The organism is Amycolatopsis sp. M39 (assembly GCF_001651785.1).
GTDB lineage: Bacteria > Actinomycetota > Actinomycetes > Mycobacteriales > Pseudonocardiaceae > Amycolatopsis > Amycolatopsis rubida.
This window is the reverse complement of record NZ_LWSF01000019.1, coordinates 124,482-180,306: the sequence shown is the minus strand read 5'-3', so window position 1 is coordinate 180,306 and position 55,825 is coordinate 124,482. Positions and strand designations below refer to the sequence as shown.

Here is a 55,825-nt window from a genome sequence, read left to right as displayed (position 1 = left end):
CCGAACAGGACGATCTGGCCCGCACGCACCTCGCCACCGCGGCGAAGGCGGCCGAGGGCATCGGCGCGCAGCTGGTGCTCGAACCGCTGTCGGGCACCCCGGCGTACCCGCTGAAGACCGCGGCCGACGCGGTCGCGGTGCTCGACGAGCTGGGCCTGGACAACGTCCGGCTGCTCGCGGACCTCTACCACCTGGCGGTCAACGGCGACGACCTCGACACCGTGATCGTCCGCCACACCCCGCGCACCGGGCACGTGCAGATCGCCGACGCGCCGGGCCGGCACCAGCCGGGCACGGGGGAGCTGGATCTCGAAGGACATCTGGAAAAGCTGCAGGCGGCGGGCTACGCCGGAGAAGTCGGCATCGAGTACAAACCGGATGGTTCCACTGTGGACTCGCTGGCCTGGCTGCCGTACGAGCGAAGGGGACATTGATGAGCAGGATCGGGTTCATCGGACTGGGCGTGATGGGCACGCCGATGGCCGCCCACCTGGCCGCCGCCGGACACGAGGTGAGCGGGTTCGACCTCAACGCCGACGCGCTGGCCAAACTGGAAGCGGCGGGCGGCCGCGCGGCGAAGGACGTCGCCGACGCGGTGTCCGGGGCCGAGGTCGTGATCACCATGCTGCCGAACCACCCGCAGGTCGAGCAGGTCGTGCTCGCCCCGGGCGGCGTGCTGGACACGATCGCGCCCGCCGCGCTGCTGGCCGACATGAGCACCATCCGGCCGGAGACGTCGATCGAGGTCGCGAAAGCCGGTGCGGCCAAGGGGATCCGCGTGCTGGACGCGCCGGTGTCCGGCGGTCAGGCCGGGGCCGAACAGGCCGCTCTGTCCATTATGGTCGGTNCCGATCTTCGACACGCTCGGCAAGACGGTGGTGCACGTCGGGCCGCACGGCGCGGGCCAGGTCGTGAAGGCGGCCAACCAGCTGGTGGTGGGCGGGATCTACGGGCTGGTCGCCGAGGCGATCGTGCTGCTGGAAGCGTCCGGAGTGGACGCGGGCACCGGGCTCGACGTGCTCGCGGGCGGTCTCGCCGGCAGCCGGATCCTGGAACTGAAACGGAAGTCGATGGTCGCGCGGCAGTTCGAGCCGGGCTTCCGGATCGACCTGCACCACAAGGACATGGGCATCGCGCTCGCCGCGGCCCGGCAGTCCGACGTGGCGCTCCCGCTGACCGGCCTGGTCGCGCAGCTGGTCGCGGCCGGGCGGGCGATGGGCTACGGCTCGCTGGACCACTCCGCGCTGCTGAAGGTCGCCGAAGAACTGTCCGGCCGCTCGTCCGAGGAGGTGTGACCATGGCCCGGGTCCCCGCTATGCAGGCAGTCGTCGACGTGCTGGTCGACGAAGGGATCGACGTCGCCTTCGGCTGCCCAGGCGCGGCGATCCTGCCGCTGTACGACGCGATGCAGGGCCGCGGCATCGACCACCTGGTGGTCCGCCACGAAGAGGGCGCGACGCACATGGCCGACGGCTGGGCGCGCACCACCGGCAACGTCGGCGTCGCGATCGGCACCTCCGGTCCGGCGGGCACCAACATGATCACCGGTCTCTACACCGCGCACGCGGATTCTGTCCCGATCCTGTGCGTCACCGGGCAGGCCGCGACGACGAAGCTGCACCAGGAAGCGTTCCAGGCGGTCGACATCGTCGAGATCGCGCGGCCGGTCACGAAGTGGGCGGTCCAGGTGAAGGAGGCCGCGCAGCTGCCGTGGATCTTCCGCGAGGCGTTCCGGATCGCGCGGTCCGGACGTCCCGGTCCGGTCCTCATCGACCTTCCGATCGACGTGCAGAAGCAGATGATCGAGTGGGATTCGTCGATCGATTCGGCTCTGCCGGTCAGCACGGTGAAACCGTCGCCGGCGCGGGTCGAGCGGGCGCTGGACATGCTGCTCGCCGCCGAACGCCCGCTGATCCTGGCCGGCGGCGGCGTCGTGCTCGGCGAGGCGAGCGACCCGTTGCGGCGGGTGGCGGAGCGGCTCGGCGTCCCGGTCGGCGTCACGCTGATGGGCAAGGGCAGTTTCCCGGAGGACCACGAGCTGTTCGCCGGCATGGCGGGCATCCAGACGTCGCAGCGCTGGGCCAATGCCGCGTTCCTGGAATCCGACCTGGTCCTGGCGCTGGGCGCGCGGTTCGGCGACCGGCACACCGGCGAGCTGTCGGTGTACCGCGGCGACCGGAAGTTCATCCACGTCGACATCGAACCCACGCAGCTGGGCAAGGTGTTCGGACCGGACCTCGGCGTCGTCTCGCACACGCGGGAGTTCCTCGAAGCGCTGCTGGCGGTGCTCGACGCGCGCACCGCTCCGGCGCGGGATCGCGCGTGGGTCAAGCGGCTCGGCGACCTCAAGGCGGAGCTGCCGCGCAAGGAGGACTTCGACTGCACGCCGATCAAGGCGCCGCGGGTGTTCAAGGAGCTCAACGAGTTCTACGGGGCCGAGACGTATTTCGTGACGGCGATCGGGCTCTACCAGATCTGGTCCGGCCAGTTCCAGCACGCGCACCTGCCGCGGCACTACCAGGTGTGCGGTCAGGCAGGCCCGCTCGGCTGGGAGATCCCGGCCGCGATCGGGGTCAAGAAGGCCCGGCCGGACGCGGAGGTCGTCGGCGTGGTCGGCGACTACTCGTTCCAGTTCCTGGTCGAGGAGCTGGCGGTCGCCGCGCAGTACGACGTCGGCTTCGTGCTCGTCATGCTCAACAACGAGTACCTGGGGCTGATCCGCCAGTCCGAGCTGCCGTACGGGATGAACTACCAGGTCGACATCCACTACGACGACCACGGCACGGACAACGTCAAGATCATGGAGGCCTACGGCTGCTCCGGCACCCGCGTCGAGGACCCGGGCGAGATCCGCTCGTCGCTCGAATGGGCGCGGAAGGAGGCCGAACGCACCCGGCGGCCGGTGCTGGTCGAGATCATGATCGAACGCGAGGGCAACGCCGCGATGGGCGCCGCGCTGGACGCGGTGCGCGAGTTCGAAGCGGCTGACTGACCGGGAACCGGGCCGGGGCATTGCGTGTTCCGGCCCGGTTTCCGGTGCTACTGCGCGGAAATCAGGTCAGCCAGGGAAGCCAGCGCCTCGGCGTCGCGGGTTCCCGGCGTCGCGTGGAAGACCACCAGTTGCACGCTGAGCGGGCCGGGGATGTCGAGCTTGTCGCTGTGCAGATCCAGATTTCCGACCGCGGGGTGGCGGAAGCGGACGAGGTGACCGGTGCGTGGTTTGACCTCGTGCCGGGCCCACAGCTCCCGGAACTCGTCGCTGCCGGCGGTCAGGCCGGCGATGAGGTCGGCTGCGGCGGGGTCGGCGATGCCGGGGCCGAGCGCGGCGCGCAGGCCGGCGACGCCGTCGGCCGCCATCTGGTCCCAGTCGCGGCGGAGTTCTCGTTCGGCCGGATCGAGGAAAATCCCGCGGAGCAGGTTCCGGCCGACCACGTAGTTCGGCGAAACCGCTGCGGCGACGGGGTTCGCGGCGAGTACGTTCGTGAGGCGGTCCTGCACGTACGCGGGGTTCGTCGCCCAGGTGGAGATCAGTTCGGCGATGCTCGCGGGCACGTGCGGCTCGGTTTGGCCGGGCCGGGCCGGGGCCGCGAGCTGATGCAGGTGCCGGCGGGACGCTTCGTCCAGGACGAGTGCCCGGGCCAGCGCGTCGAGCACCTGTGCTGACGGGTTCTGGTCGCGGCCCTGTTCCAGCCGGATGTAGTAGTCGCTGCTGATTCCCGCCAGGAGCGCGAGTTCCTCGCGGCGCAGTCCCCGCACGCGGCGCCGTCCGTTGTCCGGCAGCCCGACGTCGGCCGGGGAGATCCGTTCTCGCCGGGCGCGGAGGAAGCCGCCGAGGAGGTTGTCCACCGGGTCAGTGTATTTGATTCAGCAATTGATGTACTATTTCGGCTGTGCTGACCTCTGAGACTCGCGAACTGGCGCTCGCCCGGCTGGGCCGGGCGCTGGCGGACCCGACGCGCTGCCGGATTCTCGTGGCACTGCTGGACGGGGTGGCCTACCCGGCGCGGCTGGCCGCGGAACTGGAGCTGAGCAGGTCAAACGTCTCGAACCATCTCGCGTGCCTGCGCGGGTGCGGCTTGGTGGTCGCGACGTACGAGGGGCGGCAGGTCCGGTACGCGATCGCTGATCCGCATCTCGCGCACGCGTTGGCGGAGTTGACGCAGGTGGTTTTGGCTGTCGCGCCGACGGACGCGTGTGCCGACGAGGCGCGGGCGGCGCGATGACTGAGCCCGGTCGGGACTGTTGCGCGGATTCGCCCGGAGGCGAGACCTTGTCGCTGGCCGGCGCCCCGGCGGTGGATGCCGCGCGGCGGGCGGTCTTGCGGCGGCGGGTGCGATGGCTGGTCGCCGGGACGATCACGTACAACGTGGTCGAGGCGATCGTCGCGGTGTCGGCCGGGACGATCGCGTCCTCGTCGGCGCTCATCGCGTTCGGGCTCGATTCGGTCGCCGAGGTGCTTTCCGCGGTCGCGGTGGCGTGGCAGTTCGCCAGCGCGGATCCGGAACGTCGGGAGCGGGCTGCGCTGCGGGTGATCGCGGTGTCGTTCTTCCTGCTGGCGGCCTATGTCGCGATCGATTCGGTGCGGTCGCTGTTCGGTGCCGAGGCTTCGCATTCGGCGGTCGGGATCGTGCTCGCCGCGGTGTCCTTGGTCGTGATGCCGGTGCTTTCCGGCGCGCAACGCCGGGCTGGGCGCGAACTCGGTTCCGCGAGCGCGGTCGCCGACTCCAAGCAGACGCTTCTCTGTACTTACCTCTCTGGGGTGGTGCTGGCCGGGTTGCTGGTGAACGCGCTGCTGGGCTGGTACTGGGCGGATCCGCTCGCGGCATTGGCGATCGCGGCGGTCGCGGTCCGCGAGGGGCTCGAAGCCTGGCGGGGCGAGCACTGCTGCTGATCGCGGGTCATGCGCTGCTGGATGACGCGCAAGGTCATGGCCAGCGCGACGAATGCGCCGATCAGCGTCAGTGCGGCGGCTAGATCGCTCACCTTGGCAGGCCTTTCTCCGGTTGGTCGTCTCAGATCGAGAGCATGACCTGGCGCGGCCCGGATTCTGCCGTCGCTCACGCTTCCTTGACTGCGCTCCAGCCGATGTTGATGCCATACCTGCCCTTGAGCAATGCGGACACGTGTCCGGTAAGCTGTCCGGACACGTGTCCGGATGAGTGTGAGGGGTAGGGAATGTCAGTTCTGGCGGGGAAGGTCGTGGCCATCACCGGGGCGAGCAGCGGAATCGGCGAGGCGACCGCGCGGCTGCTCGCCGCACGGGGCGCGGCGGTGGTCCTGGGTGCGCGTCGCGAGGATCGGCTTGACGCGCTGGTGAAGGAAATCCGCGCCGGAGGCGGTCGCGCACTCGCGTGCGGCACCGACGTGACCCGGCGCGCGGACCTGGATCGGCTCGTGGGCCGGGCGGTCGACGAGTTCGGCCGGCTCGACGTGCTGGCCGGCAATGCCGGGATCGCGAAACTGGGGCCGGTGGCGGACGGGGATGTCGAGGGATGGTCGGCGATGATCGAGGTCAACGTGCGCGGCGTGCTGAACGGGATCGCGGCCGCGCTGCCGGTGTTCCGGCGGCAGGGGCGGGGTCATCTGGTGACGACGGTGTCGACCGCCGGGTTGAAGATCGTGCCCGGGCAGGGGGTTTACGCGGGGACGAAGAACGCCGTGCGGACGATTCTGGAGGCGCTGCGGCAGGAATCCACCGACGGTGTTCTCCGGACGACGTCGGTGTCGCCCGGTTTCGTCCGGACGGAGCTGGCCGATTCGATCGACGATCCGGGGGAGCGGGAGCAGATCCGGCGGCGGGTCGAGGAGTTCGCACTGGATCCGGCCGCGGTGGCGCGGGCGATCGCGTTCGCGGTCGAGCAGCCGGACGACGTGGAGATCGGCGACATCACCATCCGTCCCGCTGTGCAGAACTAGCGCGCGGGGGTCAGCGGCACGGCGGCCGGTAGCCGTCGATGAGGAGTTCGCGGAAATCGAGCGAGTTGGGGGTTTTCCCGACGAAGACCAGGCCGCGCGCCTCGGTCAGCGCGGACGCGAACGAATACTGCGGCTGGCCCAGTTCGGGAAGCCAGGTCCAGGAACCGGCGTCGAAGGGGAAGAACGTGCGGACCAGCTGCCCGCCGGTCGCGGGGATGCGGGTGAGCCATTTGTCGCCGCCGCTCCAGTGGGACGCGGGGCGCAGCTGGACGTAGAAGTCGTCGTCGGCGCTGTAGGTCAGCCAGAATCCGGCGGAATGGCCGAGGTCGGCCTGCGCGTCGAACTGGTTGCCCAGCCAGACCACGGCGACGTGCCATTCGTTGTTCCGGAAGACGATTTTCGCCGCGTAGCCGTCGCCTTCCGGGACGAGCAGGCTCCCGGTGGACGGGACGGTGGTGCCTTCGCCGCTGGCCAGCCATTTCTGCAGCCGGTTGATCGACGGGGTGCTGCATTCGTCCCGCACGCCGACGCGGGCGTGCGCGGGTGCGCCCGGTGCGGCCTGTGCGGCTGGTGCGGCTGGTGCGGAAAGCGGGGCCAGCAGCAGTACGGAAATCGCGGCGAGGACTGTGGTTCCGGCCTTGGTCCGGCGAGGTGCGGGCATGGCCGGGAAGCTACCAGCGGAAATTCCGGCCGGTCAGGGCCGATAGTCGGCTTCCGGGCAAATGGTATGGACCTTTTTCGGAAAGGACCAGACCACTGCCGGTTGGTGAGCTTTTCTCTTGGCGTGAACGCTTCCGTCCGGCGACCGAGGTGACTAAGGCGCAGCGGTACGCCGCGGCGAGGGAAGACGGGGACGATCGACCGGACTTGCACGACACGAACTTCAGCCGATCTTCCAGGGCTGGTTCGGCAGACCTGCCCGGGACGTGCGTCGGTGCCTGGCCAGCGGCACCGGACCGGCGGCAGTCGACGATCCGGTCAGCGACACCTTCCTGATCGTGGTACCGCGATCAGCGAGCTACGCCTTTCTGGTCGCGGTACCGCGACGAGCGAGCTACGCCTTTCTGGTCGCGGTACCGCGACGAGCGAGCTACGCCTTTCTGGTCGCGGTACCGCGACGAGCGAGCGACGCCTTTCTGGTCGTGGTACCGCGACGAGCGAGCGACGCCTTCCTGGTCGTGGTACCGCGACGAGCGAGCTACGCCTTCCTGGTCGCGGTACCGCGACCAGCCAGCTACGGCCCCGCCCGCGCCTGGCTGTCCGGCATCGGCTCCAACCCGCTGCGCCAGCACGCCCGGGGCCGGTACCGGCGGATGACCGCGTGCGACCACGGGCCCCAGGTCGTCGACGGTCTTGACGGTCCGGTGGCTGGGCTGGCCGACGCGCAGGCGAGAGTCCGCGAACTGGCCGATCTCGCCCCGGGAGGTGGTGCTGGCCGATGGGGGAGAGCTGGATGCGGGCGAAATCAGTGCGGTACTCGACATTCCCGCGGGCATCGTCCGTTCCCCGGCCGCACCGGGTCGGGCGGCTGGTTCGATCCCGGGCCCCGCGCAGTCCGGAAGGAGGGCGCAGCGATGACCGTGGACAACGTCCGTCGGTTGTGGACGAACGACGAACCGGAGGAGGCGCTGAACTCGCTGCGCGCCGAGGAACTCGCCGACCAGCGGGCCTTGGCCGCCGCGAACGACGCCCTGCTGGACGACGCCCTGCTGGACGCGGGTGCGCTCGATCAAAGGAAAGAGCGTGCCTGTGCTTGAACCTCCGATCGCGGTCAAGGGAAAGCCGGTGTGCCGTCCCAGGCGGCGGTGGATCAGCGCGGCCGCCGCGGCGGTTGTCGTGGCGGTACGCCGGTGGCGATCATGGGGATGACGGCGACGGCGTGCCCTGGGCGGGGTCTGGCCGGAATGCCCGGCACTTGGGTACTCCGACCAGACCCCGGTGGGGGGAGAGCTGTCGCCGATCGTCCGGTCGACCGCTTTACCGACCGGGTGTCTCGCTGGTCAGCGACACCGCGAGGAGGATCAGAATGGCGGCTCCTCGCCCGCGCCGACTCCAGCAGACACGGGCGCAGCGCCCCAGGCGTCGCCGCCTGGCCCGCTCGTTTCGCTGCTGTTGCGGCTGACCTTGGTGACGCTGGCGGTCGCGTACCGCAGCGAAGGACCGATCTCGTCCACCTGCAGTTCGACGACGGTGCGTTTTTCGCCCTCCTTGGTCTCGAACGATCGCTGCACCAAACGTCCGGTGACCAGGACCCTCGCTCCCCGGGTGAGGCTCTCCGCGACGTTTTCCGCTGTCTGCCGCCATACGCTGCACCTGAGGAACAGGGCCTCGCCGTCCTTCCATTCGCCGGATTGCCGGTCGAGGGTGCGAGGTGTCGACGCGACCGTGAAATTCGCGACCGCCGCTCCGGACGGGGTAAAGCGCAGCTCCGGGTCCGAAGTCAGGTTCCCGACCACCGTGATGACAGTTTCTCCAGCCATGATCTCACTCCCTGGTGTTGTGCCGCCAAGTCCATGGCGACGGATTTGAGGATCGTTCCCATCGATCGTTTGCCCTGAATCAACCGCTCAGTACTGCTGAACAGGTGAGCGCGGGCGAGCCGGAGTGCCGCGCCGCTGGAGGCCCTGCCGTGGTCGTGGCAGGATTCGGCGGGGAGTGGCGGCGATGCCGCAAGACGAGGGGCGACGGCGAAATGCCGATCTCGGAGGCACCGCTGGACCGGGCCGGGTGAAGGTCGGTTCGGTGCCTGCGGTCAGGGTTCCGATGACGGTGCGGACGGTTCCTCCGGCCATGGTGACGGCTCCTCTGTTCGGTGCGGCCCCGGGAGCGGGTGCCGCTTCGGAAACCAGGAGACCATCCGGGTACGACAATTTCCGGGGGTTCGCGGTCACTCCATAGGGTGGTACTCGAAGCGGCGGGAGCGGTTCCCGCCGTTCGGCTGTTGTTCCGGGACGAGGCTGCGGGCGGCATGAGCGGTATGGTCGGCGGGACGTGGGGACGGGTGGCGGTCGCCGTTGTGGGGATTTCGGTGGTGGGGCAGGGGATCGCGCCTGTGGAAGTCGCGGTGAAGTCCGGTGCGGCGGCGGAAAGCCGGGCGCAGCCGCCGGGGGATTGCTGTGGCGGGCCGTCGTCTTGGACGTCTGGGGACAAATCCGCCCTCGGGACGGCCGCGGGGACTGCGAGCCCGTTGTGGTTCACCGTCGCCGGAGGGGGCACGTGTTTTATCCGCGTGCGGACGTGGCCAACATGCAAGGTGTGCAATACGTGGGTCACCGATGGAAAGTCCTTTGTGGACCTCGACCGCGACGCGACGGAGCACGTTGTCTCGACGTCGGACGAGTACACGGTCGCGAACACCGCGAAGAACGGGCGTTATCGCCTCACCGCGACGTACGTCACCGACGCCGGGCGGCCGACTCTCCTTTCCCGTACGCGGTTTCGTTAGTGTCAGGTTTACCTGCTCGCGGATCCGTCGATGGCGGGCGACCCGGCAGCGTGGGACGGGACCGGGCTGACGGCGAGCGGGACGGAGGAGTTGTTCGGCGCCACCACGACTGTGGCGTTGGCATTGCGGGCTTCGGCGGGATTCGTCGTGCATGACAACGGATATTCCGGTGCCGCGAGCGATTGCCTGGTAGACTTGCGGGGACATCGAACTCTTGCGAATCAATTCGATTTCGCTGATTACGGCAATGTAGTCCAATGTGGACAGATGCCGGTTGAGCGGGGCACGACGTGGGGTCACGCAGTCGGGCGACGTCGTGAACGGCGACGTGCTCAACGACGGGTACCACCGCGTGTGGGGCCGGGACCAGTACCAGCAGAGGACCGGACTGCTCGCGACGGGCGACGCGGCGCAGGCGAAGCGGATGGCGCGGTTCCTGTGGTCCGCGCAGTGGATTTCCGCGTCCACCCAAGGCGACGGGACGACGTACCCGGCCGGCGCGTTTCCGCGCTACAGCCCGGTGAGCGGGGTCCAAGGGGCCACGCCGCGGCAACTCGGCTGGTGCGAGCAGCTGGACCAGGATTCCGACGCGCTCATTCTCGCTGGGATGACCGGGGCTCACCGACGCGGCGACGTACGCGCGGGTCAAGGTGACGGCGGAGCACATCCGCACGAGCGGGCCGGCGACGACGGAGCGGTGGGAGGAGCAGGAGGGCCGGTCGCCGTCGTCGATCGCGGCGGAGGTGGCCGGGCTCGTCACGGCCGGGGCGATCGCGCGGGCGAACGGCGACCCGGCGGCGGCGCGGCAGTGGGCGTCCACTGCGGACTCGTGGCGGGCGCAGCTCGACAGCTGGACGCGGACGTCCGCCGGGTACCGGGGCGGCCACATGTATTACGAGCGGATCGACAGGGGAACCGACCCGGACGACGCCGGGCAGATCTGCTTCGACGAGGGCTGCTTCTCCGAGCACGACGTCACCGGCTTCGGGTTCCTCGACCTCGTCCGGCTCGGGGTCCGCGGGACCGGCCGATCCCGAGTGCGAGCTGGCCAGCGGGCGTCCGGCGGCGGTGTAGCTGAAGTCGATGGCGAACGACGGGTACTTCATTCCCGAGCAGGTGTGGGATCGCGCCGACGTCGCGTGCTTCGGGCTGGGCCGTCCGACCGGGAGCGCGGTGCCGTTGATGTGGGCGGAAGGCCAGTACCTCCGGCTCGCGCAGAACATGGACGCCGGGAAGAACCTGGAGACTCCGGAGGCGGTCCGGCAACGCTACGGCGGCTGACCCTGCCGTTCGCGACGACGGCGGCGACCAGGGCCAACCCGAGCCCCACGCCGGTCAGCACGGTGAACGGCTCGCCGAACCACACCGTGCCCCACACCGAGGTGACCGGCGCGATCAGGAACATCAGGCTGTTCACCGCCGTCATGCCGATCCGGCCGACGAGCAGCCAGTACAACCCGTACCCGCCGAAGGTCGCCAGCACGATCAACCACGTGAGGGCGAACCAGAAGTGTCCGGACGCGGGCGGAACCGCGCTCCCGGTCGCCAGTGCGAGGGCGGTGAACACGACCGCCGAGGTGGCGCAATGGATGGCCAGCGCGCGCAATGGGGGAGCGGGGACGCGAGCCCGGCGTTCGAGCACAGTGGAGGCGACCAGCCCGAGCATTCCGGCGAACGGGATCAGGTACGCCCAGGCGGGGGCGTGCGAAGCGGCGTCCGACCAGCTGACCAGGACCACGCCGACGAGACCCAGTGCGAGCCCGGACCATTGCCGTCCGCTCGCCGCGGCGCCGAGAAGCGGAACGGCGAGCGCGGCGGCCACCAGCGGTTGCACGCCGTCGATGAGCGCGGTGGTGCCGGTGCTGACGCCTTCGCCGATGGCCCAGTAAACGGTGAGCAGATAGCCGGACTGGGAGAGCAGGCCGATCAAGACGTGCCTGCCCAGCTCGCGAATCGAGCCGGGACGCAGAAAAGGCGCCAGCAGCAGGGCCAGCGGCAGGAACCGCCACATCAGCACGGTCGGCACGGACGCGTCCGCCGCGCCGAGCTTCGCGCCGATGAACCCGGACGACCAGCACGCCACGAACAGGACGGCGGCTGCGGCTATACCGATCTGTTTACCCATGACGCCGGACTATACAGATCGGTATACACTGGGGTCATGACGATCGACTGGACGCCGAAAGCGCGAGCGGTGCTGACCGCCGCGTCGGAGTTGTTCTACGAGCGCGGGATCCACGCGGTCGGGGTCGACGTCATCGCGGCGAAGGCGGGCGTCACGAAGAAGACGCTCTACGACCGGTTCGGTTCGAAGGATCGGCTGGTCGTGGAGTATCTGTCCGCCCGGGACGCACGCTGGCGGGAGTTCCTCGGAGAGTGGCTGGAGAAGGCCGGAACGACGCCGCGGGAGCGGCTGGCGGCGGTGTTCGACGCGTCCGAAGCGTGGGCGGAGAAGTACGGCGGCAAGGGCTGCAGCATGATCAACGCGCACGCGGAGATCAGCGATCCGGCGCATCCGGCGTACGCGGTGATGACCGAGAGCAAACAGTGGCTGCTCGGCGTCCTCGTCGAAGTGGCCGAATCGGCGGGTGTTTCGGAGCCGCACAAGGTGGCCGAGCAGATCATGCTGCTGCACGAAGGCGCGATCGTGATGGCGGGAATGCGGGTTGCCGAGAACATCTTCGCGCGCGCGGCGGAAACGGCGGCGGTGCTGCTGGGCTGAACTGTCAGCGTGTCGAGCGGATCTTCTCGTAATGCCGTGCGGCGCGAGCCCGGTTGCCGCAGGCGACGGAGCACCATTCGCGGCGCGGATGTGTCTTCATGAAGTAGAGCACGCAGCCCGGCGCGTGACAGGCGCGCAGCTTCGCTGCGTCCGGTCCGCCCAGCAGTGCGATCGATTCTCGTGCCACGCGGGCTAATCCGGCGACAACCGGCGAAGTGCCGCGCGAGGAGCTTTCCCGCAGTTTCCCGGCCGCGAAGGTCAGTTGGGGGACTGGCAAGCGGGTCACGAGGTCGTTGAGATCGCCGAGTGCGGTGTCCAGGTCGACGGTGGGGGACTGCCTGTCGTCGGCGGTGACCTGGGCGGCGAGACGGCGGACGGCGTCGCGCAGCCGTCGCGCCAGTGCGAGTTCGGCGGCGGACGACCGTGAACCGCGCTCGATGCCGACCTCGTCGAGCCACGCGTCGAGGTCTTCGCGGGTGCGGAGGTCGTCGTGGAGCCCGCCGGTGTCGGCCCAGATGGTCGCCATCAGGCGGACTGGCACGACCTCGTCCGGCAGCATGCCCATGGCCGAGACGATATCACGGATGGAATGGGTTGCATCCGTGAGAAGCGACTGCTAGAACTCCTCACGGAACCTCCTGGTGAAACCCGTGAGAAAGGGAGGCTGCGATGAGCCCGGCGATCCAGCAGGCGTTCCACTCCGGCGAGCTGGCCGTCCAGCGTGCGGCGGGAGTCGAACGCCAGGCCGCGCGCCTGTCCCGGATGGCTGAACCGGCCGGGATTTCCGCGGGAATGGCGGGATTCCTGGCCGAGCGGACATTCCTCGTCCTGACCGGACGCGACGCAGGCGGGCGATTGTGGACCTCGCCCGTCACCGGCCCGCCCGGGTTCTTGGCGGCCAGGTCGGCGACGACGCTCGCGATCCACCGCGTGCTGCCGGAAGGCGATCCGCTGCACGGGCTCCCGGCCGGGCAGCTGCTCGGCATGACCAGCATCGAGTTCGCGACCCGCCGCCGGGTCCGGATCAACGGCACTCTCTCGGCCACCGCGAAAGACCACCTGATCGTGGAGGTCGAGCAGGCGTACGGCAATTGCCCGCAGTACATCCAGCAGCGGACCCTCGCGCAAGACTTCGAGCCAGCGGCACCAGCGGCGGAACGCACCGAGCTGAGTCCCGGCGACATCGAGCTGATCCAGGAAGCCGACACGTTCTTCCTCGGCACCGTCAACCCCGCTCACGGCGCGGACGCGTCCCATCGCGGCGGCGCGCCCGGATTCGTCCGCGTCGAGGGAAATGCCCTGCGGTGGCCCGATTATCCGGGAAACAACCTCTTCAACAGCCTCGGCAACATCGCCGCGAACCCGGAAGCCGCGCTGCTCTTCTTCGACTTCGCCACCGGCCGCATCCTCCAGGTCTCCGGCACCGCCGCGATCGAATGGGGCGAAGCGGGCCGCTCGGGCGACGACGGCTACACCGGCCGGATCCTCCGGTTCGCAGTGCAGTGTGTCGTCGAGGGCCGTCCAGTGACCCGGCAGGTCGCGCACACGCCGTACCCGCGCAATCCCCAGCTCATCAAGTGAAAGGAACCTCTGTCATGACCGAATCGCGGCCCCCCGTTCCCGCCGTTCGACCTCTCCGCCGCGCTGCAGAAGGTCCAAGCCGCCGAGGACGCGTGGAATACGCGGGACCCGGAGAAAGTCTCGCTCGCGTACACGCCGGATTCCGTGTGGCGCAACCGCGACACGCACCTGGCCGGCCGCGCCGCGATCGTCGAGTTCCTCGCCGCGAAGTGGGAGCGCGAGCAGGACTACGCGCTGCGCAAGGGACTGTGGGGCTTTCGCGAGAACCGCATCGCGGTCCGGTTCCAGTACGAGAGCCGTGACGCGGACGGGCAATGGTGGCGCAGCTACGGCAACGAGCTGTGGGAGTTCGCCGAGAACGGCCTGATGAGCCGGCGCGAGGCGTCGATCAACGACCGGCGGATCGAGCAGTCGCAGCGGCGCGTCTTCGGGCCGCGGCCGGAAGCGGAGCGCGGGGCCGGCTTCCCGCTGTGGTGAAAGAGAACCCGGCCGTCCTTCCGGTGGTATCGGAAGGACGGCCGGGCCGGTGCCGCGTTCGCGGGGATGGGGGAACGCGGGCTCCGCTCAGGTGCCGGTGCGCGCCTGCCGTTTGCGGGACACGAGCCGCCAGCCGACGGCGAGCACCACGACGATCGCCGGGATCGAGTAGAACGCGATCTTCTCGGCCCCGTCGGAGAATCCCATCAGCACCACGACCAGCACGAGGAATCCGAGCGTGGCCCAGCCGGTGTAGGGCGCGCCGGGCATGCGGTAGCCCGGCCGCTCCAGTTCGCCGCGCAGCGCCGCCTGGCGCATGCGCATCTGGGAGAACACCAGGGTCGCCCAGGTGGCGACGACGCCGAGCGAGGCGATCGCGGTGGCGATGTCGAACGCCTCCGAGGGCACGATGTAGTTCAGCACCACGCCGAGCACGTAGGCCACCGACGTGAAGAGAATGCCGCCGTAGGGCACGTGGCGCGAGTTCATCTTGCCGACGAACTTCGGCGCTTCGCCCTCGTCGGCCAGCGCGCGGAGGATGCGGCCGGTGGAGTACAGGCCCGAGTTGCACGAGGAAAGCGCGGCGGTGAGGACGACGGCGTTCATCACGTCGCCGATGCCGCCGATGCCCAGGCGCGAGAACACCGTGACGAACGGGCTTTCGCCGCCGTTGTAGAACGGCCACGGCATCAGCATCGCCAGCAGCAGCACCGAACCGACGTAGAAGACGCCGATCCGCCACACGACGCCGTTGATCGCCTTGGGCAGCACCTTGCGCGCGTCCTTGGTCTCGCCGGCCGCGATGCCGACGACCTCGATCGCGGAGTAGGCGAACACGACCGCCTGCAGCGTCATCAGCGCGATGCCGACGCCCGCCGGGAAGAACCCGCCGTGGTCGGTCAGGTTGTGCACGCCTGCGGTGGCGCCGCCGATGTTCGCCCCGGTGAACACGAGCCCGAGCGCGGTCACCAGGAACACGATGATCGCGAGGACCTTGACGACGGAGAACCAGAACTCCAGTTCCCCGAACAGCTTCACGCTCAGCAGGTTGACCGCCATGAGCACGCCGAGCGCGACCAGCGCGGTGATCCACTGCGGCACGTCCGGCAGCCACTTGTGCACGTAGATCGCGACCGCGGTGATCTCCGCGATCCCGGTCATGGCCCAGTTCAGCCAGTACGTCCAGCCGGACACGAACCCGGCCCACGGGCCGATGAACTTGCGGGCGTAGGTCACGAAACTGCCGGAGCTGGGCTGGTGCAGCACGAGTTCGCCGAGCGCCCGCATCACGAAGTAGGCCGCGATGCCGCACAGCGCGTAGGAAAGGACCAGCGACGGCCCCGCTTCGTGGAGCCGCCCGCCCGCGCCGAGGAAGAGCCCGACCCCGATCGCCCCGCCGATCGCGATCATCTGCACCTGGCGATTGCCCAGTGCTTTCGTGTAGTTGTCGCCCTCTTTGGCGACCACTGTGGATTCCATGGTTGCGTGACGCTAGCGGTACCGCACCGCGTGACGCAGCACACCTAGGCTGGACTTAAGGTGTGCTCCAGATCACCGTGGAGGAACCGGGCAAACCAGGCGGGGCCCGGTTGACTTCCGGAAATGGTGCCGGAGCTGCGCGGATGTCCACGGTGGACGGTCCGGCCGGAGACTTTCGGGTAATCCGGGGCGTCCTCAAGGGTATCCGGGCCGGGAAGCGCGCCGCAGTCGCCGGATCGGGCGACGACGGAGCGCGGCGGCTGTTCCACAGTGGACGGAAGCGCGCGGCGCGGCGGGCCGAGGCACCCGGACCCGGAATTCTCCCGGAGACTGGCCTCACGTGCGATGACGCGGCGGCGCTGGGCCGCTTCACGGCGGAAATACGCCGCGACACTAAACTCCGCGCCGTGCCGACCCCAGATTCCGACGCCGCCGCAAGCACGCGAGCCGGCCACCGTTGGCTCATCATCGGGCTCGGGCTCGTTTCCGCGCTGGCCGCGGTGCTGTTCACCGTCGCGCCGGTGAACACCGGGACAACGACCTACCGCTGGGACGGCGCGCAGGACACCGCGCTGCCGTTGTACCCGTACCATCCGGCCAAGCTCGACGCGACTGTCCGATGCGCCGACCCGAACGGGTTGTTGCTCGCGACGACCCCGCCGAACGGCAAGCAGGGCGCGGAGCCCGTCGCGGGCGGGCTGGAGATCCGCGCGGTCGACGGCACGGTCAGAGCAGTACTCGGTGGCACGGAACTGTTTCGCCAACGTGCCGGCGGCGACTGCACGTTGACGGTGCACGCCGACGGCGAAGGCACCACTGTCGGCACCGCCAGGACGACGGGCAGGCCGATCGTCACCGGGCTGTACACCGAGCATCCCGGCACGGTTTCCGCGCAGATCGAACCCGACACGCGATGGGTCAGCACGCCGGGCGCGGCGAAGGTCGCGCTCGGCGTGGTGTCGCTGCTCGCGCTGCTCGGCTTGATCGTGCTGCTCATCCGGCGCGATCGGGGAGCCGCACGAGGGGTCCGGCTGCTTCCCCGGCGGGCGTGGGTGCCGCGGCCGGCGGACCTCGTCGTGACCGGGGTGCTCGGAGTCTGGTCCGTCGTCGGCGCGCTCACCGTGGACGACGGGTACATCTCGACGATGCTGCGCGCTCGCGAGACGAGCGGGTTCACCGGCAATTACTTCCGCTGGTTCAACGCGCCGGAAGCACCGTGGGGCTGGTATTACGAGCTGTACGCGCTTCTCGGCCGCGTCACGCCCGCCATGGTGTGGATGCGGCTGCCGTCGGTGCTGCTGGGGCTGGCGTCCTGGTTCCTGATCGATCGTGTCGTGCTGCCGCGGCTGGTGAACCGGCCGGCCCGGTGGACCCGCTGGTCGGCCGCGGCCCTTTTCCTGGCCTGGTACGTGGCCTTCGACGTCGGGCTGCGGCCGGAGCCGTGGATCGTGTTCGGCTCGCTGGCGGTGTTCGCGCTGGTCGAACGCGCCGTGGCGACCGGTGCGGTGACGCCGGTCGCGGCCGGGCTGGTGGTCGCCGGCGCCACCGCGACGACGAACCCGCTCGGGATCGCGGCGTTCCTGCCGTTCATCGCCGGAGTGCGCCCCCTTGTCCGGCTGGTGCGCAGGAGCGGCGACCTGCGCGTGCTCGGCACGGTCGCGGTGGTGGTCGGCGCCGGTGCCAGCGCGCTCCTGACGGCGTTTTACGACCAGCCGCTGACTGCCGTCCTGGAGTCGACCGCTGTCCGGCAGAAGATCGGGCCGGATCTGCCGTGGCAGAGCGAAATCAACCGGTATGCCACCTTGCTCGACCCGTCGGTGGTCGAGGGCGCGCTGAACCGCCGGGTGCCGGTGCTGCTGATGCTCCTGGCGATGGCGCTGACGGCCGTGCTGCTGATCTGGCGCCGCGCCCCGGGACTGGCTGGCGGGCCTGCCCGCCGCATGGTCGTCATCAGTGTCCTGTGCCTGGTCGTGCTCGCGTTCACGCCGACGAAGTGGACCCACCACTTCGGCGCGCTGGCCGGATTCGGCACGGTGGTCATCGCGATGCTGGTGCACACCGTCGCACGCGGAGCGCTGTCCTCGGTGTGGGCACGGACGGCGACGCTGGGCTTGGTCGCGGCGACGACGTGGCTGGCCTGGTCCGCGCCGAACTGGTGGTGGATGCAGTCCGACTACGACGTGCGCTGGGGCGACACCGTCCCCACGGTCAAGGGAGTGCGGCTGGCGGATCTGGCCCTCTGGGCCGGGTTGGCGGTCGCGCTCGCCGGCGTGGTCGCCGGGGCGTGGCAAAGCGCGAGGCGCCGGGCCGGGGCGGGGCGGGCGCCGCGCTGGCTGCCGAGGTCGGGCTGGGTGATCGTCGCGGTGGCGGCCGCTACGGTGGCGGTCGAGGTGGTCGGGCAGGCACAAGCGGTGAAGCTGCGCTGGGGCACCTACTCCGTCGGCCGGTCGAATCTGGCTTCGCTGGGCCTCGCGGCCGGAGCCGGCCATGCCGGGAACGCCTGCGGTGTCGAGGACTGGCTGGACGTCGAGCCGGACATCGGCGCCGGCGTGCTCCGGCCGTCCGCTCCGGCCTCGGCGGAAGGGTTCGCGACGAACACCGCGTTCCCGCCGGACTCCCCGCCGCGGGCCCCGTTCGGCAGCGACCCGGAGCATCCGGCGTGGAGTTCGTACGGGTCGCCGTCGCGGACCGGCACGCTCGTCACCGGGTGGTACGACCTGCCCGCCGATGCCGGGTCGCCGGATTCGCCGCCGGTCGTGATTTCCCGCGCCGGGCACGGGAAAGTGCGGGTGTCGGTGGAGTTCGCGAAAGCGGACGGGACCGTGCTGGCGACGGTGCAGGCCAAAGCGGACGACACCGGGAAGTGGCTCGACGCGCGCTTCGATCCCCGCTGGCAGGCGCCAGGGGCGCAGCGGGTCCGGGTCGTAGCGCGGGACGAGGACCCCGGTCCGTCGGGCTGGGTCGCGGTCACCGCGCCCCGGATTCCGCGGCTGAGGCCGCTGACGAACGTGATCCCCGTGGACGAGCCGGTGACATTGGACTGGACCAACGCGTTCGTCGTGCCGTGCCGCACCCCGGCCTCCTTGGCGGACGGCATCGTGCAGCCGGTCCGCTACCGCTTCGCGCCCGGCCAGGACGCGCAGTCGCTGGTCGGGGTTTCCTACTCCGCGGACGCCGGGGGGCCGTACGTGCCGCTGTACGCCGACGCGAAGGCGACCGAACTGCCGACGTACCTTCGCGGCGACAAAGTCCGGGAGCCGGTCGCGGTGTTCCGGTTCGACTACCCGGTGGCGATGCGGGGACTGACCGTCGAACACGGCACCCGGTCGACGTCGGGGCTGGCGAAGCAGACGGCCGTGCTCGACGCGAAGCCCGGCGGCAGCGGGTAGTCGCGCGGCCGCGGCCCTGAGAGCGGCTGGCACATCGGGCTTCCGGAGCCTGTGCGGGGCGGGACTCGGGGCGTCCCGCTGCCCCGCCCCGCCGTCGATCGACTTCTGCCGGGCCGGTCCGGGTATCCCGGGGTCGGTGTCGTATTCTCGGCGACGGCCGGAAGCCAGCACGTCGGAATCGAAGGCGAATCGGAAGTTACGCCTTCGACGCCCGGCCGGCGGCCCCAGTCTTCAGTACAGCTTGCAGTTCCCCGTGGAATCCAACGAGTTCTTCACGAGATTGGGTGGTCTTCGCCGTGAGTCTGCTTTTGTACCCGCTGGCGGGGCTGGCCGTTCTCGCCGTGCCGGGGCTTCTGGTGCAACTCGCCGCCGGCGTCCGGGACAAATTGTGGCTGGCCGCGCTGACCGCGCCGGTCAGCATCGGCGTGTACGGCTTCGCCGGTCTCGCGTCCGGCATTCCCGGGCTGTCCTTCGGGATTCCGCTCGCGCTCGCGGTGACCGTGCTGCTGTCCGCGATCGTCTTCGGCATCGCCTGGTTCCGCCGCGGCCGCACCGAGCCCGCGCCGATCGAGCAGCCGGACACCTCGCTGCTGCCCGCGCTGACCGGCCGGTGGCTGCTGACGGCCAAGATCGGCGCCGCGGTCCTGGTGCTGGGCGGCATCGCGCTGGCCATGCAGCAGTGGCACGGCGGCCTCGGCTCCTGGGACACCTACCCGCAGGAACACGACACGATCATCCACATGGTGCTGGTCGCCTACATCAGCGACACCGGCCGGGCCGCGCCGTGGGACCTGCTGCCGATCGACGTGCTGACCGGGCAGCCGGTGTCGTTCTACCCGTCCGGGCTGCCGCTGCCCGCCGCGCTGTCGGGCCAGGTGAGCGGCGGGCCGATCACCGGCTTCAACGTGGTGAACGCCCTGATCACCGGGCCGGTGTTCGTGCTCGGCTCGGCGGCGCTCGCGGCCGCGGTGTTCCGCAGGCTGCGCGCCGGATCGGGCTGGACGGCCCTCGCCGGCGGGGCGGCCGCGCTGGTCGCGGCCGGTCTCTACCGGCCGGGCGTGCAGCTTCTGCACGACGGCGGGATCGCGCCGAACGCGGCCGCGATGAGCATGGCTCCCGGCGTGCTCGCGGCGCTGATCACCGCGGGCGGGCTCCGCGGCTGGGGGCCGGGTTCGCGCTGGCTGCGGGCCGTCGTGCTGGGCATCGGGGTGGCCGGGGTGTTCTCGGTCCACCCGAGCGTGGCCGCCACCGTCGGGCTCAGCGTGGTGGTGTTCTGGATCGTCGAGGCCTGCACGAAGCGGGGACGGGAAATCCTGCGCGGGCAATGGCCGGTGCTGCTGGCCGCCGGGGTGGTCGCCGCGCTCGCCTCGGCAACCACCCTGCTCGGCTCGGCGAGCCAGGCCACTCGCACCGGGACGTGGTCGCCGGACATCCCGCCCGGACCGTTCGGCGACGCGCTGTCGAGCAACCTCAAGCTCACTTACGGCGGCTATTTCGATCCGCACGGCATCTTCTCGCAGCTCAGCGCGGGCGTGCTCGCGCTGGTGGGGGTGCTGGTCGTCCTGGCGCTGCGCCGTGCCTGGGGCGTCGCCGCGATGTGGCTGTTCTGGCTGGCGATCGTCGTCGATTTCAGGGTGCACCCCTGGTCGGGCATCGGCTCGATGGTCGGATCCCCGTTCTACAAATCGTATGTGCGCATTCAGTCGCACATTTCCCTGTTCATTCCGGTGCTGGCGGCTATCGCGGTCGTATTCGTGGCGATCGGAATCATTCGCTTGGCCGGGAAGCCGGAGAAACCGGCGGTGTTCGGCTGGGCGCGACGGTTCGCCGGTCCGGTTTCCGCGGCATCGCTCGCCGTCGTGCTGGCCGGATATGTCGGCTACGCCGCGATTCCCTACGAACACCGCAACGCCGAGGTGATCGCCACCCGCTACGCGAAGCCGGAGTTCACCAGGGTGAACGACGACGACAAGCGGGCGGCGAAGTTCGTCGAGGAGCACATCAAGCCCGGCGAACGGCTGATGAACAGCGCCAACGACGGCTCGACCTACGCTTATGTCGAGGACCGGGTGCCGGTGGTCAACGTGGTCACGCTCGGCTCGGCCCTCGAACCGGTGACCTATGAGCTGCTGCGCTCGTTCCGCGACTACCCGACCGACCCGAAGATCCGGAAAACCGTGTTGTCGCTGAACATCGGCTACGTCTACGTGGACAGCGCAGCGCCCACCATGGGCGCGGGACCCGGTTCGCCGAACAGCTGGTACACCGCGCCGACGTTCGAGCTGGCGCCGGGATTGCAGAACCTGGACGGCCTTCCCGGCCTCTCGGTGGCCTTCCGGTCGGGCACGGTGACGGTGTACAAGCTGGATCGCTCCGTGCTGGCCGCGTTGCCGAATTGACCGAGCCCGGTGGCGGGACGCCGCTCCGCGGCGGGCGGGCAGTTCACCCTCGTGCCGTCCGGCCGCTGACGTCCCGGGCGTTTCCGGATACGGTCGGTGCCATGGCTAAGGGCGAGGCCGTCGAGCTCGACGTGGGGGACCGGACGGTCCGGGTGTCCAACCCGGACCGGGTCTGCTTCCCGGCGCGCGGCGAGACGAAGCTCGATCTCGTCCGCTACTACCTCTCGGTCGGCGACGGGATCGTGCGCGCGCTGCGGGAACGGCCGTGCATGCTGCACCGGTTCCCGTCCGGGGTGACCGGCGAGAAGGTGCACCAGAAGCGGGTGCCCAACGGTGCGCCGCCGTGGCTGGAGACGGTGCGGGTGCAGTTCCCGCGCTACCACCGCCACGCCGACGAGCTGTGCGTGACCGAGCTGGCGCACGTCGCGTGGGCGGTGCAGATGTCCACTGTGGAGTTTCATCCCTGGAATTCCCGTCGCGCGGACACCGAACGGCCGGACGAATGGCGGATCGACCTCGACCCGATGCCGGAATGCGGGTTCGCCACGGTGCGCCGGGTCGCGCACGTCGCCGAAGAAATCCTCGACGAGCTGGGCGTGCGCGGCTGGCCGAAGACGTCCGGCGGCAGCGGGATGCACATCTACGTGCGGATCGAGCCGCGCTGGGGGTTCGCCGACGTCCGCCGGGCCGCGCTGGCGTTCGCGCGCGAGGTCGAGCGGCGGGCTCCGGACGAGGTCACCACCGCCTGGTGGCGCAAGGACCGCGACCCGGAGAAGCTGTTCGTGGACTACAACCAGAACGCCCGTGACCACACGATCGCCAGCGCCTATTCGGTGCGCGGCGTGCCCGAGGCGCTGGTGTCGACGCCAATACGCTGGGACGAGGTCGACGACGTCGACCCGCACGACTGCACGATCGCGACCGTGCCCGCGCGGTTCGCCGAACTCGGCGACCTGCACGCGGGGATCGACGACGTGGCGTACTCGCTTGAGCCGTTGCTGGAGTGGGCCGACCGGGACGGGTTGGAGGCAGAGGACTCCTGAGCGAAGTCGAGCGGGCGCCTGGCGTCATGGGGGAGCCTCCGCCGCGTCTCCCCGGGGACGGAGCGGAGGGGAGCACGATGGACGGTGCTGGGCAGAACGATCCGCTTGCCGTGCTCTACCGGCTGCACCAGCAGCTGCGCGTGCTGTCGCCGGTGCTGACTGTCGCGCCCGGACGGCCGGAAACGAAGGCCATGCTCGACGGCCTGGCCGAGACCGTTTCCGAGGCCGCCGGCCTGCTCGCGACCGCGGAACCGGCCGCGCTGGCCGCGCTGCGCCAGGGGTTCGAGCACGCGCGGGCCGGGCGGGGGAATGAGACGACGTCGGAGCTGATCACCGCCTACGGGCGGCTGTCGGTGCTGCTGCGGAAAGACGCGCCGCGCCGGGACGCAGCGGACGAGCCGACGGTGCGGTGGCGTTCGAGGTTTTGACCCGCGCGGTGCCAGGCATGCCAGGATGGCGGGCGAGAGCCGGCTGAGCCCGGGCGATGCGGCAGGGGAGGACCACGTGGCCGAGCAGATCCTCGTCACCGGCGGAAGCGGGCAACTGGGCCGGGTGGTCGTGGAACGGCTCCGGGCCGCGGAGGTTCCGGTGCGGGCGTTGAGCCGGCGGAGGCGGTCCGGCGAAGGTGTCCGGTGGACGGCCGGTGACCTGCGCACGGGACGGGGGATCGACGTCGCGGTCGCCGGGGCGGGGACGGTGATTCACTGCGCGACGGACTACCGCCGGGAGGTCGAGACGGTCCGCACGCTCGTCGAGGCCGCGCGGTGGAGCGGGCAGACGCCGCATCTGGTGTACGTCTCGATCGTCGGCGTGGACAAGATCCCGCTCGGGTACTACCAGGCGAAACTGGCCGCCGAGCAGCTGATCGCGGGTTCCGGGATGCCGTACACGATCCTTCGGGCGACGCAGTTCCACTCGCTGGTCCGGACGATCCTCGCCGGCGCCGCGCGCCTGCCTGCAGTGCCGGTGCCGAAGTTCCGCTTCCAGCCCGTCGACGTGCGCGACGTCGCGGCGCGGCTCGTCGAACTGGCGCGAGGCGAACCGCGGGAGCGGGTCTCGGACTTCGGCGGACCGGAAGTGCGGACGACGGCCGAGCTGGCGCGTGCCCTGCTCGCCGCGTCGGGGAAGGCCAGACGGCTCGTTTCGGTGCCGGCACCGGGGCGGGTCGCCCGGGGCTACGCGGCTGGCGCGAACCTGGCGCCCGAGCACCCGGACGGCGTGGTCACCTTCGAGCAGTATCTGGCGGAGCGGGGCAAGCCGGCCGCGCTGCGGTACCGCTAGCCGGCGGCTCGGCGGCGGACGGTGCGCTCCAGGATGCCCAGCGTCGCCTTGAGGGCGGATTCGGGCACGATCGGGAAGGTCAGGCGCTCCTTCCACTCCTCGCTGAGTTCGGACCAGTCGTAGTAGGACGTGACGCGGGTGCCGTCCTCGGCGGGTTCCAGCCGGTAGCCGTAGACGTGGCGGACGTGCGGGCGGAGGCTGCCCTCGACGGTCCAGGCGATTTCCTCGTCCGGGACCAGTTTCGTGATGACGACCTCGACGTCGTACTTGCCCAGCGGCCGGTCGCCGAGCGCTTCCCGGTCCATGTGGACCACGAACCGGTCGCCGGCCCGGGTGACCGGTTCGCCTTCGGCGGCCATGAGCATCCCGGACGCGTCGATGTCGACGTGGCCCTGCGGGTCGGCGAGAACCGCGAAGACGGCGCCGGCGGGGGCGGGAATGATCCGGGAGACTTCGAGGCGTTCGCTCATATCGTCGACTATAGCAGAAATAATCGATGATTTACCCGGGGCTGGGGTCAGCTCTGGACGAAGAAGTGCCAGCCGACCCACCACCAGGCCAGCACGAGCGCGATCCGGGTGGACCGCTTGCGCATCAGTGCGGAGAGGACGCGGGTCAGCGACGGGATTTTCTCCGGGAACAGGTGGCTGCCCAGCCACAGCAGGAGCGCGGCGGCCACGATCGCGCCGAAGCCGATTTCGGTGATCAGCCTGCTGCTCATGCCGTTCTCCTCGCGGTGGCGGCGGCTCGCAGCATCGCCAGCCCGGCGGCCGTCCAGACGCCGAGCGCGAGAGCCTGCACGACGCGGTTGCCGAGGATCGGGTCGACGAGGTCGCTCATCGTGGGATGCGTCAGCGAAAGTCCGCCAGCCGCTTGTTCGTAGACGAAGGAGATGAGTTCCCAGAGGCACCAGGAGATCGCCAGCGCGACCCACAGCCAGCTGCGGCGCGGCACCGGTCGCGGCGGGAGCGAGGGGTCCCGCCATTCCACGGTGAGCGCGCCGACGCCGATCGCGGTGACGGCCAGGAACATCGGCACGGTTTGGCGGCCGAAGACCAGGGCGACCAGGGCGACGGCGACGATCAGCGAGGGGCCGGGCAGGCGGGTGGCGGGGAGCAGAGCGTCGGCGGGGGTGCGGTGGCGTTCGGTGACGATCAGCAGGATCGCGGCGGCGAAGAAGATCACGCCGTCGGCGGGAGCGCCTCGGATCCAGTGGGCGAGGGAGGCGATGAGGAGAGCCGCGATCGGGAGATCGACGGCCAGGCGGGGCGCCGGGTAGTCCGCCGCGTGCCGTTCGGGCAGTGCCATGGGACGCCCCCGTTCCGTGCCGGTCCTGCATGAGGGACAACGCGAAAGGGGGCGGGTGGCTTCCCGCGCGGGCGATCTTTTCCGGTCGTGCGTGGCAATCCCGGTTCTCGCCGGGATTGCCACGCACGACTGTCAGTCAGATCCGCCGGGCTTCCGCGGGGCTGACCGGGGGGTCGGCGGGAAGGCCGTGCAGAACCGTCGCGAGAATCTCCGCTCCGCGCACCACCCGGGGGCCGGGCCGGTTGAAGGAGGCCGGGCCGTCGAGGAGCCAGACCCGGTCGTTCCGGACCGCGGGCAGGCCGGTCCAGCCGGGGAGCGAGGTGAGGACGTCCAGCTCAGTCTCGGTCCGGTCCGGGGAGAAGCCGCAGGGGAGCAGGAGCAGGACGTCCGGGCGGGCGGCGAGCACGGCGTCCCACGTCATCGGTTTCGTGTGCTCGCCCGGTTCCGCGAGCAACGGGGCGCCGCCCGCGGTGGAGATCTGCTCGGGCACCCAGTGTCCGGCCGGCCAGAGCGGGTCGAGCCACTCCAGTGCGACCACCCGCGGCCGGGGAAGTCCAGCGATGCGGCGGCCGACCGTGGCGAGCCGTGAGCGGAGTTCGGCGACTCGGGCGGCGGCGACGTCCGGGACGTCCAGAGCGTCGCCGAGGGTGGTCAGGCAGCCGAGGACCTCGTCCAAGGTGCGCGGTTCCAGGCTGAGCACGCGCGGTCCGGCGTCGAGCATCCGCACCGCCGCGGCGACGCGGGTGTAGGACACCGCGCAGACCTCGCACAGGTCTTGCGTGAGCACGAGGTCCGGCGCGAGGGCGGCCAGCTGGCCGACGTCGACCGAGTAGAGCGACGAACCCTGGTGCGACGAGCCGACGGCGGTGGAGATTTCGCGGCTGGTGAGGGTGTCGGAGCCGAGGTCGGCGGCGGTCACCACCGGTACCGACGCGACCTCGGCGGGCCAGTCGCATTCGTGGGTGCGGCCGACGAGGTCGCTCGCCTTGCCGAGAACGGCGACGAGGTCGGTGGCGGCGGGCAGCAGGGAGACGATCCGCATCTCCCCAAGGTAGGTCAGGCGGCCTCGTGCAGTGCCTGCAGAAGCGAGGACGCTCGGCGGTCGACGTCCTCGGCCTGGAGTTCGTTCGGCACGAAGGAGAACGACAAACCCCGGGACGGCCACGCACCGTGGCGGCCGCCGCCGGCTCCGGAATGGCCGAAGGCGGCGGGGTCGGCGCCGGCGGGGCCGTAGGTGCCGATCGGGTCGGCCAGTTCGAAGCCGAGGCCGAAGCGCAGCGGGCGGTCGTTGATCGCGTCGATGCCTTCGGACCAGGTGCGGGTGGCGCGGACGAGGACGTCTCCGGGGACGAGCTTGCCCGAGCGCAGCAGGTCGTAGAGGCGGGCCATCGCGGTCGCGGTGCCGACCGCGCCGCCTGCCGCCAGCGTCGCGCCGCGGTACTCCGGCGAGTTCATCGAGTCGCCCGAGTCGAGCAGGCCGCGGTACATCCGTTCGACGATCCGGCGGCGTTCCTGGTCGTGGAGGAACGTGCTGATCCGGTACCCGGGTGCGCGCCGCAGGGTGGCGACCGGGAGAGCCGGCGGGGCGCCGAGCCGCAGGTCGAGACCGTGCGGCTCGGCGAGGAGGCCGCGGATCAGCGTGCCCAGGTCCGCTCCGGTGACGCGCCGGGCCAGTTCGGTGGCGAGGTAGCCGTAGGTGAGCGCGTGGTAGGCGACCTTCGTGCCGGGAGTCCACAACGGACGTTGGGCGGCGAGGGCCCCGGCGTTCGCCGCGTTGTCCAGCATGGGCAGGTCGGCCTCGACGTAGGGCAGGCCGACGGTGTGCGAAAGGACCTGGGAGACCGGCACGTCCTCCTTGCCCGCCGCGGCGAACTCCGGCCAGTAGCGGGCGACACGTTCGTCCGGGTCGAGCTTTCCCCGCGCGGTCAGCATCGCCAGGACGGTCGCGACCACACCCTTGGTGCCGCTGAACAACACGGCACGGGTGTCCTCGGTCCACGGCACGCCGTCCGCCGCCGAGCCGCCCCACAGTTCCACCACCGGGGCGCCGTCGCGGAACACGCTGAACGCGGCGCCGCCGGTGGTCGCCTCGATGATTTCGCCGAACGCGTCCCGCACGCCCTCGTAACCGGGGTTTACTGCACCGTTGACAGTCATTCGGCTCCTCACAGCCTCGGCGTCGTAGCGAGAAGTTCGCTGGTGTATTCGTGCGACGGGGAGTTCAGCACTGCCTCGACGGCGCCTTCCTCGACGATCTCGCCGCCGCGCAGGACCGCGATCCGGTCCGCCACCTCCGGGGCGAGGGCGATGTTGTGCGTCACGAACAGCATCGCCATGCCGAGTTCCCGGCGCAGTTCGCCGAGCAGTTCGACGATGGTGGCCTGCACGGAGACGTCCAGCGCGGACGTGACCTCGTCGCACACCAGGACGTCCGGCGTCGTCACGAGCGCGCGGGCGATCGCGGCGCGCTGCCGTTCGCCGCCGCTGAGCTGGTCCGGCAGCCGGTTCGCGAGGTCCGGCCGCAGGCGGACCCGGTCCAGGGTCTCGGCGACGCGTTTCCGGCGCTCGGTGCGGGAGAGGGAAGTCAAGCGCACCAGCGGAACCTCGATCGACTGCGCGATCGTCTTGCGCGGGTTCAGCGACGAGAACGGGCTCTGGAAGACGTACTGGATCCGCCGCAGTTCGTCGGTGCTGCGCTGCCGGGCCGCCGGAGCCAGCGGGGTGCCTTCGAGCGCGACAGTACCGGTGAATCCGCGGTTCAGTCCGGCGATGCACTGCGACAGCGTGGTTTTGCCGGAGCCGGACTCGCCGAGCAGCATCACGCTTTCTCCGCGCGTCACGGCGAGGTCGATGCCGCGCAACACCTTGTGCTGCCCGTAGGACATCCGGATGTCGCGCGCGGCGATTACCGCGTCGTCCGGTGGCGGAGCAGCGGCGGGCTCCGCGCCGAGGTCGGGCACCGCAGCGAGGAGCCGCTTCGTGTACGCGTGCTTCGGCCGCCGCAACACGTCATCAGCGACGCCGCATTCGACCAGATCTCCCTGGTACATCACGGCGACCCGGTCCGCGAGCTGCGCCACGACGGCGAGGTCGTGCGTGATGTAGAGCGCCGCGACACCGTGCTCGGACGTCAGCTGCCGGACCGTTTCCAGCACCAGCGCCTGTGTTTTCACATCCAGGCCGGTGGTCGGCTCGTCCAGCACCACGACGCTCGGGCGGCACGCGAAAGCCATCGCGATCCCGACCCGCTGCTGCTGCCCGCCGGACAGCTGATGCGGGTAACGCCGCTGGTATGCCTCGTCGGAGGGCAACCCGACCTCGGCGAGCACCTCAGCCACCCGCTCGCCCGCCGCACCCGCATACCCGTGCGTTTCCAGCACCTCGGCGATCTGCCGGCCCACGCGCAGCGCCGGGTTCAGCGACAACGCCGGGTCCTGCGGGATGTACGCGACCGCGTTGCCTCGCAACTGACGGCGCGCGGCGTCGTCGAGCGTCAGGATGTCGACCGGTTCGCCGTCGCGCGGGTGCAGCACCACCTGGCCGCCGCCGGAGGCCAGCCCGCGCCGGAAATGGCCGAGCGCGGCCAAACCGGCGGTCGTCTTGCCGGAGCCGGACTCCCCGACGAGCGCGAGGACCTCGCCGGGGGCGATCTCGTAGGACACCGAACGCAGCACCGGACGGCCCGCTGTCGTGCGCACGGCCAGCCCGGTCACCTCCAGGGCCTTGGTCATGGCTGTGGTCATCCCCGATCCTCCCGGGTCCGCCCGGCCGCGGCCGAGGCGAGCGAGTCGGCGACGAGGTTCGTGCCGACGGCCAGCACCGCGATCGCGACCACCGGGAGCAGCACGCCCCACGGCTGCACGACGAGCGCGATCCGGTTCTCGTTGATCATCAGGCCCCAGTCCGCGGCGGGCGGCTGGATGCCGAGCCCGAGGAACGACAGCGAGGCGATGTATCCGATCGAATACGTCAGCCGCAGCCCCAGCTCCACCATCAGCGGGCCGGTGATGTTCGGCAGGATCTCGCGCAGCAGGATCCGGCCGCGCGGCACGGCGTACATCTCGGCCGCGCGGATGTAATCGTGATTGCGCACCGAAACCGTCGCCTGCCGGGCGACCCGCGCGGTCCGCGGCGCGTGCGTCAGCCCGATGACCAGCACCAGCAGCCAGCCCTTCGGGCCGATCACCGCGATCGCCAGCAACGCGATGACCAGCTGCGGGAACGACAGCAGCACGTCGTTGCCGCGCATCAGCAGGCTGTCCAGCCAGCCGCCGCCGTACCCGGCGATCATGCCGAGCAGCGCGCCGAGCACGATGCCGAGCGCGGTGGCGAGCACCGCGTACAGCAGCAGCGTGGTGCCGCCCGCCAGGAAGCGGGTGAGGACGTCGCGGCCTAGGCCGTCAGTTCCCATGAGTCCGCCGGGTTTGAACGGTTTCCCGGCGAAGTCCGTGGTGGTGTGCCCGGTGAGGATCGGTCCGAGCCAGGGGCCGAGCAACGCCACGAGGACCACGACTCCGGCCAGCACGGTGCCGACCTTGGCCTGCGGGAACGTCCAGGCGGTGCGGATCAGCCCGGCCGCGCGCGGCGGCGTTTCCGGGACGGCGGGCACCACCTGTTCTTCTTCGACCGCGGTCATCGCAGCGCCTCCGTCCGGAGCTGGGGATCGGCGAGGATGCCGATCACGTCGGCCAGCAGGTTCACCACGATGTAGACCGCGGCGATCAGCAGCGTCACCGCCTGGACGACGGCGACGTCGCGTTTGCCGACCGCGTCGATCAGCGCCTGGCCGATGCCGGGGTAACGGAACAGGAATTCGACCACCACGACGCCGCCGGCCAGCCACGCCAGCTGGATCGCGACGACCTGCGCGACCGGCCCGACCGCGTGCGGCAGGGCGTGCCGCAGCAGCACCGTCCGCTCGCGCATTCCCTTGAGCCGTGCCATTTCCACGTACCCGGAATCGAGGACTTCGCCCATCGTCGCGCGCATCATCCGGGTGATGTACGGCGTCACGACGAGCACGAGGGTGAGCACCGGCAACACGAGCTGACTCGGTTGCGCCCATACCGCTTCGCCTGGTGGCGTGAGGGTGACTGAAGGCAGGACGCGGAACACCGTCGTCGCGAAGAGGACGATGAGCGCCACGCCGATCACGAACTCCGGCAAGGCGGCGATCACCAGGCTGACCCCGGAGACGACCTGGTCGCCGGCGCGGCCGCGGCGCATCGCGGTCCAGGTGCCGAAGGCGAGCCCGAGCGGGGTGGCGATCACGGCGGCGAGCACGAGCAGGACGAGCGAGGCCGACACGCGGTCCGCCAGCAGCGTCGTGACCGGGCCCTGGGTCGAGGTCGACGTGCCGAGGTCGCCGGTGAACAGGCCGCCCAGCCAGGAGAGGTAGCGCTGCCAGACCGGTTCGTCGAGGTGCAGCTGGTGCTGCAGCGCGGCGATCCGCTCCGGAGTCGCCTGCTGGCCGAGGATGGCCCGCGCCGGATCGCCCGGCAGCAGCAGCGTCGCGACGAACACCAGCAGGGTGACCAGCCACAGCACCACGAGGCTCACGAGCAGCCGTTTGAGGATCAGCCGGGTCATGCCGCGCCCCCTTCCGCCGTGCCGAGCCAGACCTGGCGGAACTGGTAGCCCGACAGCGAGATCCCGGTCCGGTCCGGCACGAATCCGGCCACATAGGACTGGTAGGCGTCGACCTGGTCGACGAACCCCCAGACGATCAGCCCGCCGCGTTCGTATTCGATCTGCTGCGCGCGGTGAAGCAGCTCCGTGCGCGCCTTCGGGTCCACGGTGGCGCTCGCCCGCGTGACGAGGCCGGTGAATTCCGGGTCGTTCCAATGGGTTTCGTTGTAGGGCGCTTTCGGCAGCGCGCCGGACGCGACCTGCGGCAGGTAGTTGCGCGTGTACCAGAAGTCCTGCGCGAAATCCCAGGACAGGTAGTTCTCGCCGTAGAACGTGGTGGTGTCGATCTTCCGGATCCGCACGTTCACGCCTGCTGCCTTGGCCTGCTGCTGGAAGACCTGCGCCGCCTCGACCGCACCGGCCTGGATCGGCGCGGTGACCAGTTCGATGTCGAGGTTCGGCTTGCCCGCTTCGGCGAGCAGCCGTTTCGCCTCGGCGATGTTCTGCTTCCGCTGCGGCAGTTGCCGGTTGTAGGCCGGGTCGAAGGGCGCGTACAGGTCGTTGCCGACCCGGCCCTGTCCGCTGAGCACCTGATTGATCATCTGCTCGCGATCGACCACCAGGCGCAGCGCCTGGCGCACGCGGACGTCGTTGAAGGGCGGCCGGTCGACGCGCATGGTGAACGGCAGCCAGGTCCCGGTTTCCGACCGGAGCACCTGGATCCGCGGATCGCTGCGGAGCACGTCCACGAGCGCCACCGGAACCTGGTCGATCGCGTCCACTTGGGACGAGAGGAGAGCGTTGATCCGGGCGTCGTCGTCGGCGAAGTTGATGAGCGACAACCGGTCCAGGTACGGCTCGCCCGGACGCCAGTAGTGCTCGTTGCGCACGAAGGTGCTCTGCAGCCCGGCGGTGAAGGTCTCGGCTTTGAACGGGCCGGTGCCGATCGGCCGTTTGACGTCGAAATCGGCCGGGACGATGCCGAGGCTGTACTGCCCGAGCAGGTCGTCGAAGCCGGAATTCGGGGAGGTGAGCCGGAATTCGACGGTCCGGTCGCCGGTCGCGGCGACCTCGCCGAGCATGCTCAGCCCGGCCGCGCCGCTCTTCGGGTCCTTCGGGTCGGTGATCCGGCGGAAGGTCGCGACGACGTCGGCCGGGGTCACCGGGCGGCCGTCGTGGAAGCGGATGCCCTGGCGCAGCACGGCGGTCCAGGTGCGCGCGTCCGGCGAGGACTTCAGCGATTCGGCGACCAGCATCTGGAGCCGGTAGTCGTGATCGCGCAGCAGGAGCGGCTCGTAGAGGTTGAGCACCCGGGCGATGTCCGGGTTCGTGGCGGGGATGTGCGGGTCGAGCGTGTCCGACGCGCCTCCGCCGGTGACTCCGACGCGAAGAGTGCCGCCTCGCCGGGGTGGCCCGGAGGGGACGGCGGCGGCGACGGTGGAGCCGCAGGCGGCCAGCAGGGGAGCGGTGCCGGCGAGAGCGGCGCCGCCGAGCGCGGCGGTGAGGAATCGGCGGCGGGAAACGTTGGTCGGTTTACATCGGGCTTCCATGGGTGACTTTCGAGCGGGTGTCGTGAGTGGCGATCCCGGTTCTGACCGGGATCGCCGCTCACGACACGATGGGGGGAGGGGGTCAGGCGATGGCGCGTCCCGCGTAGTCCGGGACCGGGGCGAGGTGCGTGTCGAGCGCGGTGGCGATTTCGGCGGGGAACGGCGTCGCGCGGCCCCCGGAAACGTGCAGGCACAACAGCTCTTCGGTGGCGACGAGTTCGCCGCCGACGCGCATTTCGTGGCACAGCCGCACCTTTTTCGCGCCGACTGACAGCACGGAGGTCGTCACCTCGAGTTCGGCGTCCGCGCCGACTTCGCGCAGGTACCGGACGTGCGCCTCCACTGTGTACAGCGACGCCCCGGTTCTCTCCCGGTAGCCGGGGCCGAGGCCGGCGATGTCCATCAGCGCCGTGGTCGCGTCGCCGAAGACGAGCACGTAGTAGGGCTCGGAGAGGTGGCCGTTGTAGTCGATCCACTCCGGCCGGACCCGGTCGCGGTACTCAGCCACGACGGGCCTGCCCGACCGCGCGCTGGATCGCGATGACCGCCCGGTCGCGTTCGGCGACCAGGTCGGCGATGGTCCGCCCGTCCGCCTCGTCGGCGCAGCCCGCGACCACGGCGTCGCGCAGGTCTTTGGTGAGTTCGGGTGCTTCGAGCCGGGTCCACGGCGACTTCAGCGACGGTCCGAAGTGGTCCAGCATGTGCGCCATGCCGCCCTCGCCGCCCGCCAGGTGGAAGGTCAGCATCGGGCCCTGGACCGGCCAGCGCAGGCCCGGTCCGTCGGTGATCGCGAGGTCGATCTGCTCGACGGTCGCCTCGCCGTTCGCGACCATGTGCAGGGCTTCGCGCCACAGCGCTTCCTGGAGCCGGTTCGCGATGAACCCGGGCACCTCGCGGTCCATCGTGATCACGGACTTGCCGACGCGCCGGTAGAACGCGGCGGCCCGCTCGACCGCCCACGGCGCGCTGAGCTTCCCGCCCGCGACCTCGACCAGCGGAATCAGGTACGGTGGGTTGAACGGATGCCCGACGACCAGCCGTTCCGGCGTCTTCGCGGCGACCTGCATTTCGGTCATGCCGTAGCCGGAGGTGGAGGAGGCGACCACGACGTCCGGCGCGGTGACGGCGTCGATGTCGGCGAGCAGTTTCTGTTTGAGGGGCAGGTCTTCCGGCGCGCTCTCCTGGACGAAGCCCACGCCGTCGACGGCCTCCGCGAGCGTCGCGGTGACGGTGAGCCGGTCCCGGTTCGCGCCCGGCTTGAGGCCCAATTCGGTGAGCGCGGGCCAGGCCGCGTTGACGAGCCGTTCGAGCTTCTCCGCGGCGTCTGGGGCGGGGTCCCAGGCCCGGACGTCGAAGCCCTGGGCGAGGAAGTGCGCGACCCAGCCGCCGCCGATGACGCCGGCTCCGATGCAGGCGACAGTGTCCACAGTGGTCTCAGCGGTCTCAGGCATTCACGCGCTCCTTCAGCCCCAGGATTTCCCGCGCCCGGTCCGGGCCGGCGATGTCCGCGCCGAGCTTCTGCACGATGTCCACCGCGCGTTCGACGAGCTGGCCGTTGGTGGCCTTGACACCGCGCGCCAGGTAGAGGTTGTCCTCCAGCCCGACCCGGACGTGCCCGCCCAGCAGCACCGACTGCGCGACCCACGGCATCTGCTCGCGCCCGATGGCGAACGACGCCCACTGCGCGCCTTCCGGCAGCAGGTGCACCATCGCCTGCAGCAGCCCGGGATCCGGCGGCGCGCCGTACGGGATGCCCATGCAGAGCTGGAAAAGCGGCGGCGGGTCGATCAGGCCTTCGGAGACCATCTTCGTGGCGAACCACAGGTTGCCGGTGTCGAAGATCTCCAGTTCGGGCTTCACGCCCAGTTCCTGGATGCGCTTCGCGCCGGTGCGCAGCATGTCCGGAGTGGACACATAGAGCTGGTTGCCCTCGCCGAAGTTCAGCGAACCGCAGTCGAGGGTGCAGATGTCCGGCAGCAGTTCTTCGACGTGCGGGAGCCGGTCGTGCGCGTTGACCAGGTCGGTGCCGTCGACCGGCTTGAGCGGGTCCTCGGCGTCGATGACCAGGTCGCCGCCCATGCCCGCGGTGAGGTTGACGACAACGTCCACACCGGACTCTTTGACCAGCCGCACCGCCTCGCGGTACAGCGCGACGTCCCGCGACGGCGCGCCGGTTTCGGGTTCGCGCACGTGGATGTGCACCACGGCCGCGCCGGCGTTGGCGGCCTCGACGGCGCTCTCGGCGATCTGCGCCGGGCTGACCGGGACGTGCGGGCTCCGGCGGGTGGTGTCCCCCGCGCCGGTGAGCGCGCAGGTGACGATGACCTCGTGGTTCATCAGGCTCCTTGGACGATCGAGCGGTCGATGAAGTCGTGCAGGTGCGCGCGCATCGCGCCCACCGTGCTGCCGGGACGCCCGGTCAGCACCTGGATGCCGAGGCCGTCGATCAGCGCGGTGAGCTGCGCGGTGGCGGCCTCGGGGCAGGCCAGGCGGAACACGCCCTGCTCCTGGCCGGTGCGGATGGTCATGAGAATGGTCTGGTACCAGCGGTCGTAGGAATCGGTGTAGAGCGAACGCAGCCGCGGGTCGAGCGCGACCTCGTTCCAGACCTGCAGCCACACCGACCATTCGGCGCGCAGCAGGCCCTCGGTGGGCAGCTGGAGTTCGACCAGCTTCAGCAGCCGGTCGTGCGCGCCGGGCACCGCGTGCAGCTCGGCGACCTGCCGGTCGAAAGCGAGCTTCACGTTGCGCCGCAACGCTTCGTCGAGGACTTCGGTTTTGGTGGGGAAGTGGTAGTGGATGGCGGCGGTGCTCGTGCCGCACGCTTGCGCGATGTCGGCGATGCGCACCCGGTGGTAGCCGCGTTCGGCGATGAGCTGCCAGGCGGTTTCGAGAATCCGCCGCCGGGGCTCCGAGTGGGCCAGGTCGCCGGGGTCGCTGGCGGTCCCCGCGGCGGGGGCCGGGACGGCGGTGACGGTTTTGGCGTCGTCGCTGCCGTTGAGCAGCCAGTTCACCGTGACGCCGGAGTATTCGGCCACGCGGACGAGTTCGTGCGGGGAGAAGCGGCGGGTGCCGTTGAGGGCCTTGGAGAGTTTGGTCTGGTCCAGGCCGATGGCGGCGGCGAACTCGCGTTGGGGGACGGGCATGGACTGGATCAGCTGGCGCACCCGTTCTCTCAGCTGGTCCGTTTCGTCCATGGCCGGAGACGGTAACTGCGCGTTGCGAAAATCGCAACTCCGGTGGGGGTGGATGCGTAACGATTTGAATTATCTGTTTTGTGGCAAGGAGTTGCGATCTTGGGTTGACTGGCGGATCAGTCGGATGGGGGTGCGTTTCGCAGGTGGAGTGGTTGCGTGGGGCACCCCGAAGCCCGAGTGTGCTGACGGTTCGGGGGTGCTTGTCAGGGCGGGAAAGATGCCTTGACAAGCACCTCCGAACCGCAGGGAGGCTTCGTATCGGGGTGCGCGGGAGGGGCTGGGTGCCTCGATCGTTGGGTGCGCTGGCCGCGGTCTCGCGGGTGGTGGAGCATCCGCGGCGGGCTCCATGAAGCCCCCTCACCTCCGGTGGCTGGTCGTGAGGGGGACTCTGAGAGGGTGTTGTGGAACCTGGTGGTCGGTTGGGTGTGTCGGTGGTGGTATGGGCGTGGCGATGGTGATCATCGGGTCGGGTGTGTGTCTGTTCGTGCAAGCCGGTGTATGCCTCGTCGTTGACCGATGCGCAGTGGGCGGTGATTGAACCGCTGCTGCCGAGAACCCATCCGCGTCTGGGCGGGCGTCCGCCGGTGCATTCGCGTCGGCTGGTGGTCGACACGATCAGCTATGTGCTGGCCAGCGGGTGTGCGTGGCGGTTGGTGCCGCGTGATCTCGCGCCGTGGGCCACGGCGTATCGGGTGTTCGCGGCGTGGACCGCGGACGGCACGTGGCAGCGGGTGCACGACGTGCTGCGCGGGCGTGTCCGCGAACGCGGCGGCCGCTGCCCGCAGCCCTCGGCCGCGGTGCTGGACTCGCAGTCGGTGAAAACCTGCGAGGGCGGGGAGCGGGTCGGTTACGACGCGGGGAAACGGGTGCGGGGCCGCAAGCGGCATGTGCTGGTGGACACGCTCGGGCTGGTGCTGGGCGTGGCCGTGTCGTCGGCGTCGGTGCAGGACCGGCCCGGAGCCCGGCGGCTGCTGGCCGGGATCCGGGCACGGTTTCCCCGGCTCGGCTTGGTGTGGGTGGACGGCGGCTACGTCAACTCCAAAGACGCCACCCTCGTGGACTGGGCCCGCCGACAAGAGAACGTGGAGATCGTGGCGGTGCCGCGCAACGCGGATGTGGCAGGCTTCCGGGTGCTGCCCCGCCGGTGGGTGGTGGAACGAACTTTCGGCTGGCTGACGAGGTGCAGGCGCTTGACCCGCGACTACGAACGAAAAACCGCCCACGCCGAAGCCATGATCCAGTTCGCGATGATCCGGCTCATGGCCGCACGCCTCGCCGACGAACACATCGAACCCCGCGGCCCCATCGAAACCGAAGCAGCCCGCCGCCTAACAGAAGACCACAACGACTAACCACCCCGGTTCCACAACACCCTCTGAGGGAATCAGAGTTCCTCAGGGCGGCCCTCACGGACTTCGGGGGCGGCCGCCGTGCCGGGCGGCGGGTCCACTCGCCGGGACGACGGCGTGCCGGGGCGGCGGATGATAGGAATGGCCGGTGACCCAACCGAACTTGATCGACGCCGCCGCGGACGAGGCTGTCACGCTCACCAGCGAGCTGATCCGCATCGACACCACCAACACCGGCGACCCCGAAACCCTCGTGGGCGAGCGGGTCGCGGCCGAGTACGTCGCGGAGAAGCTGACCGACGCCGGGTACGAGATCACCTACGTCGAGTCGGGCGGCAAGGACCGGCACAACGTGATCGTGCGGCTGCCGGGGGCCGACCCGAGCCGCGGGGCGTTGCTGATCCACGGCCACCTCGACGTCGTTCCCGCCGATCCGGCCGAGTGGTCCGTGCACCCGTTCTCCGGCGCGGTCCAGGACGGGTACGTGTGGGGGCGCGGCGCGGTCGACATGAAGGACATGGTCGGCATGACGCTGGCCCTGGCCCGGCACTACAAGATCAACAATATCGTGCCGCCCCGTGACCTCGTGTTCCTGTTCGTCGCCGACGAAGAGGCGGGCGGCAAGTACGGGGCGCAGTGGCTGGTGGAGAACCGGCCCGAGTTGTTCGAGGGGGTCACCGAGGCGATCAGCGAGGTCGGCGGGTTCTCGATCACATTGAAGGACAACGTCCGCGCGTACGTTATCGAGACTGCCGAGAAGGGCATCCGCTGGATGAAGCTGCGCGTGCGCGGCACGGCGGGCCACGGATCGATGATTCATCGCGACAACGCGGTCACCAAGCTGTCCGAGGCCGTGGCGAAGCTCGGGCAGCACCAGTTCCCGTTGGTGCTGACCGATTCCGTGCGCGAGTTCCTCGCGGGCGTCACCGAGATCACCGGCTGGGACTTTCCGGAGGACGACCTCGAGGGCGCGGTCGCGAAGCTGGGGAACATCTCGCGGATGATCGGCGCGACCCTGCGCGACACCGCGAACCCGACGATGCTCACCGCGGGCTACAAGTCGAACGTGATTCCTTCGGTGGCCGAAGCCGCGGTCGACTGCCGGATCCTGCCGGGCCGGCTTGAGGCGTTCGACCGCGAGCTGGACGAGCTGCTCGGGCCGGACATCGAGAAGGAGTGGATGGAGCTGCCGCCGGTCGAGACGACGTTCGACGGCGCGCTCGTCGACGCCATGACCGCCGCGGTGCTGGCCGAGGACCCGGGTGCGCGCACCCTGCCGTACATGCTCTCCGGCGGCACCGACGCGAAGTCCTTCCAGCAGCTCGGCATCCGCAACTTCGGCTTCGCGCCGTTGAAACTGCCCGCCGACCTGGACTTCTCCGGGCTCTTCCACGGCGTGGACGAGCGCGTCCCGGTCGACGCGCTGAAGTTCGGCGTCCGGGTGCTGGACCGGTTCCTCCGCTCGTCCTGATGCCCGGGTTCCGGCTCGCCGACGGCACGCCCCTGCACCTCGTGCGCGGGGGCGACCCGGCGGCGGCGGTGACCGTCGTGCTGCTGCACGGTTACGCGCTCGACCAGCGCAGCTGGGGCCGGATCGCCCCGGTGCTGCCGGACGCGGTCGAGCATCCGCTCGCGGTGCTCGGCTACGACCACCGCGGGCACGGCGAATCCGGCCGGGCCGCGCGCGGAACCGCGACGATGGGCCAGCTCGCCGACGACCTCGCCGAGGTGATCGAGCGGGCCGTCCCGCACGGCCGCGTCGTGCTCGTCGGCCACGACATGGGCGGGCTCGCGGTCATGTCGCTGACCCAGCGGCATCCGGAGCTGTTCGCCGAGCGCGCCGGCGGGCTGGTGCTGCTGTCGACCTCGTCCGGGCGGCTGGCCACCGAGGCGTCGGCGGCCTGGCCCAACGCGCTCGGGAAGCTCGCGCAGGACCTGGAAATGGTGCTGGGCGCGAAGCTCTACGGCGTGTTCCGCGAGCACACCAGCCGCGCGGTGAGCGCCGGGCTGCGCTGGTGGCTGTTCGGCGACGATCCCGGCCCGGACCTCGTCGAGCTGACCGTGAAGATGATCCGCGGCAACTGGCCGCACACCGTGGCGCAGTTCCGGCCCGCACTTGACGCCTACGCGCGGGAAGCCGCGTTGTCGCTGGCCGGCGACCTGCCGGTGACCGCGATCGTGGGGGAGCGGGACCGGATCGTCGCGCCCGCCGACGTCGAGCAGTTCGTGCGCGGGCTGGCCAGGGGGTACGCCGTGGTGCTGCCCGGCGTCGGGCACGTCGTGCCGCTGGAGGCCGCGGCGCAGGTGGTCCCGCGGATCGCCGCGGTGGTCCACGAGGTCTACCGACAAGAAAACCTGTCTTGACAAGCTGAGTCTTCAGCAGCGACGATGGGACGCATGTTTCCCGTTGCGGTGATCGAGGACGCGGCCGCGGCCGAGGTGTCGCTGGATCCGGTCCGTGCCCGGCTGCTGGCCGAACTGGCCCAGCCCGCGTCGGCGACGATGCTGGCCGCCCGCGTCGACCTGCCGAGGCAGAAGGTCAACTACCACCTGCGCGCGCTGGAAAAGCACGGGCTCGTGGAGCTGGTCGAGGAACGGCGCAAGGGCAACGTCACGGAGCGGATGATGCGGGCGACCGCGGCGTCGTACGTGATCTCGCCGTCCGCGCTCGCGGCCGTGCAGCCCGATCCGGCGCAGTCGCCGGACCGGCTGTCCGCGCGCTGGCTGCTGGCGGTCGCCGGTCGGCTGGTGCGCGACGTCGGGATCCTGATCACCGGTGCGGCGAAAGCGAAGAAACGCGTCGCCACCTTCGCGCTCGACGGCGAGGTCCGGTTCGCTTCGGCGGCCGACCGCGCGGCGTTCGCGGAGGAACTGGCGACGGCGGTGACCACGCTGGTCGGGAAGTACCACGACGAGAAAGCCGAGAACGGCCGTGCGCACCGGGTGGTGCTGGCGGTGCACCCGAGCGTGCCGATGGGGGAGGGAAACGGGCATGGGTAAGGACTTCCGGGAAATCGACGCCGCCGAGGTCCCGGTCGAGCCGGAACAAGTCTGGGCGGCGATCGCGACCGGGCCGGGCATCGACTCGTGGTTCATGGGCCGCAACGAGGTCGAAGGCGGCGTCGGCGGCGCCGTGCGCGGCGCGTTCGCGGCCTACGAACCGACGCACGCGATCACCGCCTGGGATCCGCCGAACCGGCTGGCCTACGGCGGCGAACCAGAGCCGGACGGGCGACGGATCGCGTACGAATTCCTCGTCGAGGGCCGGGAGGGCGGCAGTTCGGTCGTCCGCTGCGTCACAAGCGGATTCCTGCCCGGCGACGACTGGGCGGACGAGTTCGAGGCCATGCAGGCGGGCGGCGCGCTGTTCTTCGGCAACCTGGTGGAGTTCGTGCGGCACTTCCCGGGCCGGACGGCGAAACCGGTCACCGCGTTCGGGACGACGGCCGTCGCGGACTGGCCGGCGCTGTGGGCCGCGCTGGCGAAGGAAGTGGGCGTCGAACAGCTGACGGTGGGCGCGAAAGTCCGGCTGGCCGGGGCGGAAGGGGTGATTTACGCGGTGAACGACCAGACGGTCGGGATCCGTACCGGCGAGGGCCTTTTCTGCTTCATGCAAGGCTTCCGCGGGCCGCTGGTGGCGACGCACCACGTCGTCGCGCCGGGCGTGGACGTGGCGGCGGAGGAAGCCAAGTGGGCGGAGTGGATGGCCGCGCTCGGCTGAACGGTGTCGAAAAACGCACCGGCGGCCGGATGCGGAGGAGGTCGCCGCAGCGAACTGTCCGCTGGGTCCGGGCGTGCGCGCGGTGGACATCCGGACTGCCATGATTCCCGGATGACGGCGAGAAAGCCCATCCCGGCGACGCGTACCCCGCGGCAGGCGAGCCGCGTCGCGGTAACGCTCGGCGCCGGGGCGTGCTGGCTGGGCGTACTGGTGCTGGGCGCGGGAGCCGGGCTGGCGCTGGTGAATCCCGCTTCGGGCGGCGGACTCGCCGGCGCGGTTCTTGTCATCGCGCTCGCTTGCGCGGCGGGAGTGGTGACGTTCAGGTCCAGCGGACGGACCTGGCTGCTGGTGCTGACCGTCGTCTGCACCATTCTGTACGGGGTCGCGGTCGCGATGACCTGCGTCGGCTATGTCGCAGTGCACGGCGAGCGCTACACCGCGACCGTGGTTTCCTCCGAATGCCACCAGGCCCGCTTCGGCACCGCGTGCACCGCGCGATGCGCCCGGCCGGACGGCACTCCGTTGGACGAGGACGTGTCCGTCGACTCGAAGCTCGTTCCCGGCACTGCCGTCGATCTTGCCGAAGACCGGGCAGGCATCGTGGAGACCCGCACTGCGGCCGACGCTGGCGAACTGACGTTCGGCGCGCTTCTCGCCGCGGCTGGCGCGATCGTCCTGGCGGTGCTGTTCGGGCTGGCAGCGCGGTTGCGTATCCGGTATCCGGACCGGCCGGGCAAACACAGCAGACGCCGGTGAGCGCGAGGGTTACTCGCCCGCGTAGCTGCTGAAGGTCCAGACCTGGCTTTCGGGATCGGCGCACGAGTACTCGCGGACCCCGGCCGGGGAATCGTGCACTGGGCCGAGGATCCGCGCCCCGGCGGCCTCGGCCCGGGCCTGGTGGCGCTCAAGCGTGTCGTCCGGCACCCAGGCGCACAACGCGTGGCTGGTGCCGCGCAGCACGAGCGGGCTGTGCATGCCGTACTGGTCGGCCTCGTGCCCGCTCGAATCCGAAGGTCTCGGCGAGGAACTCGACGGCGGCTTTCGGATCGGCGTATTTGAGGTTGGGGTACACGGTTTGCGGCGGCGAAGCGTCGGCCATGCGGGTCCAGGCTACTAGGGCCACCGCTCTCGAAGGTCCGGCTGTCCACTGAGAACCCGGCGTCGCACAACGGCGCACCGGACCGGCTACAGCATTCAAAAGATGCGAGTACGCGTCGGGAACGCCGAGTTCGACGCCTATCTGACAGGAGACGCGGCCTTCGACGACCGTGTCGAAACGCCGGTGCGGCGCGTCCTCGATACCGAGCGCCGGCCGGAGGTGCGTGGGCACCATCTCCGGATACTCGCGCAGCAGCGGGTCGGCGTGGTCGCCTTCGAACTGGAAGACCGAGCCGGTCGGGTCCTCCCGGGTCGGGGCGGCGATGAGGCTGTCGAGGGCGGGCGCGACGAGACAGGCCAACTCGCGCATAACGGACAGTCGAGCGGGTCAGGTGGGCAGCCCCGTCGAGTGGTCGGCCGCGGTGCGCTTCCGCCGCAGCCACACCCTCCGCGTCCCGTCCGCGTAAAGCCGGACCGTGCGCAGTTCCCAGCCCGCGAACTCCGCGTGGATGGAGAGCTGGATCATCGCCGCGCGCCGGGACACCGCCGGGGGGAGGCGCAGGCGGCGATACTCCCAATCCCCTTCGACCACCGCCTCGTCGACTGTCGTCATGGCTGGATCACCTGGGTCCCTTCTCCGGCGGCCGAGCCGACGAACACGCGGCCGCTCTGGTCGTCGACGCCCACCGTGTCCGGCTGGCGCACGGTCGGGAATCGGTACTTCTCGACGGGCTCTCCGCCGCGGACGTCGTAGCCGACGACCTCGTTGCGGGCGGTCAGGGTGACCCACGCCAGGCTGCGCTTCGCGTCGTAGGCGAGGCCGTACGCGCCACCGGGCACCGGGTAGCGCTGGCGGAGGATCAAGGGGTTGGTCGAGAACGCGAGCAACGCGCCCGCGCGGGCGTCGGTGACCAGCACGCGGCCGTAGGAGTCGGCGACAGCGTTGGCCGCGCCGTCGCCCGCGCGCAGGCCCTCGTCCATCGTTCCGGCTCGGACGTCCACACTGAACACGGCGGTGCGCAGCCGGTCGAGGACCACGACGCCGTTGCCGGTGTCGACCACGTCGTCGGCGCTGTAGAGCTGCCCGGTGATCGTCTTCGCGACCGAGCCGTTCGCCAGCACCTCGACGGCCTTGCGGTCGCGGACCGCGACCAGCGTGTCCGGTCCGTCGGCGACCCCGGCGGCCGGTTGCCCGGCGACCTTCTCGGCGGTCACTTTCCCGCTCGGCAGCGCGACGCGGGCGAGCACGCCCTTGCCCGGGATCCCGGCGAGCGCCTGGCCCCCGGACACGCTGAGCGACTCCGCCGGGCCGGGCAGCGCGACGGTCTTCTTCGGCGCGCCGAGCGAGGCGAGATCGTAAAGCCGCAGCTCCGCGGGCTGCTTGAGGGCGACGACGAGCGTGTGGCTCTGCTGGTCGGCCGCGATCGCGGACACCGCGGGCATCGGCAGCACCTGCCCGGCGGGAGGCGCCGCGCGAGCAGGGGAGACGGCGGGTTTCGCGGCCGTCGGATTGGCCACGACCTGCAGATTGTCCTTCGGCTCCGCCGAGGACGAGCAGGCGGACAGCGCGAGCGCACCGGCCAGCGGGATCGCGATCCGCGAGACGGCGGCGAGCCGACGCACCTTGAAACCTCCAGCAAAGCTCCGGCGAGCAGGTCCCTCCAGCATCCTCCAGGATCGCCGAACCGTCACGCCCGTGTCACCGACCCGACACCTGCGGCTCACCGCGTGCCCCTCTCCGGATAGCCGAATTCGACGCCGCTGACGTCGTCCAGCGCGCTGCGGATGGCGGGCGGGAGCGTGAGGTCTTCGGCGGCGAGCGACCCGGTGAGCTGGCCGGTGTCGCGCGCGCCGACGACCGGGGCGGCGACCCCCGGCCGGTCCCGGACCCAGGCCAGCGCCACCGCGAGCGGCGAGGTGCCGAGCCCTTCGGCGGCGGTCACGACGGCCTGCACGATCCGCGCGGCCCGTTCGGTGCGGTGGTGTTCGACGTAGCCGGCGTACTCCGCGGACGCGCCGCGCGAGTCGGCGGGCGTTCCGGTGCGGTACTTCCCGGTGAGGACGCCGCGGCCGAGCGGAGCCCACGGCAGCACCCCGATCCCGTGGTGCGCCGCGGCCGGGACGACTTCGCGTTCGATGCCGCGTTCCAGCAACGAGTACTCGAACTGCCCGGACACGAGCGGCACTGTGGCGAGCGAAGCGGCGGTGGCGAGCTGCCAGCCCGCGTAGTTGGAGACGCCCACATAGCGGACCTTGCCGCTCGTCACCGCGTAGTCGAGGGCGGACAGCGTTTCCTCGATGGGCACGCAGGAGTCCCACGCGTGCAGCTGCCACAGGTCGATGTGGTCGGTGCGAAGCCGCTGCAGCGACCCTTCGAGCGCGGACAGCAGCGCGCCGCGCGAAGCGCCGCCGCCGAACGGGCCGTCGGCGCGGCGGGCGACGGTCTTGGTGGCCAGCACGACGTCCTCGCGCGGCACCAGGTCCGACAGCAGTTCGCCGAGCATCCGCTCGGCCTCGCCGCCCGCGTAAAGGTCGGCCGTGTCCACGAGCGTGCCGCCCGCGTCGACGAACGCGACCAGCTGGCTGGCCGCCTCGTCCGGATCGGTGTCGCCGCCCCACGTCATGGTGCCGAGGGCCATCCGCGATATCCGCAGTCCCGACCGGCCGAGCTGTCGCTTTTCCACGACCGCCGAGCCTAGTGGGCGCACCCGCCCGCACCCGACCAAGGTGACCCCGTGTCGGACCGGCATCCCGCTTCCGGGGCCCGAAGCCGGCGCTGCCGGCGCGGCCGAGGCACGGACCTGGCGCAAGTCCCGGGCCACCGGACCGGCGCCCTCGCGGGAGTCCCCGGAAACCACCCGATAGGTTCCCGAGTCGTGCGAATCGGACTGCGCCCCGTGCGGGCGGGCGAACCGGCGGGAGCGGCCTGATGGGATGGTTCGAGGCCCTGATCCTGGGGCTGGTGCAGGGGCTCACCGAGTTCCTGCCGATCTCCTCGAGCGCGCACGTGCGGACCGTCGCCGCGTTGTCGGGCTGGGGCGATCCGGGCGCGGCGTTCACCGCGGTGACCCAGATCGGCACCGAGCTGGCGGTGATCCTCTACTTCGGGCCGAAGATCGGCCGGATCCTGCGCGCCTGGTTCTTCTCCCTTTACCGCCCGGACTGGCGGCGCGACCCGGACGCGCGGCTGGGCTGGCTGATCATCGTCGGCTCGCTGCCGATCGTCGTGCTCGGCCTGCTGCTGCAGGACGAGATCGACCGGGCGTTCCGCGACCTGCGGATCACCGCGACGACGCTGATCGTCTTCGGCCTGATCCTGTTGTTCGCCGACCGGACCGCGAAGCAGCAACGGACGCTGGACCAGCTGAACGTGCCGCACGGCCTGGCGTACGGCTTCGCGCAGGCCCTCGCGCTGATCCCGGGCGTCTCGCGCTCGGGCGGCACGACGAGCGCCGGCCTGCTGATGGGCTACACCCGGTCGGAAGCCGCCGAGTACTCGTTCCTGCTCGCGGTGCCCGCGGTGTTCGGCTCGGGGCTGTACAAGCTGACCGACATCGGCAAGAACGGCGAGAACGCGCAATGGGGGCCGACGATCCTGGCCACGCTGGTCGCCTTCGGCGTCGGCTACCTGGTGATCGCGTGGCTGATGGCCTACATCAAGAAGCGCAGCTTCGTGCCCTTCGTGATCTACCGCGTCGTGCTCGGGGTCGTGCTGTTCGGCCTGGTCTTCGGCGGGGTGCTCGACCCGGACGCGGGACCCGCGGGCGGCTGAACCGGCGGGTCACCGGTTAGGGTGGCGTCGTGAGTACGGTCATCTTGCTCCGGCACGGGAAGTCCACGGCCAATGGCTCGGGCGTCCTCGCCGGGCGCACGCCGAAGGTCGGGCTGGACGACACCGGCCGAGCACAGGCCGACGCCCTCGTCGAGCGGTTCGCCGGGGTGCCGGTCGCCGAGCTGGTGGTGTCGCCGATGCTGCGCTGCAAGCAGACCGTCGCGCCGCTGGCCGCCGCGAAGGGCCTGGCGAAGGTCGTCGAACCTCGGCTGTCCGAAGTGGACTACGGCGAGTGGACCGGCCGGGAACTCAAGAACCTGGTGAAGGAACCGTTGTGGCGCGTCGTGCAGGCGCATCCGTCGGCGGCGGTCTTCCCCGGCGGGGAAGGGCTCGCCGAGATGCAGGCGCGCGCGGTGGCCGCGATCCGCGCGCACGACGCCCGGATCACCGCCGAACACGGCGACCACGCGGTGTGGGTCGTGTGCAGCCACGGCGACGTGCTCAAGTCGATCCTGGCCGACGCGCTGGGCCAGCATCTCGACGCGTTCCAGCGGATCGTGGTGGACCCGGCCGCGGTGTCGGTCGTGCGCTACACCGAAACGCGGCCGTTCGTGCTCCGGGTGAACGAGCACGGCGGCGACCTGGCCGGAATCGTGCCGCCTCCGCCGAAGAAACGCGGCCGCGGCAGGAAGGCTGCCAGCGACGCCGTCGTAGGCGGAAGCACGGGCCGCTGACGCTCGACAGTCCTTCCGTCGGATGCCAAACCCCGTAGGGTGGGCGGAACCACGCGGAGAACCCTGTGGAGAACCAGGAGCGCAAACCCGAATGATTTCCCCGGACAACCCGTTCGCCGTCCCCAGCGACCTGCCCTACGAGCTGCCGCCGTTCGACCGCATCGCCGACGAGCACTACCGCCCCGCCTTCGAGGCCGGGCTCGCCGAGCACGCCGCCGACGTGGAGCGGATCGCCGACGACCCGGCCGAGCCGACCTTCGAGAACACGATCGCGGCGCTCGAGCGGGCCGGCGCGCTGCTGACCCGGGTGTCGGGCACGTTCTTCAACATCTCCGGCTCGAACGCGACCGACGAGGTCCAGGAGATCCAGGCCGAGCTGGCTCCGAAGCTGGCCGCGCACGAGGACGCGATCCACCTGAACCCGCGGCTGTTCGCCCGCATCGACGCGCTGTACCGCGAGCGCGCGGAGCTGGGCTTGAACCCGGAGGAGCTTCGGCTGCTGGAGCGCCGCTACACCGATTTCAGCCGCGCGGGCGCCGGGTTGCCCGAGGAGGACCAGGCGAAGCTGCGCGCGCTGAACGAGCAGCTTTCGACGCTGCAGACCCGTTTTTCGCAGAACCTGCTGCGGGACACCAATGATCTCGCGGTCGTGCTCGACGACGCCGCGGAACTGGCCGGGCTCGGCGAGAGCGCGATCGCGGCGGCGGCGCAGACGGCGGCCGAACGCGGTCTTGCGGGCAAGTACGTGCTGACCCTGACGCTGCCGACCGCGCAGGCGGCCGTGGCCTCGCTGGAAAACCGCTCGGTGCGCGAGCGCGTCTTCACCGCTTCGGTGTCGCGAGGCAACCGCGGAAACGACTACGACAACAACGCGATCGTCCAGGAGATCACCCGGCTGCGGGCCGAGCGGGCCGCGCTGCTGGGCTACCCGAACCACGCGGCGTACGTGATCGCGGACGAGACGGCCAAGACCGTCGAGGCGGCCGGCGGGCTGCTGGAGCGGCTGGCGCCGGTGGCGGTCGCGAACGCGCGCACCGAGGCGGCGGAACTGCGGAAGCTGCTGGAGGCGGACGTGCCGGGCGCGACGCTGCAGCCGTGGGACTGGGCGTTCTACGCGTCGAAGGTGGAGCGCGAGCGGTTCCAGCTGGACACCGCGGCGCTGCGGCCGTACTTCGAGCTGGACCGAGTGCTGCACGACGGCGTGTTCGTGGCCGCGAACCGGTTGTACGGCTTGACTTTCACCGAGCGGAACGACCTGCCGAAGTATCACCCGCAGGTGCGGATCTTCGAGGTCTTCGACGCCGACGGGAGCGGGCTCGGCCTGTTCCTGATGGACTACTACACCCGCGACTCCAAGCGCGGCGGCGCGTGGATGAACAACTTCGTGGACCAGTCGCGGCTGCTCGGGCGGCGCACGGTCGTGGTCAACGTGCTGAACGTGACCAAGCCGCGCGAGGGGGAGCCGACGCTGCTCTCGCTCGACGAGGTGCGCACCGCGTTCCACGAGTTCGGGCACGCGCTGCACTCGCTGCTGTCCGGCGTCGAGTTCCCGACGTTCACCGGCACCAACGTGCCGCGCGACTTCGTCGAGTACCCCTCGCAGGTCAACGAGATGTGGATGCTGTGGCCGGAAATCCTGGCCAGCTACGCCAAGCACCACGAGACGGGGGAGCCGCTGCCCGCCGGGCAGGTCGAGCTGCTGGAGGCCGCGCAGCAGTACGGCGAAGGCTTCCGCACGACCGAGTACCTCGCCGCGGCGCTGCTCGACCTCGCCTGGCACCGCTTCGGCCCGGACGACCGGGTGGAGGACGTGCAGCGGTTCGAGGCCGAGGCGCTGGAAAAGGCGGGCGTGGCACTGGACAGCGTCCCGCCGCGCTACCGGACGACGTACTTCAACCACGTCTTCTCCGGCGGCTACAGCGCCGGGTACTACTCCTACATCTGGAGCGAGGTGCTCGACGCGGACACCGTCGAGTGGTTCACCGAGAACGGCGGCCTCAAGCGGGAGAACGGCGACCATTTCCGGTCGACCCTGCTCGGCCTCGGCGGCAGCGTCGACCCGATGGAGGCGTTCGCGACCTTCCGCGGCCGCGCGCCGGAGATCGAGCCGCTGCTGAAGCGCCGGGGACTGGCCGGGGCGTAAGCTGGGTGTATAACGACCTATACGGCGGGGCTGGAGTGACCGGCCCCGCCGGATAGGTCCGGGAAGAGCTTCAGCCGACGGCGATGCCCGGCAGCCACAGCGCCCGCGCCGAAGGGGATCGGCTTGGAGTGCCGGATCGGCCAGGTGCGCGGGCCGACTCCCACCAAGAACGCGATTCCCCCCCCCCTGGCGATCAACGCCGGAGGGCGGCGTCTGCCCGGGTGTCGGCATGCGTCGCGCCGCTCAGGGCGATCATCGTGACGACGACGGCCGTCGCGACGGTCCTGGCGATGATGCGCTGCCGCGGCGGCGGCCCAGGTTCCGGATCGACCGGCTGCCGAACAGTCCCGATCCGGGTTTCGCGCCGCGGCGAGGTCGCTTCGGCGGCCAGTTCCCGAGCTTCGGCGTCGAAGCGCTCGGCGGGGTCTTTCTCCAGTTGGAGGGTGGTCAGCTCGGTCAGGGGACGGGGGCTGGTGGAAGAGGATCGCGGCCATCGTCGCTTTCGCGGTGTCCCGGGCGAACGGGGAGACGCCTTCGACGGCGTGGTGGAGTGTCGCGCCAAGCGAGAACAGGTGACGGCGCCATTGCCGCATCACGATCCACGGCGCCCCGTCCTCGGCCACGACGTGCGGGTGGTCGCGGAGCCGGGCGNAGCCGGGCGGCGTGCCGCGCCGCCCGCTCGGCCCGCTTGAGCCGGCCGGCTCGTTCGGTCTCGCCGGACGACGGCGGCAGCCGCAGCTCCTTCACCGCGACGTCCACGGCGGGGGTTTCGTCCCGAGCCCGCCACACCCGGCCGAAACCGCCGGACCCGAGTTCGCCGATCAGGCGGTAACGGCCGCCGATCGCCGCGTCCGGTCGCCCTCGGCCATGCCCACCGTCCTTGTGCGTTCGCGGTCCTCAGTCGCGCCAGCGTAGAGAAGGCCGGCGCGGTTCCGGCGGCGAACGGCCGATTCTCCCGGCCGAACGTGCTGACCTGGGCCGAAGCGGCCCCCGGCTCGGCGGGGAACCGGCTCTTCGTCGGATCGGCGCAATCCCGGCCCTGACTGTCGGTGGATCCGACGAAGCCGCGGAGGGGGTGCGTGACCGCACAATGCGGCATCGCCGAATCAAGGAGGATCCGCCGGTGAGCATTCGCAGTTCCGCCCCGGTCGTGCGGCGGACCGAACGGACCACGTTGGCGCTGCTGGTCGGCGTCTTCATCATCGACTACATCGACCGCGTGATGATCGCGGTCGCGCTGCCGCTGATCGGAGCCGAGTTCGGGCTTTCCAAGACCATGCAGGGGCTGGTCGTTTCCGCGTTCGCGATCGCCTACCTGCTCGGGCAGATGCCCGGCGGGCTGCTCGCGGACCGCGTCGGTGCGCGGCCGCTGCTGGTGATTTCCCTGGTGGCGTGGTCGGTGTTCACCGCCGCCACCGGGTTCGCGCCGGGGCTGGTCGTGCTGCTGGTGCTGCGCGCGGCGTTCGGGTTCGCGCAGGCGTTGTTCCCGGGCGCGGCGTTCAAGGCGCTCGCCGAGCGCACGACCCAGGAAGGGCGCAGCCGCGGCGCGGGGCTGCTGCTGGCGTCCAACTCGGTCGGGGCGGGCCTCGGGCCGCTGCTGGTCGCGCCGCTGGTGGTCGCCGCGGGCTGGCGGCACACGTTCTGGATCGTCGCGGTGGCCGGGCTGATCGTCGGGCTGGCGCTGTGGCGGCTGCTGCCCGCGCCGCTGCCGCGCGAGCTGACCGAACCCGAGGCCCGCGTCGCCCCGGTGAAGGTGCCGGTCTCGCAGGTGCTGCGGAACCGGCTGGTGATCCGCTGCGCGGCGATGTTCGCCTGCTTCAACATGCTCGCCTACGGGATGATCACCTGGGTTCCGTCGTACCTGGTCGAGACCAAGGGGCTTTCGCTGGTCGCCGCGGGGGTCTCGGCGGCGATCCCGCAGCTGGTGAACGCGGCGGCGGTGCTGATCGGCGGCTGGCTGATGAGCCGGTACTTCGACCGCAGGCCGCGCTGGCTCGTGGTGCCCGCGCTCGTCGCCGCCGCCGGGGTGCTCGTCGCGATGCTGCTGTCTGATTCGGCGACCGGGTTCACCGTGCTGCAGACCGTCGCGATGTTCATCAGCGGCCTCGCCTCGATCGGCATCGTCGGCCTGCCGCTGCGGGTGCTGCCGCGCGATCTGGTCGGCGCGGGAATGGGCCTGGTCAACACCGGCGGCCAGCTCGCCGGCGTGCTCGCGCCGCTGGTGATGGGCTGGCTCGCGGACCGGTTCGGGTTCGCCGCGGCGTTCGGCTTCCTGGCGGTGTCGACGCTGGCCGCAGCGGCGATTTCGCTGACCACGCGCTCGACGACGCTCTCGCTCGGCGCACCGGCTCCGGTGAGGGAACAGGTGGGCTGACCCACCGGGGGCCGGTGGTCCGGCACCGGACCACCGGCCCCCGGTGGCGCCCGACGATCCGACCCGGCCGTTCGGCCGCATTAGTGGTCTAGACCTTGACGGGTGACTGGTCCAGTCCAATTCTGGGAAGGTTCCGGCCGTGCGCCGCCGCCGCACGGCCCCTTTTCCGGCACTGGAGCCCCGCATGCGACGAAGAAGTCACTTGTCACGATTGTCCGCTGTCCTGGCCGCCGCGGCGGCTCCGCTCGGCGTGCTGGTCGCCACCGCGGTGCCCGCGCACGCCGCGACGCCGCTGCCGAACCACGTGTTCGCGCCCTACTTCGAATCCTGGAACGGCGAGAGCCCGGCGGCGATGGCCCAGGAAGCGGGCGTCAAGCACCTGACGATGGCGTTCCTGCAGACCGCCTCCCCGGGTTCGTGCACCGTCCTCTGGAACGGCGACACCGGCATGCCGGTGTCGGACTCGACGTTCGGCGCGGACTTCCGCACCATCCGCTCGCGCGGCGGGGACGTCATCCCTTCGTTCGGCGGCTACACCGCGGACCACGACGCCACCGAGATCGCCGACAGCTGCACGAACGTCGACCAGATCGCGGCCGCGTACGAATCGCTGATCACCACCTACGACGTGCCGCGCCTGGACATGGACATCGAGGACAACTCGCTGACCAACTCCGCGGGCGTCGACCGCCGGAACAAGGCGATCAAGAAGGTCCAGGACTGGGCCGCGGCCAACGGGCGCCAGCTGCAGATCTCCTACACGCTGCCGACCACCACGAGCGGTCTCACCAGCGCGCTGGACGTGCTGCGGAACGCGGTGTCCAACGGAGCCAAGGTCGACGTGGTCAACCTGATGACCTTCGACTACTACGACAACGCCACCCACAACATGGCCCAGGACACCCAGACCGCCGCGAGCGGGCTGGTGTCGCAGCTGGCGTCGCTGTACCCGAACAAGACGCAGGAACAGCTGTGGGGGATGGTCGGCATCACCGAGATGCCGGGCATCGACGACTTCGGCGCGGCCGAAACCTTCACCACCGCCGACGCGGTCACTGTCTACAACTGGGCCGTGTCCAAGGGCATCGACATGCTGTCGTTCTGGGCGTTGCAGCGCGACAACGGCAGCTGCCCGGGCACCGGCGCACAGGACACTTGTTCCGGCATCCCGCAGGACAAGTGGTACTTCAGCCACACGTTCGCCCCGTTCACCGGCGGAACTCCGGTGCCGGGCAACGACTTCTCGGTGACCGCGAGCCCGTCCTCGGCTTCGGTCGACCCGGGCGGTTCGGCCGCCGGCAAGGTGAGCACCGCGGTGACTTCCGGTACGGCGCAGCAGGTTTCGCTTTCGGTGAGCGGTGCACCGGGCGGTGTGACCGCTTCGGTCAGTCCGGCCACGGTCAAGGCGGGGGAGAGCGCGAACCTGTCGATCACCACGACCGCGGCGACTCAGCCGGGCGTCTACCCGCTGACGATCACCGGCTCGGTCGCGGGCGGCGGCAGCCACACCGCGACGTACACGTTGACTGTCAACGGAACCAGCCCGACCGGGAGCGTCGTCAACGGCAACTTCGAGACCGGCGCGATCAGCCCGTGGAGCGGCGGGGCGATCGTCTCCTCGCCGGTGCACTCCGGCAGCCACGCACTGCAGGTGTCGCCGACGGCGTCGACTACCGGGGAAGCGACGCAGAACCTGACGCTCGCGCCGAACCACGCGTACACGCTGACCGCGTGGGTCCAGGGCGGATACGCCTACGCCGGCGTCCGCGGGGGAGCGACGGCCAGTTCGTGGACCGCCAACTCCAGCTGGACCAAGCTGACCGTCCCCTTCACGACCGGCTCGTCCGGCACGGTGACGGTGTACGTCCACGGCTGGTACGGCCAGAGCCCGATCTACGCGGACGACATCTCCGTCGGCTGATTAGTGTATAACGACCTATACAGCCGGGTGCCAGGCAAAATTTCTCGCCTGGCGCCCGGCTCGCGTTTCAAGCACAAAAAATCTCACGAGCGGGCGAGGGTCAAAATCAGGCCGCGGTACAGCCAGTACATCGGCTTCGGGGCGTAGTCGTCGGTCATGATGCCGAAGTTGTCGAACGAGCTGGGGGAGCCGGTGACGTCGTCGCGCAGGGCGAACAGCTCGTAGCTGGCCACGTTCTCCGCGGCCCGATCCTGGTTGATCGCCAGGATTTCCGTCGTCAGCGCGCGGGCCTGGCCGGCCGGCGTGCGCTGGGCGGTGTGGGTCGCCCAGCCGTTCTCCGACACGCGGATCGGCACGTCGCGGCCGAGACCCGCGATGGGCATCTCCTGGGTGCGGACGGTGTGCAGGGTCTGGTGGACGAACCCGGCCAGGTCGGGCTCCGGCGGGATGCCGGGCAGTCCGGCGTCCGGGTAGAGGTCGACGCCGACGAAGCCGGCCGAGCGGCTGAACTCGGCCCCGCCGAGCTGGGCGAGATGCTGCCAGAACTGTGTGAACGGCCGGGTGCGGGCGACCTCGTCGAAGCCGATCTGCAGCCGGCCGAATCCGTCCCGGTCGGCTGCCTTCCGGCCGGTGACGACGCCTTGNGACGCCTTGCACCAGTGCGGTGTCGCCGTTGGGCCGGGGCACCACGTTCTGTTCGAGAGTGACCGAGATAGTATCGGCGATCGGGCCGTAGCGGTGCACCGTTTTCTCCACGCAGGCCTGCCATTCCGGCGTGCTCTCGCCGGAATAGCTGAGCACCACGTCCAACCGGCGGCCCGGCGCGAGGTACCGCATTTCGTCGTCGGGGAAGGCGCTGCCGCAGCCGAGGTAGTCGCGGAGCAGGAACGGTCGGTGCCCGGATTGCAGCTGCGCCAACGCTTTCCGCACCTCGGCCGGATTGTCGGGTTTGCCGGTGGTGGAACCGCCGCCGGCGTAACCGCCCGGTTAGACGCCGAAGGTCAGCGGCATCGGCGTGGCGTCGGCGACGGCCGGGGCGAGCACGGTGAGTCCGGCGGTGAGGGCGGCTGCGGCGGCGATCCGGAGTTTCTTCACGGCACTGAGTATTGGAGTTCGCCGCGAGCGGAGCCGATGACGGATGTCATCTTCCGGCCGGGACACTCGTCAGCAGTGCGGGGAAGGGTCCCTGGGGCGGGCGAGTCCGTCCGGCGGGTGGCGCGCCGGGGCCGAGCAGCACTGGTTCTTCGCTGCCGAGGGCGGCGTCGAAGACCGCCGGATCCCATCGGCCCCAGCCGATCGAGACGGCGGGCAGTCCGCGTGCGCGCCGGTGGGCGGCGAGGGCGTCGAGGAATCGGTTGGCGGCGGCGTAGCTCGCTCCGGCTTCGCCGAAGGTTCCGGCGAGGGACGAAAAGAGCACAAAGGCTGACAGCGGCAGGTGTTTGGTCGCTTCGTGGAGGGTCCAGGCGGAGTCGGCTTTGGCGCGCAGAACCGGGTCGGGGCATTCGGGGGTCCGCGCCGCCGCGAAGGGGTCGTCGAAGACCGCGGCGCAGTGGATGACGGCGGTCAGCGGCGGGTGGCAGGACGCGATGAGGTTTTCGACCTGATCCGGGTCGGCGGCGTCGATGGCGGCGATGCGGACGTCGGCGTCGAGATCGGTCGGGAGGTGTTCGGCGGCGGGGCCGCTGCGGCTCGCCAGCACGAGGTGCCGGACACCGTGTCCGGCGACGAGATGCTCGGCCAGCAGGGTGCCGATTCGGCCGGTGCCGCCGGTGACGAGGACGGTGCCGGAGGAATCGATCGGCCGGGCGGGGGAGGCTGCGGCGGGCGCGACCCGGAAGGCGTGCGGTACTCCGTCGCGGATGGCGAGCCGGGGTTCGGTGTTGCCGCCGACGAGGTGGAGGATGTCGGCGGCGGGGGTCGGCCGGTCGAGGTCGACCACGGTGACCTTGGCCGCCGCCGCGTTGAGCAGACCCCAGGCGGCGGCGCTCGCGAGATCGGGATCGGGTCCGGTGGCGTTGGTCGTGACGACGAGCCGGTCTTCGCGGTGTCGCAGAGCGTCCAGGGTGCGGGCAGTGCGGGAGTGGACGTCGTTGCCCGCGGGGATTTCGAGGATTTCGGCTTGGCCGGCCCGCGCTGGGACCGGGACCCAGCGCGGGCGGTAGAGCAGGGTTTCGGCGGGCAGGTCTACTCGCTGGGCTCCGCTCCCGGCGAAGACCTCGTGCCAGGCGACGGGGATGCCTGCGGTGTGCAGCCGGGCGAGTTCGGCGAGCAGGTCGCGGACCGACGGCGGGGTGAGATCCAGGACGAGGCTGGTGTCGTCCCAGGGTTTGGTCACGCGGGCGACGGCTTCCGGGCGGAGGCCCCAGGATTCCAGCAGGCAGCACAATGCGGCTTGGAAAGCGAAGAGCCAGTCCTGATAGTCGCCCAACATCGTGTCGAAGGTGTCGGAGAAGAGCGGAAACTGTTGCGAGAACTCGGTTTCTCGGCCCGGAGATGGTGTGCTGCCGCGGGAGACGAAGGTCAACCGGGGACGCTCCGGCACAGGCTGTCCGGGCGTCTCGCCGCTGGCGACCGCTGCGAGGGCGGTTCGGTCGCCGGCCGGGACGAGGACGCGGAGCGCGAGCGGGGCCCGGGTGGCGAGAGAGTAAGCGAGATCGACGTCGGACGCCGTGCTGTCGAGGAGGCCCGCGGCGAGGGCGCGCAGGGCAACGCCGTCGCTCGCGCTGAGCAGCCAGGGCGGCGTGGGGAAGTCCGTGCGGGCAACGGGTTCGGGCATGGGAGTCTCTTCCGGAAGGACCTGCGCGGGCCGGGGAATGCCCTCGACTGGCCGGGACGCACAGCGGAAACCGGGCCGTTGAAGAGCGCTCGCTGCGTTCCAACCTGTCGTTGGCTGTCGGGAATCAGGATTGCGCCGGAATCAGCTGCGATTTCCGCGGCAGCCATGCGCGCGGCGACACCGGATCCGGTTCGCGCGGGGCTCGCGGTCCGCCCGGAGAACGGCGGCCGGACCGCGTCGGCTCTGTGTCCTGGCACTCCTCGACATATACCGCGCTCAGGCCGGGCCGGGCGGCAGATTTCCCCTTTGGTCCCCGTTCCGTGCACGCGGTGCCTCCGCCGCTGCTCGGCGGGCAACGATTTCCGCGACCTTCGCGCACGTTTCGTCCGGGTCGAGGTGTTCGGTGTCCAGCACTGTGCACTGTGGACGGAGCGGAAGGTACTCCGCGACGTGGTCGTGGATCCGGTCGAGCACGACCGGACCGCCCCATTCGGCCATCGCGTCGGTCGCCGCGTGGTCGCC

General features: G+C 70.6%; 53 protein-coding genes and 3 pseudogenes (1 of these 56 running past the window's edge). 28 read left to right on the top strand and 28 right to left on the bottom strand.

The window, feature by feature from the left end:
- The 3 genes and pseudogenes from A4R44_RS31915 to gcl all read left to right on the top strand — a co-directional run.
- On the top strand, positions 1 to 434 hold the 3' portion of the coding sequence (locus tag A4R44_RS31915; protein ID WP_067588912.1) for a hydroxypyruvate isomerase family protein. The gene continues 391 nt to the left of window position 1, outside the view; the window shows 434 of its 825 coding nt (coding positions 392-825); its start codon lies beyond the left edge, outside the window; the stop codon is at positions 432 to 434.
- A pseudogene (locus tag A4R44_RS31910) lies at positions 434 to 1,295 on the top strand (NAD(P)-dependent oxidoreductase). Before A4R44_RS31915 ends, A4R44_RS31910 begins: the two are co-directional and overlap by 1 nt.
- A 2-nt stretch (positions 1,296 to 1,297) precedes the next feature.
- Complete coding sequence (gene gcl, locus A4R44_RS31905; protein WP_093575026.1) at positions 1,298 to 2,992, top strand: glyoxylate carboligase; 1,695 nt, start codon at positions 1,298 to 1,300, stop codon at positions 2,990 to 2,992.
- Between the two features lie 47 nt (positions 2,993 to 3,039).
- On the opposite strand, the gene A4R44_RS31900 is transcribed toward gcl, so the two are convergent.
- Positions 3,040 to 3,846, bottom strand: coding sequence for a helix-turn-helix transcriptional regulator (locus A4R44_RS31900; RefSeq protein ID WP_067588910.1), 807 nt, complete (start codon positions 3,844 to 3,846; stop codon positions 3,040 to 3,042).
- 44 nt (positions 3,847 to 3,890) lie between these two features.
- On the opposite strand from A4R44_RS31900, the gene A4R44_RS31895 reads away from it, so the two are divergent.
- From A4R44_RS31895 to A4R44_RS31885, 3 genes are all read left to right on the top strand, one after another.
- Positions 3,891 to 4,223, top strand: coding sequence for a helix-turn-helix transcriptional regulator (locus tag A4R44_RS31895; protein WP_067588908.1), 333 nt, complete (start codon positions 3,891 to 3,893; stop codon positions 4,221 to 4,223).
- The gene (locus tag A4R44_RS31890) at positions 4,220 to 4,891 is read left to right on the top strand and encodes a cation transporter (RefSeq protein WP_095213764.1); all 672 of its coding nucleotides are present in this window, start codon (positions 4,220 to 4,222) and stop codon (positions 4,889 to 4,891) included. The genes A4R44_RS31895 and A4R44_RS31890 overlap by 4 nt, the downstream gene beginning before the upstream one ends.
- Positions 4,892 to 5,175: 284 nt before the next feature.
- On the top strand, positions 5,176 to 5,916 hold the full coding sequence (locus tag A4R44_RS31885) for an SDR family oxidoreductase (protein ID WP_067588904.1): 741 nt from the start codon (positions 5,176 to 5,178) through the stop codon (positions 5,914 to 5,916).
- 10 nt (positions 5,917 to 5,926) lie between these two features.
- On the opposite strand, the gene A4R44_RS31880 is transcribed toward A4R44_RS31885, so the two are convergent.
- The gene (locus tag A4R44_RS31880; RefSeq protein WP_095213763.1) at positions 5,927 to 6,577 is read right to left on the bottom strand and encodes a hypothetical protein; all 651 of its coding nucleotides are present in this window, start codon (positions 6,575 to 6,577) and stop codon (positions 5,927 to 5,929) included.
- Between the two features lie 265 nt (positions 6,578 to 6,842).
- On the opposite strand from A4R44_RS31880, the gene A4R44_RS48430 reads away from it, so the two are divergent.
- On the top strand, positions 6,843 to 7,673 hold the full coding sequence (locus tag A4R44_RS48430) for a hypothetical protein (protein WP_157905058.1): 831 nt from the start codon (positions 6,843 to 6,845) through the stop codon (positions 7,671 to 7,673).
- Positions 7,674 to 7,937: 264 nt separating this feature from the next.
- Here the strand turns inward: A4R44_RS48430 and A4R44_RS31870 are convergent, their stop codons facing one another.
- Positions 7,938 to 8,396, bottom strand: a complete 459-nt coding sequence (locus A4R44_RS31870) for a single-stranded DNA-binding protein (protein WP_067588900.1) — start codon at positions 8,394 to 8,396, stop codon at positions 7,938 to 7,940.
- A gap of 488 nt (positions 8,397 to 8,884) precedes the next feature.
- On the opposite strand from A4R44_RS31870, the pseudogene A4R44_RS51020 reads away from it, so the two are divergent.
- Positions 8,885 to 10,015: pseudogene (locus A4R44_RS51020) on the top strand (hypothetical protein).
- Positions 10,012 to 10,215, top strand: a pseudogene (locus tag A4R44_RS52720) (glycoside hydrolase family 15 protein); the annotation flags it as partial. The pseudogenes A4R44_RS51020 and A4R44_RS52720, both read left to right, overlap by 4 nt.
- 248 nt (positions 10,216 to 10,463) lie before the next feature.
- Here the strand turns inward: A4R44_RS52720 and A4R44_RS46475 are convergent.
- The gene (locus A4R44_RS46475; protein WP_095213760.1) at positions 10,464 to 11,486 is read right to left on the bottom strand and encodes a DMT family transporter; all 1,023 of its coding nucleotides are present in this window, start codon (positions 11,484 to 11,486) and stop codon (positions 10,464 to 10,466) included.
- Positions 11,487 to 11,522: 36 nt separating this feature from the next.
- Here A4R44_RS46475 and A4R44_RS31860 point away from each other — a divergent pair, with 36 nt between their 5' ends.
- Positions 11,523 to 12,083 (top strand): TetR/AcrR family transcriptional regulator, encoded by a 561-nt coding sequence (locus A4R44_RS31860; RefSeq protein WP_067588898.1) that lies wholly within the window; start codon positions 11,523 to 11,525, stop codon positions 12,081 to 12,083.
- Between the two features lie 4 nt (positions 12,084 to 12,087).
- On the opposite strand, the gene A4R44_RS31855 is transcribed toward A4R44_RS31860, so the two are convergent.
- Positions 12,088 to 12,648: an ABATE domain-containing protein gene (locus A4R44_RS31855; RefSeq protein WP_067588896.1), complete on the bottom strand. Its 561-nt coding sequence runs from the start codon at positions 12,646 to 12,648 to the stop codon at positions 12,088 to 12,090.
- Positions 12,649 to 12,752: 104 nt separating this feature from the next.
- Here A4R44_RS31855 and A4R44_RS31850 point away from each other — a divergent pair, with 104 nt between their 5' ends.
- Together A4R44_RS31850 and A4R44_RS31845 are read left to right on the top strand one after the other, a co-directional pair.
- On the top strand, positions 12,753 to 13,664 hold the full coding sequence (locus tag A4R44_RS31850; protein ID WP_067588894.1) for a pyridoxamine 5'-phosphate oxidase family protein: 912 nt from the start codon (positions 12,753 to 12,755) through the stop codon (positions 13,662 to 13,664).
- 63 nt (positions 13,665 to 13,727) lie between these two features.
- Positions 13,728 to 14,141, top strand: coding sequence for a nuclear transport factor 2 family protein (locus tag A4R44_RS31845; RefSeq protein WP_067588892.1), 414 nt, complete (start codon positions 13,728 to 13,730; stop codon positions 14,139 to 14,141).
- A gap of 87 nt (positions 14,142 to 14,228) precedes the next feature.
- Here the strand turns inward: A4R44_RS31845 and A4R44_RS31840 are convergent, their stop codons facing one another.
- A complete protein-coding gene (locus tag A4R44_RS31840; protein WP_067588890.1) occupies positions 14,229 to 15,620 on the bottom strand; it encodes an amino acid permease in 1,392 nt (463 codons plus the stop codon).
- A gap of 407 nt (positions 15,621 to 16,027) precedes the next feature.
- On the opposite strand from A4R44_RS31840, the gene A4R44_RS31835 reads away from it, so the two are divergent.
- The 5 genes from A4R44_RS31835 (at position 16,028) to A4R44_RS31815 (ending at position 23,732) form a co-directional block, all read left to right on the top strand.
- Positions 16,028 to 19,009, top strand: coding sequence for an arabinosyltransferase domain-containing protein (locus tag A4R44_RS31835; RefSeq protein ID WP_067588958.1), 2,982 nt, complete (start codon positions 16,028 to 16,030; stop codon positions 19,007 to 19,009).
- Between the two features lie 296 nt (positions 19,010 to 19,305).
- A complete protein-coding gene (locus A4R44_RS31830; protein WP_067588956.1) occupies positions 19,306 to 21,408 on the top strand; it encodes a DUF6541 family protein in 2,103 nt (700 codons plus the stop codon).
- A gap of 101 nt (positions 21,409 to 21,509) precedes the next feature.
- Complete coding sequence (ligD, locus tag A4R44_RS31825) at positions 21,510 to 22,451, top strand: non-homologous end-joining DNA ligase (protein ID WP_067588888.1); 942 nt, start codon at positions 21,510 to 21,512, stop codon at positions 22,449 to 22,451.
- Between the two features lie 77 nt (positions 22,452 to 22,528).
- Positions 22,529 to 22,879, top strand: a complete 351-nt coding sequence (locus tag A4R44_RS31820; protein WP_232791872.1) for a hypothetical protein — start codon at positions 22,529 to 22,531, stop codon at positions 22,877 to 22,879.
- A gap of 76 nt (positions 22,880 to 22,955) precedes the next feature.
- The gene (locus A4R44_RS31815; protein ID WP_067588954.1) at positions 22,956 to 23,732 is read left to right on the top strand and encodes an SDR family oxidoreductase; all 777 of its coding nucleotides are present in this window, start codon (positions 22,956 to 22,958) and stop codon (positions 23,730 to 23,732) included.
- On the opposite strand, the gene A4R44_RS31810 is transcribed toward A4R44_RS31815, so the two are convergent.
- The 13 genes from A4R44_RS31810 to A4R44_RS31750 form a co-directional block, all read right to left on the bottom strand.
- Positions 23,729 to 24,202 (bottom strand): SRPBCC family protein, encoded by a 474-nt coding sequence (locus tag A4R44_RS31810; RefSeq protein WP_067588884.1) that lies wholly within the window; start codon positions 24,200 to 24,202, stop codon positions 23,729 to 23,731. The genes A4R44_RS31815 and A4R44_RS31810 overlap by 4 nt on opposite strands.
- Before the next feature lie 47 nt (positions 24,203 to 24,249).
- Positions 24,250 to 24,453, bottom strand: a complete 204-nt coding sequence (locus A4R44_RS31805) for a DUF6186 family protein (RefSeq protein ID WP_067588882.1) — start codon at positions 24,451 to 24,453, stop codon at positions 24,250 to 24,252.
- On the bottom strand, positions 24,450 to 25,040 hold the full coding sequence (locus A4R44_RS31800) for a hypothetical protein (protein WP_067588880.1): 591 nt from the start codon (positions 25,038 to 25,040) through the stop codon (positions 24,450 to 24,452). Before A4R44_RS31800 ends, A4R44_RS31805 begins: the two co-directional genes overlap by 4 nt.
- 136 nt (positions 25,041 to 25,176) lie before the next feature.
- Positions 25,177 to 26,082, bottom strand: coding sequence for a cobalamin-binding protein (locus tag A4R44_RS31795; RefSeq protein ID WP_067588878.1), 906 nt, complete (start codon positions 26,080 to 26,082; stop codon positions 25,177 to 25,179).
- A gap of 14 nt (positions 26,083 to 26,096) precedes the next feature.
- The gene (locus A4R44_RS31790) at positions 26,097 to 27,197 is read right to left on the bottom strand and encodes a serine hydrolase domain-containing protein (protein WP_067588876.1); all 1,101 of its coding nucleotides are present in this window, start codon (positions 27,195 to 27,197) and stop codon (positions 26,097 to 26,099) included.
- A gap of 8 nt (positions 27,198 to 27,205) precedes the next feature.
- A complete protein-coding gene (locus tag A4R44_RS31785) occupies positions 27,206 to 28,783 on the bottom strand; it encodes an ABC transporter ATP-binding protein (protein ID WP_067588874.1) in 1,578 nt (525 codons plus the stop codon).
- Positions 28,780 to 29,676, bottom strand: coding sequence for an ABC transporter permease (locus A4R44_RS31780; RefSeq protein ID WP_095213758.1), 897 nt, complete (start codon positions 29,674 to 29,676; stop codon positions 28,780 to 28,782). Before A4R44_RS31780 ends, A4R44_RS31785 begins: the two co-directional genes overlap by 4 nt.
- A complete protein-coding gene (locus A4R44_RS31775) occupies positions 29,673 to 30,629 on the bottom strand; it encodes an ABC transporter permease (RefSeq protein ID WP_067588872.1) in 957 nt (318 codons plus the stop codon). Before A4R44_RS31775 ends, A4R44_RS31780 begins: the two co-directional genes overlap by 4 nt.
- Positions 30,626 to 32,218: an ABC transporter substrate-binding protein gene (locus A4R44_RS31770; RefSeq protein WP_067588870.1), complete on the bottom strand. Its 1,593-nt coding sequence runs from the start codon at positions 32,216 to 32,218 to the stop codon at positions 30,626 to 30,628. The genes A4R44_RS31775 and A4R44_RS31770 overlap by 4 nt, the downstream gene beginning before the upstream one ends.
- Positions 32,219 to 32,300: 82 nt before the next feature.
- A complete protein-coding gene (locus A4R44_RS31765; RefSeq protein WP_067588868.1) occupies positions 32,301 to 32,726 on the bottom strand; it encodes a thioesterase family protein in 426 nt (141 codons plus the stop codon).
- On the bottom strand, positions 32,719 to 33,669 hold the full coding sequence (locus A4R44_RS31760) for a 3-hydroxyacyl-CoA dehydrogenase NAD-binding domain-containing protein (protein ID WP_067588866.1): 951 nt from the start codon (positions 33,667 to 33,669) through the stop codon (positions 32,719 to 32,721). Before A4R44_RS31760 ends, A4R44_RS31765 begins: the two co-directional genes overlap by 8 nt.
- Positions 33,662 to 34,555, bottom strand: coding sequence for a 3-keto-5-aminohexanoate cleavage protein (locus A4R44_RS31755; protein WP_067588864.1), 894 nt, complete (start codon positions 34,553 to 34,555; stop codon positions 33,662 to 33,664). Before A4R44_RS31755 ends, A4R44_RS31760 begins: the two co-directional genes overlap by 8 nt.
- Positions 34,555 to 35,415, bottom strand: coding sequence for a TetR/AcrR family transcriptional regulator (locus A4R44_RS31750; protein ID WP_067588862.1), 861 nt, complete (start codon positions 35,413 to 35,415; stop codon positions 34,555 to 34,557). The genes A4R44_RS31755 and A4R44_RS31750 overlap by 1 nt, the downstream gene beginning before the upstream one ends.
- Before the next feature lie 470 nt (positions 35,416 to 35,885).
- Here A4R44_RS31750 and A4R44_RS31745 point away from each other — a divergent pair, with 470 nt between their 5' ends.
- From A4R44_RS31745 to A4R44_RS31720, 6 genes are all read left to right on the top strand, one after another.
- Positions 35,886 to 36,767, top strand: a complete 882-nt coding sequence (locus A4R44_RS31745; RefSeq protein ID WP_107648920.1) for an IS5 family transposase — start codon at positions 35,886 to 35,888, stop codon at positions 36,765 to 36,767.
- A gap of 145 nt (positions 36,768 to 36,912) precedes the next feature.
- The gene (locus A4R44_RS31740; protein WP_037805907.1) at positions 36,913 to 38,235 is read left to right on the top strand and encodes a M20/M25/M40 family metallo-hydrolase; all 1,323 of its coding nucleotides are present in this window, start codon (positions 36,913 to 36,915) and stop codon (positions 38,233 to 38,235) included.
- Positions 38,235 to 39,128: an alpha/beta fold hydrolase gene (locus tag A4R44_RS31735; RefSeq protein WP_067588860.1), complete on the top strand. Its 894-nt coding sequence runs from the start codon at positions 38,235 to 38,237 to the stop codon at positions 39,126 to 39,128. Before A4R44_RS31740 ends, A4R44_RS31735 begins: the two co-directional genes overlap by 1 nt.
- A 33-nt stretch (positions 39,129 to 39,161) precedes the next feature.
- Entirely contained in the window at positions 39,162 to 39,764 is a 603-nt protein-coding gene (locus A4R44_RS31730) for a helix-turn-helix domain-containing protein (protein ID WP_067588858.1), read from the top strand.
- Positions 39,757 to 40,485 carry a hypothetical protein gene (locus tag A4R44_RS31725; protein ID WP_067588856.1) on the top strand — a complete coding sequence of 243 codons (729 nt, stop codon included), beginning with the start codon at positions 39,757 to 39,759 and terminating at the stop codon, positions 40,483 to 40,485. The genes A4R44_RS31730 and A4R44_RS31725 overlap by 8 nt, the downstream gene beginning before the upstream one ends.
- 111 nt (positions 40,486 to 40,596) lie before the next feature.
- Positions 40,597 to 41,241 (top strand): hypothetical protein, encoded by a 645-nt coding sequence (locus tag A4R44_RS31720; RefSeq protein WP_067588854.1) that lies wholly within the window; start codon positions 40,597 to 40,599, stop codon positions 41,239 to 41,241.
- Positions 41,242 to 41,250: 9 nt separating this feature from the next.
- Here the strand turns inward: A4R44_RS31720 and A4R44_RS49430 are convergent, their stop codons facing one another.
- From A4R44_RS49430 to A4R44_RS31700, 5 genes are all read right to left on the bottom strand, one after another.
- Entirely contained in the window at positions 41,251 to 41,409 is a 159-nt protein-coding gene (locus tag A4R44_RS49430) for a hypothetical protein (protein ID WP_198545515.1), read from the bottom strand.
- Positions 41,390 to 41,953 carry a hypothetical protein gene (locus A4R44_RS49425; RefSeq protein WP_198545514.1) on the bottom strand — a complete coding sequence of 188 codons (564 nt, stop codon included), beginning with the start codon at positions 41,951 to 41,953 and terminating at the stop codon, positions 41,390 to 41,392. The genes A4R44_RS49430 and A4R44_RS49425 overlap by 20 nt, the downstream gene beginning before the upstream one ends.
- An 18-nt stretch (positions 41,954 to 41,971) precedes the next feature.
- Positions 41,972 to 42,196 (bottom strand): DUF5703 family protein, encoded by a 225-nt coding sequence (locus A4R44_RS31710; protein ID WP_067588850.1) that lies wholly within the window; start codon positions 42,194 to 42,196, stop codon positions 41,972 to 41,974.
- Positions 42,193 to 43,206 carry a YncE family protein gene (locus A4R44_RS31705; RefSeq protein ID WP_067588848.1) on the bottom strand — a complete coding sequence of 338 codons (1,014 nt, stop codon included), beginning with the start codon at positions 43,204 to 43,206 and terminating at the stop codon, positions 42,193 to 42,195. The genes A4R44_RS31710 and A4R44_RS31705 overlap by 4 nt, the downstream gene beginning before the upstream one ends.
- A gap of 98 nt (positions 43,207 to 43,304) precedes the next feature.
- Positions 43,305 to 44,267, bottom strand: coding sequence for an aldo/keto reductase (locus tag A4R44_RS31700; protein ID WP_067588948.1), 963 nt, complete (start codon positions 44,265 to 44,267; stop codon positions 43,305 to 43,307).
- Positions 44,268 to 44,512: 245 nt separating this feature from the next.
- On the opposite strand from A4R44_RS31700, the gene A4R44_RS31695 reads away from it, so the two are divergent.
- From A4R44_RS31695 to A4R44_RS31685, 3 genes are all read left to right on the top strand, one after another.
- Positions 44,513 to 45,355 carry an undecaprenyl-diphosphate phosphatase gene (locus A4R44_RS31695; protein WP_067588846.1) on the top strand — a complete coding sequence of 281 codons (843 nt, stop codon included), beginning with the start codon at positions 44,513 to 44,515 and terminating at the stop codon, positions 45,353 to 45,355.
- A 29-nt stretch (positions 45,356 to 45,384) separates the two neighbouring features.
- Positions 45,385 to 46,089 carry a histidine phosphatase family protein gene (locus tag A4R44_RS31690; protein WP_067588844.1) on the top strand — a complete coding sequence of 235 codons (705 nt, stop codon included), beginning with the start codon at positions 45,385 to 45,387 and terminating at the stop codon, positions 46,087 to 46,089.
- A 91-nt stretch (positions 46,090 to 46,180) separates the two neighbouring features.
- Entirely contained in the window at positions 46,181 to 48,232 is a 2,052-nt protein-coding gene (locus A4R44_RS31685; RefSeq protein WP_067588842.1) for a M3 family metallopeptidase, read from the top strand.
- A 193-nt stretch (positions 48,233 to 48,425) separates the two neighbouring features.
- Here A4R44_RS31685 and A4R44_RS48425 read toward each other — a convergent pair whose 3' ends face one another.
- Positions 48,426 to 48,794: a hypothetical protein gene (locus A4R44_RS48425; protein WP_067588840.1), complete on the bottom strand. Its 369-nt coding sequence runs from the start codon at positions 48,792 to 48,794 to the stop codon at positions 48,426 to 48,428.
- Between the two features lie 561 nt (positions 48,795 to 49,355).
- Between A4R44_RS48425 and A4R44_RS31675 the strand changes: the two genes are divergently transcribed.
- Together A4R44_RS31675 and A4R44_RS31670 are read left to right on the top strand one after the other, a co-directional pair.
- Positions 49,356 to 50,606: an MFS transporter gene (locus A4R44_RS31675; protein WP_198545513.1), complete on the top strand. Its 1,251-nt coding sequence runs from the start codon at positions 49,356 to 49,358 to the stop codon at positions 50,604 to 50,606.
- A 184-nt stretch (positions 50,607 to 50,790) separates the two neighbouring features.
- Positions 50,791 to 52,527 carry a glycosyl hydrolase family 18 protein gene (locus A4R44_RS31670; protein ID WP_067588836.1) on the top strand — a complete coding sequence of 579 codons (1,737 nt, stop codon included), beginning with the start codon at positions 50,791 to 50,793 and terminating at the stop codon, positions 52,525 to 52,527.
- A gap of 83 nt (positions 52,528 to 52,610) precedes the next feature.
- Here A4R44_RS31670 and A4R44_RS31665 read toward each other — a convergent pair whose 3' ends face one another.
- The 3 genes from A4R44_RS31665 to A4R44_RS31650 form a co-directional block, all read right to left on the bottom strand.
- Complete coding sequence (locus A4R44_RS31665; protein WP_067588834.1) at positions 52,611 to 52,910, bottom strand: hypothetical protein; 300 nt, start codon at positions 52,908 to 52,910, stop codon at positions 52,611 to 52,613.
- A gap of 758 nt (positions 52,911 to 53,668) precedes the next feature.
- Positions 53,669 to 55,303, bottom strand: coding sequence for a beta-ketoacyl reductase (locus A4R44_RS31655; protein ID WP_067588830.1), 1,635 nt, complete (start codon positions 55,301 to 55,303; stop codon positions 53,669 to 53,671).
- 276 nt (positions 55,304 to 55,579) lie between these two features.
- On the bottom strand, positions 55,580 to 55,825 hold a 246-nt coding region (locus A4R44_RS31650), incomplete at its 5' end, for a hypothetical protein (protein WP_198545512.1).

Excerpts from the sequence above, each read along its gene's own strand:
- A4R44_RS31685 (WP_067588842.1), top strand. The coding sequence starts at position 46,181 with ATGATTTCCCCGGACAACCCGTTCGCCGTCCCCAGCGACCTGCCCTAC.
- A4R44_RS31720 (WP_067588854.1), top strand. The coding sequence starts at position 40,597 with ATGACGGCGAGAAAGCCCATCCCGGCGACGCGTACCCCGCGGCAGGCG.
- A4R44_RS31795 (WP_067588878.1), bottom strand. The coding sequence starts at position 26,082 with ATGCGGATCGTCTCCCTGCTGCCCGCCGCCACCGACCTCGTCGCCGTT.
- A4R44_RS31750 (WP_067588862.1), bottom strand. The coding sequence starts at position 35,415 with ATGGACGAAACGGACCAGCTGAGAGAACGGGTGCGCCAGCTGATCCAG.
- A4R44_RS31670 (WP_067588836.1), top strand. The coding sequence starts at position 50,791 with ATGCGACGAAGAAGTCACTTGTCACGATTGTCCGCTGTCCTGGCCGCC.
- A4R44_RS31840 (WP_067588890.1), bottom strand. The coding sequence starts at position 15,620 with ATGGAATCCACAGTGGTCGCCAAAGAGGGCGACAACTACACGAAAGCA.
- A4R44_RS31655 (WP_067588830.1), bottom strand. The coding sequence starts at position 55,303 with ATGCCCGAACCCGTTGCCCGCACGGACTTCCCCACGCCGCCCTGGCTG.
- A4R44_RS31760 (WP_067588866.1), bottom strand. The coding sequence starts at position 33,669 with ATGCCTGAGACCGCTGAGACCACTGTGGACACTGTCGCCTGCATCGGA.
- A4R44_RS31870 (WP_067588900.1), bottom strand. The coding sequence starts at position 8,396 with ATGGCTGGAGAAACTGTCATCACGGTGGTCGGGAACCTGACTTCGGAC.
- A4R44_RS31770 (WP_067588870.1), bottom strand. The coding sequence starts at position 32,218 with ATGGAAGCCCGATGTAAACCGACCAACGTTTCCCGCCGCCGATTCCTC.
- A4R44_RS31725 (WP_067588856.1), top strand. The coding sequence starts at position 39,757 with ATGGGTAAGGACTTCCGGGAAATCGACGCCGCCGAGGTCCCGGTCGAG.
- A4R44_RS31775 (WP_067588872.1), bottom strand. The coding sequence starts at position 30,629 with ATGACCCGGCTGATCCTCAAACGGCTGCTCGTGAGCCTCGTGGTGCTG.
- A4R44_RS31735 (WP_067588860.1), top strand. The coding sequence starts at position 38,235 with ATGCCCGGGTTCCGGCTCGCCGACGGCACGCCCCTGCACCTCGTGCGC.
- A4R44_RS31665 (WP_067588834.1), bottom strand. The coding sequence starts at position 52,910 with ATGCCCATCGCGGGTCTCGGCCGCGACGTGCCGATCCGCGTGTCGGAG.
- A4R44_RS31710 (WP_067588850.1), bottom strand. The coding sequence starts at position 42,196 with ATGACGACAGTCGACGAGGCGGTGGTCGAAGGGGATTGGGAGTATCGC.
- A4R44_RS31820 (WP_232791872.1), top strand. The coding sequence starts at position 22,529 with ATGGACGGTGCTGGGCAGAACGATCCGCTTGCCGTGCTCTACCGGCTG.
- A4R44_RS31790 (WP_067588876.1), bottom strand. The coding sequence starts at position 27,197 with ATGACTGTCAACGGTGCAGTAAACCCCGGTTACGAGGGCGTGCGGGAC.
- A4R44_RS31780 (WP_095213758.1), bottom strand. The coding sequence starts at position 29,676 with ATGACCGCGGTCGAAGAAGAACAGGTGGTGCCCGCCGTCCCGGAAACG.
- A4R44_RS31805 (WP_067588882.1), bottom strand. The coding sequence starts at position 24,453 with ATGAGCAGCAGGCTGATCACCGAAATCGGCTTCGGCGCGATCGTGGCC.
- A4R44_RS31800 (WP_067588880.1), bottom strand. The coding sequence starts at position 25,040 with ATGGCACTGCCCGAACGGCACGCGGCGGACTACCCGGCGCCCCGCCTG.
- A4R44_RS31885 (WP_067588904.1), top strand. The coding sequence starts at position 5,176 with ATGTCAGTTCTGGCGGGGAAGGTCGTGGCCATCACCGGGGCGAGCAGC.
- gcl (WP_093575026.1), top strand. The coding sequence starts at position 1,298 with ATGGCCCGGGTCCCCGCTATGCAGGCAGTCGTCGACGTGCTGGTCGAC.
- A4R44_RS46475 (WP_095213760.1), bottom strand. The coding sequence starts at position 11,486 with ATGGGTAAACAGATCGGTATAGCCGCAGCCGCCGTCCTGTTCGTGGCG.
- A4R44_RS31755 (WP_067588864.1), bottom strand. The coding sequence starts at position 34,555 with ATGAACCACGAGGTCATCGTCACCTGCGCGCTCACCGGCGCGGGGGAC.
- A4R44_RS31730 (WP_067588858.1), top strand. The coding sequence starts at position 39,162 with ATGTTTCCCGTTGCGGTGATCGAGGACGCGGCCGCGGCCGAGGTGTCG.
- A4R44_RS31810 (WP_067588884.1), bottom strand. The coding sequence starts at position 24,202 with ATGAGCGAACGCCTCGAAGTCTCCCGGATCATTCCCGCCCCCGCCGGC.
- A4R44_RS31855 (WP_067588896.1), bottom strand. The coding sequence starts at position 12,648 with ATGGGCATGCTGCCGGACGAGGTCGTGCCAGTCCGCCTGATGGCGACC.
- A4R44_RS31850 (WP_067588894.1), top strand. The coding sequence starts at position 12,753 with ATGAGCCCGGCGATCCAGCAGGCGTTCCACTCCGGCGAGCTGGCCGTC.
- A4R44_RS31890 (WP_095213764.1), top strand. The coding sequence starts at position 4,220 with ATGACTGAGCCCGGTCGGGACTGTTGCGCGGATTCGCCCGGAGGCGAG.
- A4R44_RS31695 (WP_067588846.1), top strand. The coding sequence starts at position 44,513 with ATGGGATGGTTCGAGGCCCTGATCCTGGGGCTGGTGCAGGGGCTCACC.
- A4R44_RS31785 (WP_067588874.1), bottom strand. The coding sequence starts at position 28,783 with ATGACCACAGCCATGACCAAGGCCCTGGAGGTGACCGGGCTGGCCGTG.
- ligD (WP_067588888.1), top strand. The coding sequence starts at position 21,510 with ATGGCTAAGGGCGAGGCCGTCGAGCTCGACGTGGGGGACCGGACGGTC.
- A4R44_RS49425 (WP_198545514.1), bottom strand. The coding sequence starts at position 41,953 with ATGCGCGAGTTGGCCTGTCTCGTCGCGCCCGCCCTCGACAGCCTCATC.
- A4R44_RS31880 (WP_095213763.1), bottom strand. The coding sequence starts at position 6,577 with ATGCCCGCACCTCGCCGGACCAAGGCCGGAACCACAGTCCTCGCCGCG.
- A4R44_RS31860 (WP_067588898.1), top strand. The coding sequence starts at position 11,523 with ATGACGATCGACTGGACGCCGAAAGCGCGAGCGGTGCTGACCGCCGCG.